The sequence below is a fragment of the Pseudomonas sp. BP01 genome (genome assembly GCF_022760795.1).
GTDB lineage: Bacteria > Pseudomonadota > Gammaproteobacteria > Pseudomonadales > Pseudomonadaceae > Aquipseudomonas > Aquipseudomonas putida_Q.
In genome coordinates, this window is sequence record NZ_JAFBKA010000013.1 from 1 (window position 1) to 56,890 (window position 56,890).

The 56,890-nt window shown below is 58.8% G+C and carries 54 protein-coding genes and 1 pseudogene (1 of these 55 cut by a window edge); 23 read left to right on the forward strand and 32 right to left on the reverse strand.

From position 1 onward, the window contains the following. The 3 genes and pseudogenes from JOY50_RS13420 to JOY50_RS13430 all read left to right on the forward strand — a co-directional run. Positions 1–249, forward strand: a pseudogene (locus tag JOY50_RS13420) (hypothetical protein); the annotation flags it as partial. A gap of 1,235 nt (positions 250–1,484) precedes the next feature. Then, positions 1,485–2,354: a hypothetical protein gene (locus JOY50_RS13425; protein WP_138736386.1), complete on the forward strand. Its 870-nt coding sequence runs from the start codon at positions 1,485–1,487 to the stop codon at positions 2,352–2,354. A 22-nt stretch (positions 2,355–2,376) separates the two neighbouring features. Then, a complete protein-coding gene (locus JOY50_RS13430) occupies positions 2,377–2,688 on the forward strand; it encodes a hypothetical protein (protein WP_132845543.1) in 312 nt (103 codons plus the stop codon). 86 nt (positions 2,689–2,774) lie between these two features. Here JOY50_RS13430 and JOY50_RS13435 read toward each other — a convergent pair whose 3' ends face one another. Beyond that, complete coding sequence (locus JOY50_RS13435) at positions 2,775–3,077, reverse strand: ribbon-helix-helix domain-containing protein (protein WP_132845546.1); 303 nt, start codon at positions 3,075–3,077, stop codon at positions 2,775–2,777. A gap of 207 nt (positions 3,078–3,284) precedes the next feature. On the opposite strand from JOY50_RS13435, the gene JOY50_RS13440 reads away from it, so the two are divergent. The 5 genes from JOY50_RS13440 (at position 3,285) to JOY50_RS13460 (ending at position 7,040) form a co-directional block, all read left to right on the forward strand. Continuing rightward, positions 3,285–3,677, forward strand: coding sequence for a VOC family protein (locus tag JOY50_RS13440; RefSeq protein WP_243055391.1), 393 nt, complete (start codon positions 3,285–3,287; stop codon positions 3,675–3,677). 120 nt (positions 3,678–3,797) lie between these two features. Continuing rightward, positions 3,798–4,358, forward strand: coding sequence for a tat (twin-arginine translocation) pathway signal sequence (locus JOY50_RS13445; RefSeq protein WP_243055392.1), 561 nt, complete (start codon positions 3,798–3,800; stop codon positions 4,356–4,358). Between the two features lie 10 nt (positions 4,359–4,368). Further along, the gene (locus tag JOY50_RS13450; protein WP_243055393.1) at positions 4,369–5,937 is read left to right on the forward strand and encodes a GMC family oxidoreductase; all 1,569 of its coding nucleotides are present in this window, start codon (positions 4,369–4,371) and stop codon (positions 5,935–5,937) included. Then, a complete protein-coding gene (gloB, locus tag JOY50_RS13455) occupies positions 5,934–6,728 on the forward strand; it encodes a hydroxyacylglutathione hydrolase (RefSeq protein WP_243055394.1) in 795 nt (264 codons plus the stop codon). Before JOY50_RS13450 ends, gloB begins: the two co-directional genes overlap by 4 nt. A gap of 21 nt (positions 6,729–6,749) precedes the next feature. Next, on the forward strand, positions 6,750–7,040 hold the full coding sequence (locus JOY50_RS13460; protein ID WP_132845558.1) for a cytochrome c5 family protein: 291 nt from the start codon (positions 6,750–6,752) through the stop codon (positions 7,038–7,040). 35 nt (positions 7,041–7,075) lie between these two features. Here the strand turns inward: JOY50_RS13460 and JOY50_RS13465 are convergent, their stop codons facing one another. After that, positions 7,076–7,552 (reverse strand): type II 3-dehydroquinate dehydratase, encoded by a 477-nt coding sequence (locus JOY50_RS13465; RefSeq protein ID WP_243055395.1) that lies wholly within the window; start codon positions 7,550–7,552, stop codon positions 7,076–7,078. A gap of 56 nt (positions 7,553–7,608) precedes the next feature. Further along, on the reverse strand, positions 7,609–8,373 hold the full coding sequence (locus JOY50_RS13470) for an MFS transporter (RefSeq protein ID WP_259374954.1): 765 nt from the start codon (positions 8,371–8,373) through the stop codon (positions 7,609–7,611). A 110-nt stretch (positions 8,374–8,483) separates the two neighbouring features. Here JOY50_RS13470 and JOY50_RS13475 point away from each other — a divergent pair, with 110 nt between their 5' ends. Continuing rightward, entirely contained in the window at positions 8,484–9,071 is a 588-nt protein-coding gene (locus JOY50_RS13475) for a LysR family substrate-binding domain-containing protein (protein ID WP_243055396.1), read from the forward strand. Between the two features lie 317 nt (positions 9,072–9,388). On the opposite strand, the gene JOY50_RS13480 is transcribed toward JOY50_RS13475, so the two are convergent. After that, the gene (locus JOY50_RS13480) at positions 9,389–10,306 is read right to left on the reverse strand and encodes a LysR family transcriptional regulator (protein ID WP_026034392.1); all 918 of its coding nucleotides are present in this window, start codon (positions 10,304–10,306) and stop codon (positions 9,389–9,391) included. Positions 10,307–10,417: 111 nt separating this feature from the next. Between JOY50_RS13480 and araD1 the strand changes: the two genes are divergently transcribed. The 3 genes from araD1 (at position 10,418) to JOY50_RS13495 (ending at position 14,387) form a co-directional block, all read left to right on the forward strand. Further along, positions 10,418–11,416: an AraD1 family protein gene (gene araD1 / locus JOY50_RS13485; protein WP_019470840.1), complete on the forward strand. Its 999-nt coding sequence runs from the start codon at positions 10,418–10,420 to the stop codon at positions 11,414–11,416. A 64-nt stretch (positions 11,417–11,480) separates the two neighbouring features. Then, the gene (locus JOY50_RS13490; RefSeq protein WP_169725132.1) at positions 11,481–12,806 is read left to right on the forward strand and encodes an MFS transporter; all 1,326 of its coding nucleotides are present in this window, start codon (positions 11,481–11,483) and stop codon (positions 12,804–12,806) included. A 27-nt stretch (positions 12,807–12,833) separates the two neighbouring features. Further along, entirely contained in the window at positions 12,834–14,387 is a 1,554-nt protein-coding gene (locus tag JOY50_RS13495) for a UxaA family hydrolase (RefSeq protein ID WP_243055397.1), read from the forward strand. A 162-nt stretch (positions 14,388–14,549) separates the two neighbouring features. Here the strand turns inward: JOY50_RS13495 and JOY50_RS13500 are convergent, their stop codons facing one another. Further along, on the reverse strand, positions 14,550–15,431 hold the full coding sequence (locus tag JOY50_RS13500; RefSeq protein WP_243055398.1) for a LysR family transcriptional regulator: 882 nt from the start codon (positions 15,429–15,431) through the stop codon (positions 14,550–14,552). A gap of 99 nt (positions 15,432–15,530) precedes the next feature. On the opposite strand from JOY50_RS13500, the gene JOY50_RS13505 reads away from it, so the two are divergent. The 3 genes from JOY50_RS13505 to JOY50_RS13515 are packed head-to-tail and all read left to right on the forward strand — an operon-like array spanning position 15,531 to position 18,065. Beyond that, entirely contained in the window at positions 15,531–16,595 is a 1,065-nt protein-coding gene (locus tag JOY50_RS13505; protein ID WP_243055399.1) for an alkene reductase, read from the forward strand. A gap of 11 nt (positions 16,596–16,606) precedes the next feature. After that, a complete protein-coding gene (locus tag JOY50_RS13510) occupies positions 16,607–17,443 on the forward strand; it encodes a pirin family protein (protein WP_243055400.1) in 837 nt (278 codons plus the stop codon). 37 nt (positions 17,444–17,480) lie between these two features. Further along, a complete protein-coding gene (locus JOY50_RS13515) occupies positions 17,481–18,065 on the forward strand; it encodes an isochorismatase family protein (RefSeq protein ID WP_197898325.1) in 585 nt (194 codons plus the stop codon). A gap of 80 nt (positions 18,066–18,145) precedes the next feature. On the opposite strand, the gene JOY50_RS13520 is transcribed toward JOY50_RS13515, so the two are convergent. From JOY50_RS13520 to galB, 3 genes are read right to left on the reverse strand one after another with little or no spacing between them, the layout of a single operon-like run. Further along, positions 18,146–19,225: a 4-oxalomesaconate tautomerase gene (locus JOY50_RS13520; RefSeq protein ID WP_243055401.1), complete on the reverse strand. Its 1,080-nt coding sequence runs from the start codon at positions 19,223–19,225 to the stop codon at positions 18,146–18,148. A gap of 2 nt (positions 19,226–19,227) precedes the next feature. After that, positions 19,228–19,944, reverse strand: a complete 717-nt coding sequence (locus JOY50_RS13525) for a 4-carboxy-4-hydroxy-2-oxoadipate aldolase/oxaloacetate decarboxylase (RefSeq protein ID WP_132845566.1) — start codon at positions 19,942–19,944, stop codon at positions 19,228–19,230. Continuing rightward, a complete protein-coding gene (galB, locus tag JOY50_RS13530; protein WP_132845571.1) occupies positions 19,941–20,675 on the reverse strand; it encodes a 4-oxalmesaconate hydratase in 735 nt (244 codons plus the stop codon). Before galB ends, JOY50_RS13525 begins: the two co-directional genes overlap by 4 nt. 155 nt (positions 20,676–20,830) lie before the next feature. On the opposite strand from galB, the gene JOY50_RS13535 reads away from it, so the two are divergent. Next, complete coding sequence (locus JOY50_RS13535; RefSeq protein ID WP_138736443.1) at positions 20,831–22,036, forward strand: LysR family transcriptional regulator; 1,206 nt, start codon at positions 20,831–20,833, stop codon at positions 22,034–22,036. A gap of 32 nt (positions 22,037–22,068) precedes the next feature. On the opposite strand, the gene JOY50_RS13540 is transcribed toward JOY50_RS13535, so the two are convergent. Both JOY50_RS13540 and JOY50_RS13545 read right to left on the reverse strand, forming a co-directional pair. Further along, positions 22,069–23,325 (reverse strand): gallate dioxygenase, encoded by a 1,257-nt coding sequence (locus JOY50_RS13540; protein WP_132845573.1) that lies wholly within the window; start codon positions 23,323–23,325, stop codon positions 22,069–22,071. A gap of 25 nt (positions 23,326–23,350) precedes the next feature. Then, entirely contained in the window at positions 23,351–24,688 is a 1,338-nt protein-coding gene (locus JOY50_RS13545) for an aromatic acid/H+ symport family MFS transporter (protein WP_132845577.1), read from the reverse strand. Positions 24,689–25,528: 840 nt separating this feature from the next. Between JOY50_RS13545 and JOY50_RS13550 the strand changes: the two genes are divergently transcribed. The 3 genes from JOY50_RS13550 to JOY50_RS13560 all read left to right on the forward strand — a co-directional run bounded on the left by JOY50_RS13550 (position 25,529) and on the right by JOY50_RS13560 (position 29,879). Continuing rightward, positions 25,529–27,235: a DUF5597 domain-containing protein gene (locus tag JOY50_RS13550; RefSeq protein WP_202877129.1), complete on the forward strand. Its 1,707-nt coding sequence runs from the start codon at positions 25,529–25,531 to the stop codon at positions 27,233–27,235. Positions 27,236–27,769: 534 nt separating this feature from the next. Continuing rightward, positions 27,770–28,927 (forward strand): S9 family peptidase, encoded by a 1,158-nt coding sequence (locus JOY50_RS13555; protein ID WP_138736392.1) that lies wholly within the window; start codon positions 27,770–27,772, stop codon positions 28,925–28,927. A gap of 16 nt (positions 28,928–28,943) precedes the next feature. Then, on the forward strand, positions 28,944–29,879 hold the full coding sequence (locus tag JOY50_RS13560) for a VOC family protein (RefSeq protein WP_243055402.1): 936 nt from the start codon (positions 28,944–28,946) through the stop codon (positions 29,877–29,879). Between the two features lie 96 nt (positions 29,880–29,975). On the opposite strand, the gene JOY50_RS13565 is transcribed toward JOY50_RS13560, so the two are convergent. The 8 genes from JOY50_RS13565 to JOY50_RS13600 form a co-directional block, all read right to left on the reverse strand. Beyond that, positions 29,976–30,764 carry a cyclase family protein gene (locus JOY50_RS13565; RefSeq protein WP_132845583.1) on the reverse strand — a complete coding sequence of 263 codons (789 nt, stop codon included), beginning with the start codon at positions 30,762–30,764 and terminating at the stop codon, positions 29,976–29,978. A 44-nt stretch (positions 30,765–30,808) separates the two neighbouring features. Further along, on the reverse strand, positions 30,809–31,792 hold the full coding sequence (locus tag JOY50_RS13570; protein WP_243055403.1) for a fumarylacetoacetate hydrolase family protein: 984 nt from the start codon (positions 31,790–31,792) through the stop codon (positions 30,809–30,811). 40 nt (positions 31,793–31,832) lie between these two features. Next, positions 31,833–33,038 carry an MFS transporter gene (locus JOY50_RS13575; protein WP_081237941.1) on the reverse strand — a complete coding sequence of 402 codons (1,206 nt, stop codon included), beginning with the start codon at positions 33,036–33,038 and terminating at the stop codon, positions 31,833–31,835. 9 nt (positions 33,039–33,047) lie between these two features. Next, positions 33,048–34,397 (reverse strand): carbohydrate porin, encoded by a 1,350-nt coding sequence (locus JOY50_RS13580; RefSeq protein ID WP_138736395.1) that lies wholly within the window; start codon positions 34,395–34,397, stop codon positions 33,048–33,050. 95 nt (positions 34,398–34,492) lie between these two features. Next, positions 34,493–35,707: an MFS transporter gene (locus tag JOY50_RS13585; protein ID WP_243055404.1), complete on the reverse strand. Its 1,215-nt coding sequence runs from the start codon at positions 35,705–35,707 to the stop codon at positions 34,493–34,495. 70 nt (positions 35,708–35,777) lie between these two features. Next, the gene (locus JOY50_RS13590) at positions 35,778–38,228 is read right to left on the reverse strand and encodes a glycoside hydrolase family 3 protein (RefSeq protein ID WP_243055405.1); all 2,451 of its coding nucleotides are present in this window, start codon (positions 38,226–38,228) and stop codon (positions 35,778–35,780) included. After that, positions 38,218–38,838 carry an NADPH-dependent FMN reductase gene (locus JOY50_RS13595; RefSeq protein WP_132845601.1) on the reverse strand — a complete coding sequence of 207 codons (621 nt, stop codon included), beginning with the start codon at positions 38,836–38,838 and terminating at the stop codon, positions 38,218–38,220. The genes JOY50_RS13590 and JOY50_RS13595 overlap by 11 nt, the downstream gene beginning before the upstream one ends. A gap of 18 nt (positions 38,839–38,856) precedes the next feature. Continuing rightward, entirely contained in the window at positions 38,857–39,951 is a 1,095-nt protein-coding gene (locus tag JOY50_RS13600) for an LLM class flavin-dependent oxidoreductase (RefSeq protein WP_063424271.1), read from the reverse strand. Between the two features lie 367 nt (positions 39,952–40,318). On the opposite strand from JOY50_RS13600, the gene JOY50_RS13605 reads away from it, so the two are divergent. Then, entirely contained in the window at positions 40,319–40,963 is a 645-nt protein-coding gene (locus JOY50_RS13605) for a TetR/AcrR family transcriptional regulator (protein ID WP_063424272.1), read from the forward strand. A gap of 180 nt (positions 40,964–41,143) precedes the next feature. On the opposite strand, the gene JOY50_RS13610 is transcribed toward JOY50_RS13605, so the two are convergent. The 14 genes from JOY50_RS13610 to JOY50_RS13675 all read right to left on the reverse strand — a co-directional run bounded on the left by JOY50_RS13610 (position 41,144) and on the right by JOY50_RS13675 (position 53,558). Next, positions 41,144–42,055, reverse strand: a complete 912-nt coding sequence (locus JOY50_RS13610; RefSeq protein ID WP_132845606.1) for a LysR family transcriptional regulator — start codon at positions 42,053–42,055, stop codon at positions 41,144–41,146. 73 nt (positions 42,056–42,128) lie between these two features. After that, the gene (locus tag JOY50_RS13615; RefSeq protein WP_138736398.1) at positions 42,129–43,361 is read right to left on the reverse strand and encodes an OprD family porin; all 1,233 of its coding nucleotides are present in this window, start codon (positions 43,359–43,361) and stop codon (positions 42,129–42,131) included. A gap of 81 nt (positions 43,362–43,442) precedes the next feature. Beyond that, positions 43,443–43,844, reverse strand: a complete 402-nt coding sequence (locus JOY50_RS13620; protein WP_138736399.1) for a hypothetical protein — start codon at positions 43,842–43,844, stop codon at positions 43,443–43,445. Continuing rightward, positions 43,834–45,210, reverse strand: coding sequence for an acetyl-CoA carboxylase biotin carboxylase subunit (gene accC / locus JOY50_RS13625; protein WP_138736400.1), 1,377 nt, complete (start codon positions 45,208–45,210; stop codon positions 43,834–43,836). Before accC ends, JOY50_RS13620 begins: the two co-directional genes overlap by 11 nt. Further along, complete coding sequence (locus JOY50_RS13630; protein ID WP_132845617.1) at positions 45,203–45,637, reverse strand: biotin/lipoyl-containing protein; 435 nt, start codon at positions 45,635–45,637, stop codon at positions 45,203–45,205. Before JOY50_RS13630 ends, accC begins: the two co-directional genes overlap by 8 nt. Then, positions 45,637–46,419: a LamB/YcsF family protein gene (locus tag JOY50_RS13635; RefSeq protein WP_138736401.1), complete on the reverse strand. Its 783-nt coding sequence runs from the start codon at positions 46,417–46,419 to the stop codon at positions 45,637–45,639. Before JOY50_RS13635 ends, JOY50_RS13630 begins: the two co-directional genes overlap by 1 nt. Before the next feature lie 15 nt (positions 46,420–46,434). Beyond that, a complete protein-coding gene (locus JOY50_RS13640) occupies positions 46,435–47,400 on the reverse strand; it encodes a biotin-dependent carboxyltransferase family protein (RefSeq protein WP_132845622.1) in 966 nt (321 codons plus the stop codon). Beyond that, the gene (gene pxpB, locus JOY50_RS13645) at positions 47,397–48,083 is read right to left on the reverse strand and encodes a 5-oxoprolinase subunit PxpB (RefSeq protein WP_238342048.1); all 687 of its coding nucleotides are present in this window, start codon (positions 48,081–48,083) and stop codon (positions 47,397–47,399) included. The genes JOY50_RS13640 and pxpB overlap by 4 nt, the downstream gene beginning before the upstream one ends. Positions 48,084–48,154: 71 nt before the next feature. Continuing rightward, positions 48,155–49,486 carry an MFS transporter gene (locus tag JOY50_RS13650; protein WP_243055406.1) on the reverse strand — a complete coding sequence of 444 codons (1,332 nt, stop codon included), beginning with the start codon at positions 49,484–49,486 and terminating at the stop codon, positions 48,155–48,157. Next, complete coding sequence (locus tag JOY50_RS13655) at positions 49,486–50,127, reverse strand: DUF4286 family protein (RefSeq protein WP_132845626.1); 642 nt, start codon at positions 50,125–50,127, stop codon at positions 49,486–49,488. Before JOY50_RS13655 ends, JOY50_RS13650 begins: the two co-directional genes overlap by 1 nt. Positions 50,128–50,397: 270 nt before the next feature. After that, complete coding sequence (locus JOY50_RS13660) at positions 50,398–51,606, reverse strand: pyridoxal phosphate-dependent aminotransferase (protein ID WP_243055407.1); 1,209 nt, start codon at positions 51,604–51,606, stop codon at positions 50,398–50,400. Further along, positions 51,603–52,232, reverse strand: a complete 630-nt coding sequence (locus tag JOY50_RS13665) for an RraA family protein (protein WP_132845630.1) — start codon at positions 52,230–52,232, stop codon at positions 51,603–51,605. Before JOY50_RS13665 ends, JOY50_RS13660 begins: the two co-directional genes overlap by 4 nt. After that, positions 52,229–52,894 (reverse strand): RraA family protein, encoded by a 666-nt coding sequence (locus tag JOY50_RS13670; RefSeq protein ID WP_132845632.1) that lies wholly within the window; start codon positions 52,892–52,894, stop codon positions 52,229–52,231. The genes JOY50_RS13665 and JOY50_RS13670 overlap by 4 nt, the downstream gene beginning before the upstream one ends. A gap of 1 nt (position 52,895) precedes the next feature. Beyond that, positions 52,896–53,558, reverse strand: coding sequence for an RraA family protein (locus tag JOY50_RS13675; protein ID WP_132845634.1), 663 nt, complete (start codon positions 53,556–53,558; stop codon positions 52,896–52,898). 107 nt (positions 53,559–53,665) lie between these two features. Here JOY50_RS13675 and JOY50_RS13680 point away from each other — a divergent pair, with 107 nt between their 5' ends. From JOY50_RS13680 to JOY50_RS13690, 3 genes are all read left to right on the forward strand, one after another. Further along, positions 53,666–54,565, forward strand: a complete 900-nt coding sequence (locus JOY50_RS13680) for a LysR family transcriptional regulator (protein WP_063424285.1) — start codon at positions 53,666–53,668, stop codon at positions 54,563–54,565. Positions 54,566–54,654: 89 nt separating this feature from the next. Then, complete coding sequence (locus JOY50_RS13685) at positions 54,655–55,464, forward strand: alpha/beta fold hydrolase (RefSeq protein ID WP_243055408.1); 810 nt, start codon at positions 54,655–54,657, stop codon at positions 55,462–55,464. A gap of 86 nt (positions 55,465–55,550) precedes the next feature. After that, positions 55,551–56,890 carry the 5' portion of a sodium:alanine symporter family protein gene (locus tag JOY50_RS13690; RefSeq protein ID WP_132845639.1) on the forward strand. It continues 115 nt past the right edge of the window, so only the first 1,340 of its 1,455 coding nucleotides appear in the window; its start codon is at positions 55,551–55,553; the stop codon falls past the right edge of the window.

Sequence of the window (56,890 nt, forward strand, 5' to 3'; positions counted from 1 at the left end):
TTTCTCGGTCACTTGCTTGACCGCTTCGATCTTGAATTCTTCAGGGTAACGCTGACGACTCATGGCACCTCCTATTTGGGCCTCATTATGAGGCTTGGAGGTGTCTACGAAACCAGGGGCGATTCAGTGCGTCGGTACGACCACAGCCAAGGCTCAATATATTTAAGCAAATATTGCCGTAGCATTATCGAACAATTGAGAGATACTCTATATATTAATGGAAATATTGACGGGGTTCAGGGCTTCTAGCGCATGGTTTCAAGCGAAGCTACGGTGAGGCGAAAGCTCGCGAGCAGCAATTTGGGCAGCGCTGAGCTAACTGGGGAAAACGCGCAAGCATGGTGCGGCTGTCGCGTCCAACATCATTCAATTCAACGGGCGGAAAATCACGAAATAGGTGAAAACAATGAGTGGAAAAACACGATCTTTTTTGTTTTTTTGATGGAAAAACCTTTGAAAATTCCACTCGTTTTTTCAAAAAGTCGGTTTGGCCTAAGGAATATGGGATTATAGGACTTTCCACTCATTTCGCGATTGGCGCAACAAACCTCAGTTCGAGGCAAAATCATTCCGTTTCACCACCTGACGCTCTGAAAATTTGAGGATTACGCGGCCTTCATTCTCAACCCAACTAGCACCTGGGTTGCTCCAAGCAAACAAACTCGATTCCTAGGTAGCGCAGCTTTAGCTTTCCGGGATTGGCCGTTCAACCCAAATTGGGCACTTTTCCAAGGAAACCGTGGTGCCAGTCCTGACGGTGATTCTTCCGAAGAAATCGACAAGAACGTGCGGAAACGCGAGATTCTGTGCGTCAAACAGTCCATGGATTTCTACCTTAAGGACGTTGATGCCTCTGGGGAAAACGTCGCACTGAAACGCCGAAATCGCTGGTATTTAAGCGCCCGGAGCTCTAGGCACCATCTCCGATGAGGTGGTTGAGTAGATGCTCAAGAGCATCCGTGATCTCTCAATAAGCCCGCATATCGGCCGCCTCATGCAGATGTACCTATCGATCGCGAGGTATTCAGTCCGTCCCATGTGGCCGGTGCTGGGGGGCCCATCAAGCCCCGGACGCATCGACCAGTTCACGCGAGATGGACACGGCACATGGTTGAGCCCCATCCCAAGACCACCAGCCCAGTCCGGTTACCGTCGGCGTTTGGCAACGCCTTTGATCGATACCTTATTTACCCGAATTTCGCTTGAGAAAACTGAGCCCTAATTTCAGTGCAAGCGCCCTCACCTGCTTTTTTGCTGAGTCCTCTCCTTGTAGGCTTTGACTTGCCCCATGCGGGTAAACGTAAGGCCAGCTCCGCACGGCCAACTACAGACAAACCGTGGGCCCCTTTCCGGCGACTCAAGCATGATGGTAGATTGCCATCCTCGCCGTTGGGGCCAATGATCAAATGGAGTGCAGCTTGAGAAAGGATTTACTAGTCGCCTGCCTGGGCCTCTCACTTACGGGTTGTGGAGATGGCGGCGACGTGTACAAGAAGCAGGCTGAAAGCCTTCGCTCAGACGTCAAAGCCCTGCAGGCAGAAATTAGCGCGGCCAAGCACAGGATTGCGCAGCTGGAGCAGGAAAACACCACGCTCAAAGAGACACCAGGCGTATTGCTGGCCCAGGTGAGAAAGGCTTACGACAGTGGAGACGAAGCAGCCACCAGAGCAGCCCTGGCCTCGCTGACTTCCCGCTACCCCGATTCAGCTGAAGCCGCAACCGGAAGCGGCCTCCTGCAGAAGCTGGTCAAGGATCGTGAGGCCAAAGAGCAAGAGGCGCGCCGGGTGGCGGCCCTTGGGATGAAAGCGATCCCGGTCAAAACCTCCTTCACGGCGGACGACAGCGCTGTATCACTTCAATCTGCCCAGATAACCGGCCAATGGAGCTTCAACGATTACGGTGATCGGTACGAGTACCGATCAGCCGAGCGTGGCTCCAAGTACATCACGGCAAAGGTTACTTACTCGTCCAAGAGCAAAGATCCACGACTCGCGCCGTTGGTGGTCTACGCGTCAAACGGTGGCGAGCTCAAACGACTGGGCGTCATGGGGTTCGAATTTGTGAGCTGGAGTAGCTATGCGACGTTCCTCGGTAACTACCATGATGTCGCGAATGACTTTGCTCACAAGGCGAGTATCAGATTCTCCATGGGACTCCAAGTCCCAAATGAGGCGATAACCAAGCCGCTTTACATCGTTGCCTCATCTTCAGGCTGCGCGAACCGTAGTTCGGATCGATTTGGTAATCCCCCTGTGAGCTACCTGACCTACAGCTGCGACCAGGCTGCCCCCGATGTACTCCGTGCCAGCGACTTCAAGGAAGGCCGGTTCGGCATCGTTAAGCGCATAGACTGAATCCGAGACAGGACTCTCACTCATGAAAAAAGCTCTCATGGCAGCGGGTATCGCCCTGCTCTTCTTGGTCGTATACACCCAGATTACGATCTTCGCCGTACCTCCGATCGGAGCAGTCCCCGAAGGTCGAACAGTCGTCATGCTCCGCCTCAACAAGACGAATTTTATTGATAGCGCTGATGCCATGTGCGTTCGCATCCAGGGCTATGTGAGCCTCATGTGTAGGGGGATGACCATGGCAGGAGTAGTGAAGGCTACGACTATCATTGCTCGCTTGCCTTATTCGGAAACGATTTACAAGATCAGCACCGGCGGGGAGACTTACGAAAGATAGCTGAAGGAGTCCAACTATACGTAAGCGTCCGGCGAACTCACCCTCCGAACGCCAGCATCAAAGGCACAGCCCAACAGGGCACAGGCTTACCCCGCTGCGATTGAAAGTGGCACCACCCTATTGGTCACCTGCTTTTGGCTGAGGTAGCGGGTGCAGCTTACCCTCAGGAACGAAGCAAAATTCACCACTTCTCCGCGGTAGTCCATGACCTCCTCGTACAGCTTGGCGATGAGCTGATTGGTGCTGACGCTATCCGCTGCAGCAATCTCGGTCAGGATGTCCCAGAACTGGTTTTCCAGACGCAGGGTGGTGACCACGCCCCGGATGCGCAAGGAGCGCGAGCGCGATTCATAAAGGATCGGGTCTGCCTTCACATACAGCTCACACATGGTGCCTCCGCTGGCTTTACCTGGCTAAGTCACGTCGAGGGCATACGCCCACGCCTGAAGGTACCGCCCCTAAGCAGCACATGGGTAATACACCGCTATTACACGTGTCCCTTTTGCTTTTGGGGCGCACGTAATAGCCACTTATTACCCATCAATTTTTCATACTGCCATCCTGAGTGCATAACAACACCACAGGAAAGCCTGATCATGCCGAAATTCCTTCACACCATGATCCGTGTAGGTGACCTGGATGCCTCCATGCGTTTCTACGGACAAGCATTCGACCTGCAGGAATCCCACCGCCTTGAGTTCGACGACTTCTCGCTCGTCTACCTACGCGACCGGGACAGCGGTGCCGAAATCGAACTGACCTGGAACAAGGGCCAAGACGGCTACACCCACGGCAGTGGGTATGGCCATGTCGCCTTCGCAGTAGAAGACCTCGATCACCATCACGCTCGCTTGAGCGAAATGGGGCTCTCTCCTGCCCCCATCAAGGAATTCAAGCGTGGTGAAGCGCTGCTCGCTCGCTTCTTCTTCATCCAGGACCCGGATGGCTACAAGATCGAGGTGTTGCAGCGCGCCGGCCACTATCAGTAACGCAGCCACAAGCATCAGCCGCCTGGGCGTCGTCCATCAATATTGCGCGGCAAACGCCAATCCCCAACAAAGCAGCACCCGTGATGTCAGGCTCCTAATAAAAACAACAAGGAGAACAGCATGCAGGATATACAAGCCAGCCGCCGTAGCTTTCTGAAAGGCAGCGGCGGAATTCTCTTGGGCACGTTGCTTTTCACCTCCGGCCCCATCGCCCTGCTCGCCCCCAGTACCACCTGGGCGCTTGAGATGAAAATGCTGAACAACGATCAAGCCGCACGACTGATGGTTGTAGTGCGCCGGATCTACCCTCACGATCAGATGGAAGACGCTGTGTACGCCTTTGCGATCAAAGCCTTGGACGACCGCGCCGTGACTGACCCTTCCATTCTTCCCCTGCTTGAACAAGGTTTGAACGAGCTGGACAAGTCAGCTGATGGCGCCTGGCTGAATCTGGATGAGCCGCGCCAATTGGCCGTGCTCGAGTCGATCCAGACCACCCCGTTTTTCACTTTGGTCAGGTCAGTCTCGGTCAATGCCCTGTACAGCAACGAACTCGCCTACCAGCACTTCGGCTACGAAGGTGCCTCTTTCCCCAAAGGCGGTTACCTGATGCGCGGCTTCAACGACTTGAAGTGGCTACCTGCTGCCCCTACCGAAGCCAGCCCTCCCGCCTTTTCCTGAGGATGCGTACATGACCACATTCAATTTCGACGACGACTCGGTAGTGGTGATCATCGGCTCGGGTGCGGGTGGTGGAACACTGGCCAATGAACTGTGCCAGAAGGGTATTCCAGTCGTTCTGCTGGAGGCTGGCCAGCGCCAGTCCTCTGCCACTTTCATCAATGACGAATGGCCCTCCTTCGAGCAATTGTCGTGGGGCGATACCCGTACTACCTCGGGCTCTTGGCAGATCGCCAAGGACTTCCCGAACCTCCCCGCCTGGATCTGCAAAACGGTGGGTGGAACTACCACTCACTGGGCAGGTGCCAGCCTTAGATTCCAGGAGCATGAATTCCGAGCGCGGCAGACCTATGGCGACATCAAGGATGCGAACCTGCTCGACTGGCCATTGACGCTCGCTGAACTGGAGCCCTTCTATGCAAGGGCCGAAGACAAGATGGGCGTGACGCGCACCAACGACATTCCTGGGCTACCGGGAAACAACAATTTTCAGGTGATGTACAACGGTGCTCGCAAGCTTGGCTACAAAAAGTGCAGTACCGGCCACATGGCGATCAACAGCCGTGCCCGCGCAGGACGCGCTCAGTGCATGCAACTTGGCTTCTGCTTCCAGGGCTGCAAGATGGGGGCAAAGTGGTCAACGCTGTACACCGAGATTCCGGCAGCGGAGGCCACAGGCAAGCTTGAGCTCCGTACGCAGGCGCACGCAGTAAAGATCGAGCACGATGCAAAGGGGCGAGCCACTGGTGTGGTCTACGCAGATGCGCAAGGGCGTCTGCAACGCCAAAAAGCGCGACTTGTTGCGGTCGCAGGCAATGCCATCGAAACCCCTCGCCTACTGCTTAATTCGACCAGCACATTGTTCCCTCATGGCATTGGCAACGGCTCCGGGATGGTCGGTAAGCACTACATGCGCCATACCACCGGATCTGTGTTCGCAGAGTTCAAGGACCCGGTGCATTTCTACCGCGGCACCATCATGGCCGGCCTGATCGGTGACGAGGTGCACTTCAATCCCGACAGGGGCTTTGTCGGAGGCTACGAAATGGAAACCATCTCGCTTGGCCCTTCCTTCATGGCTGCGTTCTTCAACCCCGGCGCCTGGGGACGCGACTTCACCCGCGTCATGGACAACTACACGCATCTGGCTGGCATGTGGCTGGTCGGTGAGGACATGCCCCGGGAAACCAATCGCATTACCCTGAGCGATAACGTCAAAGACCGCTTTGGCATTCCTGTGGCCAACGTGCACTACGACGACCACCCCAACGATATTGCAATGCGCGAGCACGCCTATCAGCAAGGTAGCGCGGTCTATGAGGCCGTCGGTGCACTGAAGACCCACCGCGTACCACCCTACCCCTCGACTCATAACATGGGCACTTGTCGTATGAGCCACAAGGAAGCCGATGGTGTTTGCAACAAATACGGGCAAAGCCATGAAGTGCCAAATCTGTTCATTTCAGATGGCAGTCAGTTCACCACCAGCGCAGCCGAGAACCCTACCCTGACGATCGTCAGTCTGGCGATCCGTCAGGCTGAGTACATTGCTGATGCTTTGAGGACGCATGCGGCATGACTAGCATCGCCGACAACCGCTTGGAGATTTGCGCACTCACGGCGTTTACCGACAACTACATCTGGCTTCTGCTCGATCACTCAAACCAGGCCTGTGCGGTTGTAGATCCAGGTGATGCCGGGTCAGTTCAAGCCTGGTTGGCTGAGCATTCCGGCTGGGCGCTCACCGATGTGCTGGTCACTCACCATCACAGCGACCATGTGGGGGGTGTAGAGAAGCTGAAGTCTGCATTCGATCTCCGCGTGCATGGCCCTGCAAACGAGCCGATCCCTGCCAGGGATCGGCCACTGAAGGACGGTGATTCAATCCAGGTACTGGGGCGAACCATTCGCGTGATCGGGGTGCCTGGCCATACTTGCGGGCACCTGGCCTACCACCTGGTTGATGAGGATGTGCTGTTTAGCGGGGACACGCTGTTCAGCGCCGGCTGTGGGCGCCTCTTCGAGGGTACGCCGCTGCAGATGCTGACGTCGCTCGAACGCCTTGCCGTGCTGCCAGAGCAGACGCGGGTGTACTGCGCACATGAGTACACCCTCTCCAACCTGCGTTTTGCTTTGGCTGTCGACCCAGGCAATCAGCAAATCGCCGAGCGCTTGGCTGAGGTCAGCGAAATCCGCATCCGCGGGCAGTGCACCTTACCTACCCGCATTAGCGTTGAACGCGCAATTAACCCGTTCCTCCGTGTGCGAGAAGCGAAGATCGTTGAGGTTGTCCAACGCCAAGCGGGCCTGTCCATCACAACCGCCGAAGAATGCTTTGCAGCCATGCGCCAGTGGAAAGACATTTTTTGAACAACAAGAAGAAGATCATCCATGAGACAAACACTGCTGATTGCCGCTACAGCCTTCATGATTGCTTCTGCCCAGGCAGGCCAAGAGCCTGAGGCCGTATTCGCGAAAACCTGTGCCATGTGCCACAACGGTCAACTCCCCAACGCGCCCAAGAAAGGTGATGTCGCTGCATGGCAACCACGCCTGGCTCAAGGGCAAGACGTACTGCTCAAAAACGTAGTGAATGGATTGAGTGTCATGCCACCACGTGGACTCTGCAGTGACTGTAGCGACGAAGACCTCGCGGCTACGATAGGCTGGATGTCCCGCTGATGACCGAAAGGAGCTCTGATTTAAAAACGGTTATTTCAAGAGCTCCTATGGATGTCTTGCGCTTCAGTCACACGCTTGATTTCAGCGCGAGGCCGAAGCAGCAAGGCTTGTTGGCCATCGTTCGGATAGCCGTGTACACACTGCTCTAAGCGCCAGCAGATATCCCTCCACCCCCCTGCAATCACGCCATTAGCCACGGTGGACATGATCGAGTTTCGATGGAGCTCATCGCGTGCATGAATGTTCGAAATGTGGACTTCCACCAGTGGCGCCTTGATCAATTTCAGCGCATCGAGCACCGGGATTGAATTAAACGAAAGGCCAGCCGGATTGATGATCACTGCGGCGTTCTTGTCGAATGCCTCCTGGATCCAGTCAACCATCACCGCTTCGCTGTTCGTTTGACGAAACTCGCAAACCAGATCCAGCTCGTTCGCAAGCTGCTCACAGCTTTGCTGAACCTGCTGCAGGGTCGTTGTGCCGTAAATTTCCGGCTCGCGGCGACCCAGCATATTCAGGTTGGGCCATTCAGGACAAAAACTGCGCGACTCATGGTATGGCTCCGCTTTCACTTGAGGTATTGAGGGGAGTTGCTGAAGGTTACGTTCTCTGCTGGTTCGGACTTGCTGAGATCGATTCCGCGGGTTTCTGGCCCTATCAGGATCATCGCAAGCGACACCAGGTTGATCGCAGCGCATATCGCGACGAGCAACCATGGCGAATTGCCGGTCTGACTCATCAGCCACACGGCGAGAATAGGCATCGGGCCGCCAATCAGCAGGTTGGCGCCGGTATAAGCCAGAGCCGAGCCGGTATAGCGCACGTTGGTGGGGAACGCTTCGGCGAACGCAACGGGTTGGATCCCGCTCTGGAACTGGGTGAATCCAAGGAACAGTCCCATGGCTGCCATGATCATGGCGGGTTGCTGCGTGTTCAGCATTGGGAAGTACACCAGCAGAATCCCGAGGGTCATGCATGAGCCGAAGGCGAGCGCTTTCTTGCGTCCCCATCGTTCACTGAGGTACCCGCCAGCCAGCGCGCCAAAAATCGCGCAGACGTTAGCCACCATCAGGGACATGAACCCCATGGACTGCGGCATACCGAGTTGCTTGACCAGGTAGCTGAGTGTGAAAATCACGATCAGGTAAAACAGAGCAGCGGGTGAGCAGAAAAAGAACATCAGGCGCAAGATGGTACGAGAATGGATCCTCAGCACATCTTTCAAAGGGCCTCCAACGTGGGGTGTTTCGTCCTGCTTCAAAGCGACAAAGGCTGGTGTCTCGCTGACCTTGAGCCGAATGAAGATCGCCACCACCACGAGCACGAAGCTCAAGAGGAAGGGAATCCGCCGATGCGCTCTATTCCAGTGACCTGGCGGTAGCCGCTGCTCGGCGAGCAAGACGGGGGGAAATTGGAGAGATCACGATCGGTTAGCACTCGGCGTTGCTCGAAGCTAACCTCCCTCAACTGATGCGGCATTACTTCAGCGCCTATCCCGAGGTTAAGGTAACGTTGCTGGATGCGCGGATTCAGGCCCAATTCGATTTATTGCTTGAAGGGAAAATCGATATCGGCTTTGCCCGTATCTTCAAAGACCATTTGCCCGACCGACTACGCACCCACTGTTTCAGCCTCTCCAGGTTAGTCCTTCTGACCCCGGACAACCATGCGCTGGCGCGGGATTTCAACGGCGATCTGGCATCCCTTCGGCAAGAGAAATTCATCTTCCTGGAAGACCCGGCGGGGATCGGCCTCACCTCGCACACCTTGCAATTATGCCGCCAGTACCAGCTGCATCCCGCCAACATCATGTACGTACCGTCGCTGATGAGTATTCCCGGCCTGATAGCCGCCGGCATCGGGATCAGCATTCTCCCGGAAACCCTCACGCATCTGAGCATGCCAGGCATCCGTACCCTTCAGCTTAAGCAGCCAGACATGCAGAGCGAATTGTCGCTCATTACACGCGTGGACGAGCGCTCGCGAGCTGTAATGCACTTTGTAGAAGAGGCGGGAAATTGGCTGAAATGACAGCGGCTGCAGCCAATGAGCCGAATCGACCAAGATGAAGCATGGCAATCAGCCCTCAGGAGACCCCTGTGAGCATGGCGCCTGAAATATCAGCGGGCGGCACCTTCGCGCAGACGTTCATGACATCTCAAGGACTTTTCATTCACGTAATTTTCACGCGTGTATACGCATTCTTGAGCTATCCCTACGTGTGATAGACCTTGCCCGCCTAGCAGCGGGCTTTCTTTTGTGCGCGATTTCTCATCGATGTACCAAGCTGTTCGATCTGTGTAGTGAAGCTCTGGCTCTGATCGGGCCTCGCGGGCACTCGAAGGGGTTTAGTCCATTAAAATGTCTACCAGCACTTGCGCAGGCTTGCTCAGCTCGACACCCACTCGAGTCACCACCTCGTAAGGCTCGCTTCGCGACTTGAGTTGCAGCGGCAAACGCACAAGCATCCCGTGGTCCAGGGCCATCCTGGCGACGTCCCACGGCATCACCGCAAGCAGATCGCGATCTTGCATGAGCATGGACAGCGTCGTGAAAGTCGACGAGGTTTCAATGGGGTACTGCGGGAAGCTCAAGCCGGCCTCGCGAAACTCGCGCTCAAGGGTAAGACGCATGGGCATGTTTACCGGGAACACCACCCAGCGCGATTGCGCCAGTTGCTCAAGCGTCAACGCTGCGCAGGCTGCCAGCGGATGCGCCGGGTTTGCCACCAGCACCAACTGCTCCTGATGTTTAACCCGGCTTTCATAGGCTGTAGGCCTTGGGCTGACGCTGGTTCGGCAAATCACCACATCCACACGCCCTTGGTCGAGCAGGTTGAGCAAGCGGTCACTGGTGTCCTCTACCACCGATACCGATAGGTCCGGTTGGTTCTCGCGCAACCGCGCCAGGCCTTCCACCATGATCGGCACCGCGCCCATGATGGTGCCGACCGACAAACGTCCCCCATGTCCTTGGAGAATGCCCAGCATCTCTTCACGCAGATGCGCAAGGTCATTGCCAATCAACCGCGCATAACGCACCACGCAGCGGCCCAGGTCATTGGCTTCGAGCCCTTTGCTGGTCCGCTCGAACAGTACTGCGCCAAGGGTAGACTCAATTTCATTAAGCGCCTTGGTGGCACCAGGCTGGGTGATCGACATCGCCTCTGCGGCTTTGTGTATCGAGCCCAGTTCGTCAAGGCTGATCAACAGGCGCAGTTGGCGTAAACGAAGGCGCGAAGCCATGGAGCTTAATGATGGCAGCATAGGGGATCACTAAAAGTTATCGGGCAGTCCGCAGCTCTCATTAGGCAGCAATGCCACGGAAATTTAAAGTGGCTGGCAAGTGCTTCCCCACAACAACAAACCGGAGCCAGCATGCGCCTGATCCAATTTGAAACCGTACCCGCCCAGCGCCATGTCGGCGTAGTGGAAGGCGACCTGATTCAGGTTGTGCGCCACACCACGCATCTGCGAGAACTGGCCCTCGCTGCCATCCGCAACCAGCGCAGTCTCGCCGCTGAAGTGCTCGAACGCGGCCTGGACAGCACCGGCCAGCGCTACAGCGATGCCTTGAACGAATGCCGGGTCCTTCCACCGCTCGACCACGAAGACCCGGCACATTGCCTGATCAGCGGAACCGGGCTCACGCACCTGGGCAGTGCCTCCACCCGCGACAAGATGCACCAACAAAAAATCGATGACGGGGCGGCGCTCACCGACACCGCGCGCATGTTCCAATGGGGCATTGAAGGTGGCCGTCCCCCCGCAGGTAGCGCCGGTGCGCAGCCAGAGTGGTTCTACAAGGGCGATGGCTCGATCGTCGTCCGCCCAGGGCAAGCCTTGCAGCCCCCCGCCTTCGCCGAGGATGCTGGTGAAGAACCGGAACTGGCTGGCCTGTATGTGATCGGTGATGATGGCCTGCCTTACCGGCTGGGCTTTGCCATCGGCAACGAGTTTTCCGACCACGTGATGGAGCGCCGTAGCTACCTGTACCTGGCGCATTCCAAGCTGCGTAATTGCTCATTCGGCCCCGAACTGCGTGTCGGCGAGTTGCCACGCCATCTGCAGGGCACCAGCCGGATACTGCGCGGTGACCAGGTGATCTGGGAAAAGGATTTTCTCAGCGGTGAGGACAACATGTGCCACTCGTTGGAGAATCTCGAGTACCACCATTTCAAGTACAGCCAGTTTTTGCGCCCCGGTGATGTGCACATCCACTTCTTCGGTACTGCAACGCTGTCGTTTGCCGACCAGGTCAAGGCCGTCGAGGGCGATGTGTTCGAAATCAGCCTGGCGGAGTTCGGTGCCCCACTGCGAAACGGCATCAGCGAGACGCCTGCGGCCATCTCACCCGGCGCGGTGAAGACGCTCTGACCCGACGGCGGCGCAGGGCCGCGCCGCCGCAGCATTTCATAACAATCACAAAAGTGAGATGAGCATGAACAACAGCCCCTACCCTCCGGCCCCCGCGCCGGCCCTGGCGACTGCCAACACCGACAGCGCCAAGCCAACCACCGTGCGCTGGCGCATCTTCCTGATCCTGCTGCTACTGGCAGCGATCAACTACATTGACCGCGCTTCCCTGTCTGTGGCGCTGCCGTTGATTTCTGCCGAGTTTGAACTTACCCCGGCGCTCGAAGGCTTGATCCTGAGTGCGTTCTTCTGGTCATACGCCTTGATGCAGATTCCTGCCGGGGTGCTACTCGACCGCTTCCAGGTGCGCAATATCATTGGCGTAGCGACCATCGGCTGGGGTGCCTTCCAGGCCTTGGGCGGTTTTGCTCACAACTGGATCACCTTGCTGGTCACGCGCATTGGCCTGGGCGTGGCAGAATCGCCGATCATGCCCGCCGGCGCAAAGCTCAATGGTGCCTGGCTGACGCCTAACGAGCGTGGCCGCGGTGCCACGCTGGTCGACGGCGGCGCGCCGCTGGGCACCGCGTTCGGCGCAATTATCATCGCGGGCCTGATTACCTGGTTCGACTCTTGGCGCATCGCCTTTATCGTCGCAGGGGTCGGCACGGTGGCCGCCGGTATCTGGGCCTGGTGGTACATCCGCAACCACCCCAGCGAGCACCCGCAAGTCAACGCCGCTGAACTGGCTTACATCACCCAGGCCAACGACGCCGCGAGCAAGGCCAACGGCAACCGCAAGGCGGTGCTCAAGGAATTGCTCAAGAGCCGTTCGGTACTGTGCATGTTTGCTGGCTATGCCTGCTACAACAGCGTGTTCTACGGGCTGCTGACCTGGATGCCCAGCTACCTGCACCAGGCACACAACCTCGATATCAAGGCGATGGGTGGTGCGACTTTCCTGATCTTCATGTGTGGTTTCATTGGTGAACTGATTGGCGGCTGGATCTCCGACAAGTGGAAAGCAAAAGGTGGCCAGCCGAATACGGTGATGCGCAGCATGTTCGCCGGCTCCGCCGCAGTCGCCGCCCTGTGCATCCTGCTTGTGGCCTACACCCCGGATGCCGGCCTGGTCATTGCCCTGCTCTGCGTGGCGCTGTTCTTCATCCGGTGGTGCGGCATGTACTGGTGCCTGCCGGCGATCCTGGGTGGCAAGTCCAAAGCTGGCGTGCTAGGCGGCAGCATGAACTTCTGCGGCAACATGGTGGGCGTGCTGGTGCCGATCCTCATTGGCCTGATCGTGCAGTTCACCGGTTCCTATTTCCTCGCCCTGATCTTCTTCGTGGTCATGGCCTTCGGCCTGATGCTGTTCTCTGGCCTGATCGACTACCGCGAGCGCGGGCTGGCCTGAGCCACGCGCCCTATTGAGGTGAACACCATGCAACTCATTACAACAACAGGTAGTGCAAGCGCTGCCAACGCCGTGATTCGACTCAACCCACTGGACGATGTGCTGGTGGCACGCCAGCCGCTGACCGAAGGCCTGCTGCTGGACGAGGGCATCGTGGTGCGCGAGCCGATCCCGGCGGGCCACAAGGTGGCTGCCCACGCGCTGAGCGCGGGCCAGCCGCTGCGCCGCTATGGGCAGATCATCGGTTTCGCGAGCCAGCCGATCGCCGCAGGCGAACATGTGCACGTGCACAACCTGGCGATGGGCGAATTTGCCCGCGACTACGCCTTCGGCGTCGATGCCAAAGGCCAGCAGGCGCCCAACGACGATACCTTCATGGGTATCGTGCGCGCCGATGGCCGGGTAGCCACGCGCAACTACATCGGCATCCTCACCTCGGTTAACTGCTCGGCCACGGTGGCGCGGGCGATCGCTGACCACTTTCGCCGCGACATCCACCCCGAGGCGTTGGCGCCCTACCCCAACGTCGATGGCGTGGTCGCCCTGACCCACGGCGTCGGTTGCGCGGTCGACCCCGGTGGCGAGGCGCTGGCGATGCTGCGCCGCACCCTCGGCGGCTATGCCGTGCATGCCAACTTCGCTTCGGTGCTGTTGATCGGCCTGGGCTGCGAGACCAACCAGATCCCCGACCTGCTGGCGGCCCAGGGCCTGCAAAGCAGCCACGCACTGCGCACGTTCACCATCCAGGGCACCGGCGGCACGTCGAAGACCATTGCCAGCGGCATCGCCCAGGTCAAGTCGCTGCTGGCCGAAGCCAACCAGGTCGAACGCCAGCCGGTCAGCGTCCGCCACCTCACGGTCGGCCTGCAGTGCGGGGGCTCGGACGGCTATTCGGGGATCACCGCCAACCCGGCGCTGGGCAATGCGGTCGACCGCCTTGTGGCAGCCGGCGGCACCGCAATCCTCTCGGAAACCCCGGAAATCTACGGCGCCGAACACCTGTTGACGCGCCGGGCAGTGAGCCAGCAGGTGGGCGAGAAGCTGATCGCCCGCATCCAGTGGTGGGAAGCCTACTGCCAGCGGATGGGCGCCGAGCTGAACAACAACCCCTCGGCGGGCAACAAGGCCGGCGGCCTCACCACCATTCTTGAAAAGTCCCTGGGTGCCGTGGCCAAGGCCGGTTCCAGTGACCTGATGGATGTTTACGAGTACGCCGAACCGGTGCGCGCCCACGGCCTGGTGTTCATGGACACGCCCGGCTACGACCCGATCTCCGCCACGGGCCAGGTCGCCGGCGGCGCCAACCTGATCGCCTTTACCACTGGCCGCGGCTCGGCCTACGGCTGCGCACCCTCGCCGTCGATCAAGCTGGCGACCAATACCCGCCTTTGGGAGACTCAGGAAGAGGACATGGACGTCAACTGCGGCGGCATTGCCGACGGCAGCATGACCATCGAAGAACGTGGCGAACACATCTACCGGATGATGCTGAGCATCGCCTCGGGCGAGCGCAGCAAGAGCGAACAGCATGGCTACGGCCAGAACGAGTTCGTGCCGTGGCAGATCGGCGCCATCACCTGATCCCCGAGCCGTCATCAATGGCGCCAGCATGAAACGCCAATCCTCTGGGTATCAACCGTTTACTTGACGTTGAGATGCGCCGTTCATGCCTGGCGGATTGATCCGGTACCTCTCGCAAGATCGGGGGCTCACGCGCCATGCGGGCGCCCCCGTTGTTCGTCGCTAGGGCCGCTCCAGCTGATCTCGCAGATACTCTATAAAGCGCTGGGTTTTGGCAGGAAGCAGTCGGGTTTCTGTCAATGCGTACACGGGTACCGGCGTCGCTTGCCATTGCGGCAGCACCCGTTGCAAAGCACCAGCCTCGACATCTGGAGCAGCGATACCGGCAGGCAGGAGTGCGATGCCAAGGTCCAGCGAGGCAAGTCGACGCAACATCCCCACACTGTTCAGTTCAAAGCGGCCACCCACCTGAACCTGTTCGACAGCCCCCTCGCTGGTCAAGGTCCACTTGTCCGAGCTCGCCCCTGACATTCGCAGGCATTCGTGATGCACAAGCTCCGCTGGCTCGCGGGGCTCACCGGATCCTGCCAGATATTGAGGTGAGGCATACAGGCCGCGTTGCAGGGTGGCCAGTTTTCGCGCAATCAAGTTGGAGCTGGCCGGCTCGCCCATCCGAATGACCACATCCACGGGATCGCTGACCAGATCGACCTGCCGGGGTGTCAGATCGAAGTCAAAGGTGATGCCTGGATACAGTCGGGCAAAGTCCGCAATCAACGGCGCCAGGTAGATGTTGGCGAAATCCACCGGTAATGAGGCGCGCAACAGGCCGCTGGGCCTGGCAAGCAGCTCACCCAGTTGCTCATGCGCCAGCCTCGCTTCATCGACAATGCGCTTGCACCGATCAAAGTAAAGCTGGCCAGCCTCAGTCAGCTCGATCTTGCGTGTAGTGCGATGGAGCAGGCGCAATCCTATCTGCTTTTCCAGGCTGGTAATACGCCTTGAAAGCGTCGAGCTTGGCATGTTCAGGGACTGTGCGGCGCCTCGAAAGCTGCGCATCTTCACGACCTCGACGAACAGGGCCATGTCGTTCAGGTATTCCAAGCATTGCTCCAAAAATGGATCAGTCATTTCAATTTAGCCGGATTTATCCCGGCAGCGCGTTGATTGATGATAACCCCATCACCGCATAGGAGCACTGTAATGAACTCTCTTTTCTCCCAGGTCCAGGTAGGCCGATACACCCTGTCAAACCGCGTGGTCATGGCCCCCATGACGCGTTCGCGTGCAGACGATGGTGGCGTCCCTTCCGACCTCGTCGCCACTTACTATGAGCAACGCGCCAGCGCTGGCCTGATCATCTCCGAAGGTGTTTTCCCGGTTGCGCTGGGCAAAGGTTATGTGCGGACCCCTGGCATCGAAACCGATGAACAGGTAGCAGCGTGGAAAGAGGTCGCTGAAGCCGTTCACGCCCGTGGCGGCCGTATATTCATGCAACTGATGCACTGTGGCCGTGTTTCTCACCCGTCACTGCTGATCGACGGCGCCCAGCCCTGGGCACCCTCAGCCATCAAGGCCGAAGGTCAGACCTATACTGCTATCGGCCTGCAAGACTTCGTCATCCCGCATGCACTGAGCATCGTTGAAATCGCTGGCGTCGTTGAAGGTTACCGCCAGGCTGCTCGTCGGGCTATCGAGGCTGGCTTCGACGGCGTGGAGTTGCATGCAGCATCGGGTTATTTGCCGGAACAGTTCCTGTCCAGCGGCAGCAACCAGCGCGACGACGAATACGGTGGCTCAGTTGAAAACCGCGTCCGCTTCGTTCTCGAAGTGCTTGCCGCGATAGTCGAGGAAGTGGGCGGCGATCGCGTGGGTATCAAGATTTCTCCAGAAATGAACTTCAACGATATCGTCGACGCCAATCCGCAAGAGACCTACACCTACCTGGTAAAGCACCTGCGGCCGTTCAACCTCGCCTACCTGCACGTCGCCCTGTTTGGTGCCGAGTTCGACTACCACAGTGCACTGCGTCCGCTCTTCAATGGCAGCTACCTGATCGGCAGTGGCCTGAACAAAGAAAGCGCCGAGGCGCTTATTTCCGGCGGCAAAGCGGATGCAGCCGTATTTGGTGGTGCGTTCCTCGCCAACCCGGACTTGCCAGAGCGTCTGCGCGTCGGTGCCGAGCTCAACGCCCCGGATAAAAACACCTTCTATGCGCCTGGCGCAGAAGGCTACATAGATTACCCAACCCTGACCCAAGGGGCCTGAGGAGCGCCACCATGCTACCCACCGCACGCCTGCAGCGTATGAATCATGGCAGCCAGTTCCGAGCGTTGAGCCTTCGTGGCGATCAGTTTGCGAGACCCATCGATCCGTTTCTGGGCGTGGATCACGCCTGGATCAGCGGGCCGACCTTCCCAGCGCATCCGCATGCGGGTTTCTCGGCAGTGTCGTATTTGTTTCTGGATTCGGAAACGGGGATCGATAACCGGGACTCACTGGGCAATCGCAATGTGATTCAGCCCGGTGGTTTGCACTGGACGGCGGCGGGTAGCGGCGTGGTTCATGAAGAAGTCCCAGCGGAGCCCGGCAAGACCGTGCACATGCTGCAAATCTTCATCAATCTGCCCGAGGACAAACAGGCGCAGGCTCCTCATGCCTTCAGCCTGGAAGCACGCGATGTACCCGTTGTACGCCTGCCGGGAGTGAAGATTCGTGTGCCCCTCGGGGCCTTCGGCGAGATCGCCTCCCCCCTCTCGTTGCCCACCGATGTCCGATTGCTGGACATCCTGCTGGAAGCGGGCAGCGAGGCAGAAATTCCAATCCCGGACGGCCATGTCGCGTTCGTCGTGCCAATTGATGGTGAGGTGACCGTGGACGGCCAGCCGTTCAGTCTGCTTGACCCAAAGGCCCCAGTGAATCTGCCCCAAGGGCCAAGGCGGGTTGTGACGGTGCAGGCAAAGAACGGCGCCGCAAAGGCAGTGGTTTTTTCAGGTACACCGCTGAATCAGCCGGTTCATTGGCAAGGCCCAATGGCGCTGGCGTCACCAGCTGCACTGAACGAGGCCGTGCAGCGCTACCAACGCGGGTTGTTCGGCAGCCTGCACACCCGATAAGCCAACCACCGTTCCTCTACTTAGCGAGAATATCATCATGACTCATGAAAATTTCAATGCTGACAACGCTGCCCTGCTGCTGATCGACCATCAGGTTGGCACCATGGGCTGGGCCAAATCCATGCCCTTCGATGAGCTCAAACGCAATGCGCTGATGCTCGCCAAGGCGGCGCGCATTCTCAAGCTACCGGTGGTGCTCACCTCCAGCATGGAGGAGCATGCGCAAGGGCCGTTGCTGAGTGAACTGGAAGAAATCCTCCCGGCCGAGTTCGCGGGGCGCATCAAGCGCCTGGGCATCGTCAACGCGATGGACGATGAACATTTTGCCGCAGCCGTCAAAGCGACTGGTCGCAAGAAGCTCATCATTGCTGGCGTAACCAATGATGTCTGCACCGTCTACCCGGCACTTTCGCTGGTCCGTGACGGCTTCGAGGTACAGGTTGTCGCCGACGCCGGCGCGTCCCCAACCGCGATGGCCGATGACATAGCGCTGCGCCGGATGGACAAGGCAGGTGTAACGCTGACCACCACCAACCAGTTGATTGCCGAACTGGCCGGCAGTTGGGCAACGCCTGAAGGCGGTGAGCTGGTACAGGTGCTCATGGAGTCGTTCGGCGGCTGAGTCGGCCCCAGTGACAGTACCCCGGCGAGACGTTCATCGCCTTGACGGGGTGCTCCTTTCACCCGCACCTGTGTGACCCGCTACCGTCCTTCCCAAAGGGACTGCGCAATGCAAACAACCCCGTCAAACAGAACCCTGGAAGTGCGTACCAACCCGCAACCCAGAAGCTCGCCCTTTTGCAGAGTTGCTTCAACCGTGAACTCTCCAGTGGGATGCTCGATCGACAAGCGCATGCGGTCCTGAAGCGCTACGCCAGCAATTTGCGAAGCAACCGTCCCCGGTAGCGTGCAAGCCGTCGCCACGCTGACAGCGCCGAACACGCCAATGCTGGTATGGCAGCGATGAGGAATGAAGGTACGCGTGTTCAGCGTACCTCCCGAGGCAGCAGCCGACACCAGGCACATCTTGGGCACATTGCGCTGGCTGACATCGCCAAGATTCATGGCCGGGCCGGCCTGCCGGCGGATGCTCTCAAGCCGCCCTCTCAACGCCGAATCGGCCTCCAGCTGTTGCGGGCTCTCGTAACCGCTACAGCCTAATGCCTCAGCGCGCATCAGTACCACGGGCATGCCGTTGTCGATGCAGGTGACCGCGATGCCATCGAACACATCCTGCGTGTTGCCTGTCGGCAGCAACGCCCCACAACTGGAGCCGGCAATGTCCTGGAATTCAATGACCAGCGGTGCGCCGGCCCCCGGCACGCCATCAATCTTCACATCGCCGGTATAGTCGACGCAGCCGTCGCGCGTGCGCACGTACGCAACTGCCATTTGCCCGGTGTTCTCCATGTAAATGCGAACTGGCGTGGCCTCGCCCGTCGCGGTGACCAGCCCGCGCTCGATTGCAAAAGGGCCGACAGCAGCAAGGACATTGCCGCAGTTCTGGCCATAGTCGACACGCGGCTCATCTACGATCACCTGTGCGAACAGATAATCCACATCAGCGTCGGGTCGGCGTGACGCCTTGATGATCGCGACCTTGCTGGTGAGCGGGTCTGCGCCACCTATCCCGTCGATCTGGCGGCTGTCAGGTGAGCCCAAGGCGGCCAACAGCACCCGATCGCGCAGCTCGCCCTGCTCCGGCAAGTCGCTATCCAGAAAGCACGCAGCCTTGGACGTGCCGCCGCGCATCAACAGGCAGGGAATGCGTGTCTGGGCCATGTCTACTCTCCCAGTTCATCCAGGCTGTCGATGTACCGTAACCCCTTCTCCGCCAGGCGGGGACGCATGTTGTAGATGTCCAGACCGAGTTCGCCGCTGGCCAGGCGCAATGCCTTCTGCTCTTCCAGATCAGCACGCCGACGGGTCGCCTCCAGCACCTGCCTGACCTCATCGCGCCGCACAACGACCACACCGTCATCATCCGCCACGACCACGTCACCGGGGTTGACCAGCTGCCCGCCGCAAATGATCGGTAGATTGACCGAGCCTAGCGTTTCCTTGATGGTGCCTTGCGCGCTGACCGCCCGTGACCAGACAGGGAAGCCCATTTGCCGAAGGGTACGGGTATCGCGAACCCCGGCATCGATCACCAGCGCACGAACACCATGCGCCTTGAGCGAGTTTGCGAGCAGGTCACCAAAGTAGCCGTCAGTACAGGGAGAGCTGGGTGCCACTACCAGCACATCGCCAGGACGGCATTGTTCAACAGCTACGTGGAACATCCAGTTGTCCCCGGGCGCCACCAGCACAGTAACGGCCGAGCCACTGACAGAAGTGCCCTGCTGAATCGCCGATATCGAGGGCCCCAGCAACCCTTTGCGCCCTTGTGCTTCGTGGATGGTGGCAACACCGTATGCCGCCAGTTCGTCCACCAGGCCCGCGCCCGCTCGCTCGATGTTGCGAAGGACAACGCCGGTTTTTCCCAGGAGCGTACTCATGCCAGGCTCTCCGTCACGCGCGGGAAGGTGCTCTGGTAGCCCTCGGCGTAGACAATGTTGCGGGGGCAGGTGATGCCAACGTTGCGCTTGGCCTGTACACCACGCTGCAGGGCGACACGTGTGTAGTACTCCCACAGGTGTTCCTGCCCGGCCATACATTGAATCGCAGCGTATTTCTTGTCCCATACATCGGTGATGTCCAGGAACACATCCGGCCGCCACTCACACTGTTCGGGCTGATGCGGCTCGAAGGCATAGACCGGGGGTGCCCCGACAATCTTCTCGCCCGGTCGGTAACCTTCTGCCTGGGCGATGATCCTCGCTTCCTGAGTGAGGTTCATTGCCAGCGGGTGGTCGTAGTTGTACGGGTCCTTCAGCGAGTGGCTGAGTACGAACGCCGGCTGGACGCGGCGCATGACATCGGCCAGGCGGAACAGCGTGTCCTTGTCAGCCCGCATGGGGTAATCCCCAATGTCGAAAAACTCCACACTTGCGCCAAGTATTTCGGCTGCTGCCATCGCCTCCTCCTGGCGAGCAGCTTTCACCTTGCCCTCACTCATGTCGCCCTTTCGCCAAAGCTTTGCAGACTCGCCCCGCTCGCCGTAGGACAGGCAAACGATGTGCACGTTGTAACCCTGCTGGGCGTGCAGCGCGATGGCGCCACCTGCACGCCATACAAAATCGGCAGAATGGGCGCTGACAACCAATGCGTTTTGTTGTGATCCTGTCATTGCGAGTGCTCCTGTTTCGATAGGCACAGCTTCGCATTCGGCCTGACTGAAGCAGTAATGCGTTCGGGTGTATGGGGTATGCGTTTTCCTTATTGCCCTCCTCGTCTGGGATCGGCATAGTCAACGCCACCTCAAGCAGAAAGTTGACTGTCGCCATGGAAATCAGGGAGCTGCCAGGCTTGATGCACGTGCGGGCATTCGTGCGCGTCGCGGAGCTCGGGAGTGTTTCCAAAGCTTCATCAGCCTTGTACCGCGCGCAGTCTGTGGTTACACGCTCGATCTCCGAGCTGGAGGCCCGCTTGAATGCGCCTCTGTTCGAGCGTCACACCAATGGCATGCGCCTCACCGGCTATGGTGAGCGCGTGCTGCCGCGGGCGCGCAGGGTGCTGGAGGAGCTCGGCTCTGTACCTCGGCTGCTTGCCCCGGCAGACAAGCAGCCCGTGGAGCCGCTGTACCTGTTCCAGGTCAAGCGGCTGCAAATTTTCGTGAGCCTCTGCGAGACGCATCACATGCAGACCGTTGCGAACCTCATGGGCTTGACTCAGCCGGCCATCAGCTCAACGCTCAAGGTCATGGAGAGCGGCTGTGGCCAAACGCTGTTCGAGCGAACCCCTCGAGGCCTGCAACCTACCCGCACGAGCCACGAAATACTGTTTCCCATCCGGCGTGCACTCAATGAACTGCGCCACATGGAAACAGACATCTCAGCCCTTCACGGCCAATTGCAAGGCGTAGTGCATGTGGGCGCCCTGCCCCTGGGCCGAACGCGGATCTTGCCGGCGGCCATCGTGCGCCTGATGGCCGCCCACCCGCATATCCAGGTGATTACCAACGAAAGCCCTTTCGACCTGCTGGCCACCGAGTTGCGCGCAGGCGATGTGGACTTCATCTTCGGTGCGTTGCGCAGTGCGGCTTACGCAAGTGACCTTACAGGAGAGAAGCTGCTGTACGAAGAAATGGTGCTTGTGGCCCGGCAACACCACCCACTCGCCAAAAGCCTGAACTACAGCGCGCTTTCAACCGCAAAATGGGTATTGCCAAGGGCCGGTTCACCCGCGCGCCAGATGCTGGATGGATGTTTCACGGCACTGGGCATGGCCAGCCCACACCCGGTGGTGGAAAGCGCCGATATGGCCATCATCAGAGGTTTGTTGCTGCGTTCCGACATGATCGCAGCCGTTTCCGCACACCAGTTGGAGCAAGAAATAGCCTCTGGCGAGTTATGTGTCTTGCCTGTCGAGTTGAAACAGACTTCCCGCGCCATTGGGCTGACATACCGAAACGGCTGCCTGCACTCGCCAGTAGCGCAGGCACTGATGGACATGATCCGCGCAGTGACGGGCGAGCAGGCAACCGCCTAGAGAAATTACAGAAGGCGCGCCGGCAATTTCGGTTATGGCTTGCCAGCCACCGAATAAAGCACCTGCTGGTTGCGCGTCTTCATGAAGTCTTCCAGGCTCTGCCCACGCATCGCGGCGTACACCTGCAGGTTTGGCACCCCCACTACCGCAGCAAGCTTTTCCAGTACGAAGAAGATTGCGCCGTACTGGATCAGCCCTCGCCAGTCACGGCGGCGTAGCAGGTCGCATTCTTCTTCGCTCAAACCCGCCTCATCAAAAAGCGCCTCTGGCGTTTCCAGAAAGCGACCGCGCCAGTCAGGTTCGATCATGCGGTGCAGAAACTTGTTCAGGCGGTAGCCCTTGGCGCTTCGCTCCAGCGTGAACGGGTAAGTACCTTCCAGCTTTTCGATGCCGTCGAGCTGGTGCCGCATGTGCTTGAGGTGCCGGGCGGTGGTTTCGACGGGCACCGGTCGATCCTCATTCTCCAGCAGCAGCGTTGCAATACCTGTCATCGACGGCAGGTAGTAGTCCTGGTGCAACTTCTTCACGTTGGATGACAGCGCACCTCGCATGATCAACCAGGTAATCACCTCTGCCCCTTCCAGCCCGCCTAACGTAGCGAATTCGGCCAGGGTCATTTCCGTGAGGCGCAGCGGGTCATGGATCAGCAGATCCAGGAACTGCGCATCCCATTCGGGGTTGTTGAACCCACAGCGCTCGCCATGGACCTGGTGGGAAACCCCACCTGTCGCCACGATGGCCACCTTGAGATCCTCTGGGTAACTTTCAATCGCCCGGCGCAGCGCCTGCCCCAGCTTGTAGCAGCGACGGGCACTCGGAATGGGGAATTGCAGCACGCCTACCTGTAGCGGAACAATTTCTACCGGCCAGCCGTCGTCGCAGGCAAGCAACGCAGACATGGGTGAGAAAAACCCGTGATCAAGCGGCTTGTCTCGGAAAAAACCCATGTCGAATTCGTCAGCCACCAGGCTTTCGCCGATGTGCCGGGAAAGTGCCGCATGGCCATTCACCGCTGGCAGATCGCGAGGGTTTCCGCCCTCGTCTGCAACCTCATAATGCTCGTCGACGCCAAGGGTAAAAGCACCGTAGTGGTCGAAGAAGAACGACGTCACGTGATCGTTGAAGATATAGAAGAGGACGTCGGGCTTTTTCTCATCGAGCCATGCCTTGATTGGCTCGAACCCTTCGAAGATGGGCGCCCACGCCGCATCTTGCTGCTTGTCGTGGTCGACCGCGAACCCGATAGTGGGTGTATGAGAGACGGCGAGGCCGCCGATGATACGTGCCATGGAATGTTCCTTTACTTGAATGAAGCTACTGGGCCACTGCGGCGTGGCTTGGCCGGCGCCGGGCATGGCCGTTGGCCAGGATCGCCATCGCAGCGATAAAGGCCGGTACGCTCAACAACGCGAAGAGCACGGGAACACCGAAGCCCATACTCAACACTGCGCCGCCAATGAGCGAGCCGAAGATCGCCCCAAAACGCCCGATCCCTAGCATCCAGCTGACCCCGGTAGCGCGAAAATCTGTTGGGTAGTAGCCAGGCGCAAACGCGTTGAGCCCGGTTTGCGCCCCGCTCATGAAAAACCCGGCTGCGGTGACCCCAACGGCAAGCAGCGTCGACTCCAGGCTGGTGGCGCCCAGCAAGAGGATGCACAAGCCACCTAGCACATAAGCCCCGGCAATCACGCGATTGGGGTTGCGCCGATCCATTGCCCAGCCCACTGCAATGGCGCCAACGGTACCGCCGAGCTGGAACAAGCCTGTGATGCTGGCTGCCCGCTCGATTGACAAGCCACTGTCACGCAACAGTGTGGGCATCCAGCCCATGGTCAGGTAGATCACCAGCAGGCCCATGAAATAGGTGCTCCACAGCGCGAGCGTGCCGAAACGGAACTGACCGGTGAACAGCATGCGTACCGGTGCCTTGTGATTCGGTTGGCCCTCGCTGACGATGAACCGCGTAGCGGCAGTGAACGCACCACCGAGCCGGTTCAACACCTTGGCGATCTCGGCAGCAGGTGCATTGCGAGCAGCAAGGAACCGTGCCGATTCAGGCAACCACAACCAAAGAAGCGGAAGCAGTACCAGCGGCATGATGCCACCCGCGAGCAATACTGCATGCCACCCATACGCCGGGATCAGCCAGGCAGCCAGAAAACCGCCGAGCCCGGAACCCATGTTGAAGCCTGTAAACATGATGGTGATGAAAAGCGCGCGATTCCGCTCTGGCAGGTATTCAGACAGCAAAGTGGTGGTGTTCGGCAGCGCTGCACCCAACGCTACCCCGGTGAGCAAACGCAGCATGCCCAGCTCGTAGGGGTTGCGGGCAAAAGCGCAGGCCAGGCTCAGCACACTGAACCCAGTCACGGCGATCAGCAGCACCCGTTTGCGACCCAAGCGGTCAGCGTAAGGGCCTGCGGTCAAAGCGCCAATCGCAAGGCCTACCATGCCGGCGCTCATGACCGGGCCAAAAGCAGCCCGGGTAAGGCCCCACTCCTGGATCAATGAAGGTGCGACAAAACCCATCACCGCCACATCGAAACCATCGAACAGAACAACCAGAAAGCACAGGGCCATGATGTGCCACTGATACCGGGATACTGGTCGGTCGTCGATCCATGCCTTGATATCGACCGCTTCGTTGCTCATGCTTTCACCTTCTTGTTTTTGTAGGGACCAAGCCGAGGCGATGGGCTTGCCGCGAGGGCAAGCGCCATCTGACTTATGGACGAAGGTGACTCTAAGGCGGGCATCCCTTCCCCGCCTCCATGAAATCCTTAAGCAGGTATCTGTTTTTCTTATTGGATGAATGGAAAGCTGTTGAGCACTTGCACGTTATTCTGGCGTCTGAGGGAGAAAGCGCCCCCCGCGAGCCCATTCGCATGGAGGAATCTCCACGAAGAGAATGTCTACAGAGTCCGGTTTACTACTGAAGATCTCCGCCGTTAAGCGTGTGACCTCTTCGACATAGCGGTTCTATTGATCCCGGCTGCATCCTGAACTCAACTCGATGCGGATGATCGGCATATCAAGCCTCCTCATCATGCGAGGGGCGCTGGGTCTCGTCGTAGTCTTGCCACAACGAGTAACACGCCTGACGGCGCTGATTTGGGCAATATCGCTCCCCGGTATGTTGATACTTTCGCTCATGCTGCAAGCCACCCGGCTGCTGAGCAGACGTTGCCGGGGACAAACCCTAGTTGGCGTCGACCTACGCGCACCGCGGTTATGACGATTCACTTCATCGTTGACAATGCTGGTGCTTCTACCCCCCCCTTCGTGTCACACGCGTTCCCCCCGGTGCTTTACGATTGACGCCCTCCGCTCCCAATGCTAGCGTGCGACAAATGGAATTGGCGTTCTATATTTACCCATGGACTTTCCGAATTATCCTTTCGAAAAGCCCTAATTAGTAGAACAATTATTCTATTAGCATGAGCGCCCGGATGGCCATGCGCTGCACCCAAGAAAAATAATGAGGACATTTTGATGTACAAAGGCACGAGATCCCCGCTTCGGCAGGGCATGAGTTGGCTGTTAATGGCCGCGACACTGGGCTTGGGTAGCGCCTATGCGAAAGACTCGCCAGCCCCTGAAGTACGTCGTAACAATGGGCTATTGCAGCTCATGGTCGATGATCGCCCCTACATCGCACTTGCCGGTGAGGTGCATAACTCCTCGGCTTCAAACACTCAGTATATGAAAGCCACCTGGGACAAAATGGAGGCCCTCAACGTCAACACTGCAATCATCCCCATCTACTGGGAGTTGACTGAGCCTGAGGAGGGACGTTTTGACTTCGCTTTAATCAAGGATCACTTAGCTCAGGCTCAGGCCAGAGGCATGCGGATAGTACTATTGTGGTTCGGTAGCAAGAAAAATGCGCGCTCGACCTATGCCCCTGACTGGGTGCGGGCTGATCCCAAGAGGTTCCCTCGCACCGTTATCGGCTCGCCCGGCCTGCAGCAAAAACAAGGTGAATTGCCGGTACTCAGCATTTTCAGCCAATCGACGCTCGACGCCGACGCCAACGCGTTCGCTCAAGTGCTGAAGTTTCTTGCGACACATGACAAACAACACACAGTCATCGCCGTTCAGGTGCAAAACGAAACGGGGCTGCTCGGCGATAGCCGTGAGCGTTCACCGGAAGCAGAAGAGGCCTGGAAGCGTGAGGTGCCAAGCGAATTGATGGCTCACCTTGAACACAACAAGCAAGCCCTATCGCCGTTTATCAAGGAGGCATGGGCCAAGCAGGGTTACCGGACTACCGGCACGTGGCCTGAAGTATTTGGTGACGACATGAGGGGAGATGAAATTTTCATGGCGTGGCACCAGGCACGGTCTGTCGATACAGTCGCCGCTGCGGGCAAGAAACAACTTCCACTGCCGATGTATGCCAACGCCTGGCTGGGCCCACAAGCTCCACAGGACAGCGCAGGCACGTACCCTTCCGGGGGGCCGGTGCCGCAGGTAATGGATATTTGGACCGCTGGGGCACCCCAGCTTGACTGGCTGTCACCCGACATCTACGTAGATGACTTCGATGCATGGGCCAGCCAATACACAACTTCCGACAATATGCTGTTCGTCCCCGAGGCTCGATTTATCGTGGGCAATTTATTCAAAACGATCGGCCTCTACCGCGGCGTCGGCTTTTCACCTTTCGGCATTGAGGACGGGTTTCTGGGCAACGAGATCGCAGAGGTTTACGGCCTGTTAGGCCCTATGACAGAAGTGATTGCGCGTGCACAGGCGGACAATAAAATTCGCGGTTTCGCGCTCGAGCCCACCAGCCAGGAACAATTCACGTTCGATAATTACACCATTACGGTTAAAGGCCAACATGAAAGCCTATTGACTAAATTGCGTGACATGGGGGTCCCTCCGCCAGTGGATCGCAGAGCCAATAAACAGCAAGCTGACTCGAGCGTTGCTCCCGACAGTAGCGACCTGCGTCCCAGCGGCTTGATCATTGAAACAGGTAGCGACGAATTTCTGATCGTGGGCCGTGATCTTTATTTGGAGTTCAAACCCAAGCAAGGCAGTCAGGAGTCTGTAGAGATTTCTCGCGTGGAGGAAGGTAGCTTCCAAGCGGGCAAGTGGGTCGCAGGCCGCGTATTGAACGGTGATCAACGCTTGCGACTGGTCCCTCCGGATCGCTTCGGTATCGCTAAGATCAAGCTGATACGTCACTAAGCCTTGGTGTGCTAGGGCTTTGGGCGGCCCTAGCATCGAACCTCACAGTTGCCCTATTCACGGTTGGCAGCGTCGAAGAACAGGTCAGCACTCCCTTGCGGTACCACCATGCGACCACACACGCGGCTAACAAATGCCTGCGGCGCTGGCGTCAACGATCACCTGTTGACGATCTACCTCCCGCTTGCGCTGCAGGTTGCCCCCCCTCCGCACCGCGATGTGATCTTACACAGCCAGGCATGGGACGCTTAGCAAGCCCAAATTGGAAGCAGAGCGCATCGGCAGCAGCCCTCGGTACGGTTGCCCGCTGTCCAGCAAAGCACGGTGTTAACAGCGATTAAAACCTAAAAAAGCTGGCTAAATCAGAATTGTGATTCTAGTATTGGAATTCCAGGATTAGCTCAGTGGCAGCGCATCACTCAAACCTGCACCTGCGGGGTGAGCGTGGGAAGCCCGCGCTTCCTGGGCATCAGCTACCAGCACCTGTTGAACGCGTGTTGTTAGTCGTTTAGCTCCAAGAGGAAAATAATAATCATGTTCCGATACTTCCCCACCAACTACGCGTGGAACTTGTCCGTGGATCTTGCCTTGGAAATGGGTGCCCGTATCGGCGAAATCGTCGAAATGTGCGAACCCCTGCAGGACGCCGCAAAGCAGCCGGACGCAGCAGGTACCCAGGCGTTTCGCGAAACGTGGTCGAAAATGGCAGACAAGCTGTGCGACCTCGCAAGCGAGGACCTTGCCTTGGGCCGAAGGTTGTCTGCCGGTGAAAAGTACAATAGAGCGGCCATCTATTACCTGACATGCGAGCGCCTGCAAGCGCACAACACCCCCGGTAGGCTTGCCCTCTACCAACGGTTTCTGGACACCTTCGCCCGCGGCGTCGATCTGTCGAGAGAGAACTGCGAACGTGTCGAGATTCCTTATGCAGATGGGGTGCTATCTGGGTTACTGGTACGCGCCGAAGGTGTAACCGGGCGTGCCCCCTTGCTGGTACAGCTCAATGGCCTGGACTCCGTAAAAGAGATGAAATATCGAGTTGGGCTACCAGCCTGGCTGGCCAAGCGTGGTGTGGCCTCGCTCATACTCGACCAACCCGGGACCGGCGAGGCGCTCCGTTTGCATGGCCTCAAAGCGCGCTACGACGCTGAACATTGGGGCAGCCGCGTGTTCGACTGGCTCGAGACGCGTGACGATGTAGATACCCAGCGCATTGGCTGCGAAGGCGTTTCTCTAGGCGGTTACTACTGCCCGAGGATTGTCGCCTTCGAGCCCCGTTTTGCCTGCGGCGTGGTCTGGGGCGCCAACCACGATTGGCGAGACGTGCAGCAACGTCGCCTGGAGCGAGAAGGCGACTTCCCCGTGCCACATTACTGGGATCACGTGCGCTGGGTCTGGGGCGGTAAAGACATCGATGAATTCATGAGCATCGCTGAAAACGTTCATCTCGACGGTGTAGTCGAGCGGATCAAGGTGCCGTTCTTGGTGACCCATGGCGAGCAGGACTCGCAGATCCCAGTCAAGTGGGCGTACCGCACCTTCGAGCAGTTGGTGAACAGCCCCAAGCGCGAGTTGAAGATTTTCACCGCGCGCGAAGGCGGCGTACAGCATTCGAGCTTCGACAACTCCATAAACGCGGGACACTTCATTGCTGACTGGGTTGCCCAGACCCTTGGCGGCCGCACGGCCTGACAGAAGAGAGACAATCATGAACATCATTGGACCCGATTACCTGGTGTTTGGCGTGGACGACGTCCAGCAGTGTGTCAAGTACCTGACCGACTACGGCCTCAAGCCCGTCGATGTAGATCAGCATGGTGGTTACCTGGAGGCGCTGGACGGCACCGGTGTGCTTGTCCGTCACCGCAGTGACGGGCGTTTGCCAGCGCCCATGGAAACCGCCACTATGCTTCGCGAAACCGTCTATGGGGTCGCCGACGAACAAGCCTTGCAAGCCATCGAAGCCGAGTTGAGCAAGGACCGTGTCGTTGTCCGCGGTGAAGATGGGGTACTGCGAGCCGTGGACGACATGGGCTTCGCGCTGGGCTTTCAGATCACTCGTCGTCAAGCACTCCAGCTCCCCGGCGAGATCAGTAATGCGCCGGGGGCGCAGAGTGGCCGTCCAGTCAACGACCTGGGAGCCAGCGACGCGATCGAAGCTCTCCCGCGTAGCCTGTCGCATGTCGTGTACTTCGTGCCCGACTACGCCAAGGCGGAGGCGTTCTATGCTCGACTCGGTTTCGTCTGCACTGACCGATTCACTGGGGTGGGGCCGTTCCTGCGGCCTGCTGGCACACTCGATCACCACACCTTGTTCCTGATCCAGACCCCACCCTTCCTGAAGGGTATCGAACATTTCACCTTCCACTTGGGCGGCCCGACTGAAGTGCTACTAGCCGGTAGCCGTTTCGTCAAGAAAGGCTATGAGTCGTTCTGGGGCCCGGGACGTCATCAGTTGGGGTCGAACTGGTTCTGGTATTTCAATAGCCCGCTGGGCTGCCACGTAGAGTACGACGCGGATATGGACCTGCATGATGACGACTGGGCTGCGCGCGAGGCGCTGCCGGGTGCCGACAACTCGCAGTACTTCCTGTTCAGTCACCAGGAAAAATGGGCGCCAGGGGGGCCGCCACCCAAGCATTGATCGCACATAACGACAAAGGGCTAAGTCTGTATCCCAGACTTAGCCCTTTTTTATGTCCCAGAATCAAAGCTGGCGCCTTTTTGCAGGGCCCGCTCATCACTGTTCGAAAATCGCTACCGCCCTTACGAAACCTGCCGAAGCATGCTTGATCTTGTAGGGAAAGCACGAAACGAGAAAGCCTTTGGCTGGCAACGCCGCAAGATTTGCGAGTTTTTCCATCTGGCCGTAACCGATATCCCGACCTACCTTGTGCCCTTCCCAGATCAACGAGGCGTCACCGCTTTCAGCGAACCGTTCACGGGTGTATTTGAACGGCGCGTCCCAGCTCCAGGCGTCGGTGCCCACCACCTTGACGCCTCGATCGAGCAGATAGAGCGTGGCCTCACGCCCCATACCGACCCCGGCGTCCAGATAACCAGGTTGTCCAAACAATTCACCTGCGCGGGTGTTGACCAACACGATGTCCAACGGCTGCAAGTCATGCTCGATACGCAGCAGCTCGGCCTCAACTTGCGCTGCAGTTACCACATGCCCATCCGGCAAGTGACGAAAATCCAGTTTCACACCAGCTTGCAAGCACCAGTCCAAGGGCAGTTCATCGATACCGAAAGCTGGCTTGCCGCCGTCGGTGGTCGACGCATAATGCCATGGCGCATCCATGTGAGTGCCGCTGTGCGTGGTAAGGGTCAGCCGCTCTGCCGCCCAGGACTCTTTGCCGGGCAACTGCTCCAGGGTTAGGCCGGGGAACATCGCCGCCATTTCCGGCCATCCCTGCTGATGGTCCATATAGTCGATGTGCGGTAGTAACGGCGGCGGGTCGGTGTACGGGTTGTTATCCAACGTCACGGAGAGGTCGACGAGGCGTCGTTTGCCTGGAAGCGTCATGCGCTGAGTCCTTGAAGAATGAGTTGAGGGTTGGCAGCGCTCAGTCAAATACCGGCGCGCACCACACGCTGATCAATCGCGCCAAACAAGGCCTGCCCTTGCAGGTCTCTTGCCTCCATGCGCACCCGGTCGCCGAAGCGCATGAACGGCGTCCGTGCCGCACCCTGCTCCAACATCTCCATGGCGCGGCGCTCGGCAATACATGCCGAGCCGACATTGCGATCGGCATTGGATACCGTACCGGAGCCGAGCACGGTGCCTGCGCTCAAGCGCCGAGTCAGCGCAGCATGAGCGATCAGTTCATGAAAGCCGAAATTCATCGCGCCACCGTGGGGGTGGCCGAACCATTCGCCGTTCCACTCCACGCTCAATGGCAAGTGCACCCTGCCCTCGTGCCAGGCGTCACCCAGCTCGTCAGGGGTAACCGCCACCGGAGCAAAGCTGGAGGACGACTTGGCTTGCACAAAGCCAAAGCCGGTTTTCATTTCGCGCGGCCCTAGCGCGCGCAAACTCACGTCGTTGAGCTGGACCAACAGGCGGATATGGCCAAGCGCCTGATCGGCCGAACAGCCCATCGGCACTTCATCTACCAGCACGCCAAACTCGCCTTCGAAGTCGATGCCATGTGCGTCGCTTGGCAGTGCCAGACCATCCGTTGCCCCCAGAAAGTCATCCCCAGCCCCTTGATACATCAACGGTATGGACTCGATGCCATCCAGCGGTTCAAGTTGATATGCGCGCTGCATGAGGTCGGCATGGTTCAGAAAACACGAGCCGTCTAGCCACTGCCAGGCCCGCGGCAATGGTGCCATCGCCTGGTGTGGGTCGAAGGCCAGTGCATGCCCCAGCTGGCCAGCATTCAAAGCTTCATAGCGCTTCTCCAGGGCAAAGCTTACAGTGCCCCAACGCTCGATTGCTGCTTGCAGCGTGGGTGCGATATCTGCGGCGCATACCATTTGTGTGAGGTCTCGGGAAATCAAATGCAGACAGCCATCGCGACTGCCATCTCGAAGCGTTGCCAATTTCATTTCAAGAAGCTCCCTGTAACTTTGCAGAAAGACTGAACGGTCATGAGGGGGTGCCTGCCACGTGTTCGACAGTCCGTTCAGATGTCACGGAACGCAGCATGATCACACCACTCAAAAGCACCGCGACGAACAGCGCCGCCGCCAATGCCGTTGCACTGGGCTCCAGGGCGGGGCACAAAAATGCCGTGACCGCGGCAAAGAAAAGCGTTTGCTCGAACGACAAAAGAGAATTGGCCATGCCTCTATAACCGGCGTGGCGTTCCACAGCCATCAGGCAGATGCATGGGTTGAGCAGCGCAAAAGCCAAGCTCGCCAACGCCAGTGCCAGTACAGCGAAAGGCACCTGTGGCGAATCGGTACAAATGAAGTAGGCGCAGTTGCAAGCACTGGCTGTGAGCATCAGCCCGTAGCCCACCAGCATTTGCTTGCTGCGTGACCAGCGCGAGGCCTGCCGCGCACTGACAGCGGCGCCAAGCATGGCACCCACCACCAGGGGAATGAACACCCAGCCGAACTCGGTTACCTGCAACGCCAGTACCTGCAGAACAAACCAGGCGGCGGCGCCGATGTAGAGTGAGAAGATCATGAACGTCAGGCTACCGGCCAGGACCATGGCCTGATAATGCGCGTCCCTGGCGACCGTCAGGTAAGTGCGGCCCATGGCGCGCATACCTAGCCGTACGCGATGCGCTGGCTGCAGCGTTTCGCCAAGCTGCACTAGTGCCCAGGCGAACAACGCGGCAGCGAACCCGGCCTGAGCCAGGAACACCGCGCGCCATCCCAGCGCATCGAGCAGATAACCGCCTAATAGGGGGGCAATGGCAGGCGCCAGCACGAACGCCATGATTACCTGCGACATGGCGCGCATGGCTGCCGGCCCTTGCAGCGTATCCTGAATCAGTGCGCGGCCGACAACACCTCCGGCCCCGGCCGATAGGCCCTGCAAGACGCGAAACAGCAGCAGCTGCTCCGCATTCTGCGAACAGGCTACCGCCAATGAGCAGAGGCTGAAAGCGGCCGTAGACCACAGCAGGACAGGTCGCCGGCCGACGCGATCGGAAAGTGCTCCGTAGACCAACATCATTGCTGCCAGCCCGACCAGGTAGGCGCTGAGCGAAAGCTGCACGAGCCAAGACGCAGCACGCATTTGCTCGGTGATGGTCGGCATCGCAGGCAGGTACATGTCAATGCCCAGTGGTCCAAGCATGCTCAGCCCGGCCAACAGCAGGATGTGGGTGAACTTCATTCAGACTCCTCAGAAACTCAGGTTCAGACCCGTTTGGAAGATCAGCGCGTCATCGCGGGCTGGCGAGAACGTGGGGCCTTCCTGGTAAGTAAGACCGTTTACCCAATACACCCCACGGGTCATACGTGCCGCATAGGACACGGACAAGGCAGTCGACGTGCGCTCGGCATCGCCTCCCCCCGCCTCTACCGCATCGTGCGCGTACGTGCTGAAGTAGCTCCGGGTAAAACCAATCGACGCCATGTCACGCTGGCGTGTCTCGAAGGGACCGATGTAGAAGGCCGTGAGCTGGAAGTCCTTGGTGTAGAGGTTGCGGTCCTCTGGGGCATAGTTGATCTTGGCGTCCAGATACAGGCCTCGGGGGCCAGCCTTGTTCGGCTGCGTCAGTTGATGCGTAACGGCCGCATAGCCGCCATAATTGTTATCGGTCATGCCGCCGTTACGCATGTCGCTGTAGTGACTGGTGTTGTAAATCGCCCCTGCCCTCGCCCAGAACGCTGGCCGATTAGCCCCCGCATCGATTTTGTAACCCACCTCGTCCACCAGCAGTGCGCGAGAACCCTTGACCTTGATTTCAAAACCGCTTGGGTTCTCGTCCAGGTCGTACTGAAAGCGGTTGGGGCTGGCACTCCGTGCCACAGACGCGCGGTTGTACCAACGTTTGCTCGAGTCCTTGATGCCAACTGTAATCGCCGGGCTTGGGGTAAACAGTGACAAGCCAAGTTGCACCGGAATCACACTGGTCGGGCCAAGCGCTGCCGCAGAAGAGTTCCCACCCAAGACCATCCCGTAGTATTCACGGATCAAGTTGTAGTAGCCGTATTGAAGCTCCAGTCGGCCATCGTAGAAGCGCTGATTGACAGCGAAGCTGGACATCGTCGCGAAGTTGGGGTTGCCTGACTTGTAACTCCCGGACTCCCAGGTGCCGCCCAGTACAAACTGGGCATCGCCACCCCACCCCATGCGGGTCAGGTCGTACGTCAACTTGAAGGTTGTCGATTGCCGGTAGGTTGGGTTCTGTCCGTTATACAACTGTGGCTTTTCATTGTGGCCGAGTACGTCATAACGGAAGTTCGGCTGCACATTCAGCGCCAGCCCCATACCGTTTTCGGCCAGCGTCGAACGCAATCCGAACAATTCGGGAGCGATCGTCTCGCAGGGTTGTGTCTGATGAAGAACCGCTTCGGTGCGTGGCATGAATTTGGCGAAGTCCTGACAGCCATCCGCTGCAGCAGGCAAGGCACTTTGTGGCAGGTTACCCGGGCCGGTTCTGCTTTCGGCCGCCATCGGGGTCACAGCTAGCGCCACAGGAGAGGTTGCAACGCACAGCAAGGCAAACAGCATCTTCGAGAACTGCATAGCTCCATCCTTTATTGTTTTTGATAGATCAAGGTTTCAGGCGCGCAGAAGCCCGCACCGCCTGTAGCCAGGCAGTGGAGGACAGTGGTTGTAGATCAGCCGGTTTGCGTAGAGGTGTGGCGCAGGTTTCGTGGGATAAACCAGACAACCAGCAGCGCAACCGACGCAACTCCACCCATGGCGACAATTGCTGTCGCCAGACCGCCGAACGCAGAGGCCAGCAGAGTGACTGCAAACGGGCTGACGAACTGACCGATAAAGAATGCGCCCGTCCAGATACCCACCCCACGGCCGCGGTGTTGTGCATTCAGGCTGCCCAGGCACCAGTTGATCAGCGCGGGGATCAGCATGCCGCAACCCACCTGCGCAACAAACGCTGCGCCAACGGCCCAAGGTATGGTACTGGCTTGGCCAAGCCCAACCAGGCCTATGGCGAACAGGGTAAACACCGTGAATACATGAACGTGGATGTCCTGTTTCGACAGCTTCGCGAACAGCAGCGCGCCCAGCGGCACACCCAACCCGGCAATCGCGCCAGCCAGGCCGATATCTGCTGTGCTGGTCAAACCGAGCAAGTGGAACACCTGACTGACCTGCAACACTTCAACGTAATACAGCACCGCACAAAACAGCGTGACCAAGGCAATGACGCCCATTTTCCGCACCGGAAAGCAAGCTGCGCCGGCAAAACCTGAAGGCTCGCGATGGGCAACCGGCTCCCAGGTAAAAAACAGCAACATTGCAAAGATCGGGAACGCCAGCAGGTAAAGCAGGAAAGGCCCTTGCCAGCCATAGCCTCCGAGTACTCCGCCGAGGAACATCAACGTCGTGCCTGATAGGGAGCCCACCGCACTTTGCACAGCCAGCCACTTACGCCGCGGCTCGGGCGGATAGAAGTCGCCCATCAGGGTGTTTGCCACGGTCATGATGACTGCCTCGGTGGTCCCCAGGCCAAAGCGGCTGATGATAATCGAGGTGAGGTCATGCAAAAAGTACGGAGCGAACCCGCAGATGCCATAGCCAAACACCGCAGCGAGCAACAGACGGCGCCTGCCCAGGCGGTCGGCCAACCACCCCGCCAGCGGCGAGAGCAATGCGATGCAGGCGCTGGGCGCGGTGATTAGCAGCGGAATCAAGAAGCGCGCTTCATGATGGCTACCAAACTGTTCGAACAACAATGGAACGATGGGGATCAGCGACAGCAATCCCATGATCGGCAGTTGCGTGGTAAAGACCAGTATCAGCGCTTGGGCCGCGCCAGCTTTACGCTCGGCTGATGAACCCTTGCTGCTAGAGACCGCATTGGACATGATCGACTCCTGGCACACTTGAGGTGCCTTTTGTTTTTGTTGTGGATCACACAAAGGCTTGAATCAATGATCAATCGTGAAGTACTTCAACATCCCCCTTGTGCCCCACCGCCAGGCTGTACTGAATCAACGCGTCATCGACGGCGTGTCCGATCTGCAGTTGATAACGCCCAGGGATCAATACACTGCGGTTGGCACGGCTGTCCCAGCGGGAGAACGCATCGGCCTGCAGCGTGAGGCGAACCTCCTGCTCGGCCCCGGCTTGCACGAACACCGCAGCGAAGGCTTTAAGCGACAGGCGTGCAGGTTCATCGGCGGCTGATGGCTCCAGCAGATACAACTGGACCACCTCCTTGCCCGCCCGCGCGCTGATATTGCGCACCGTCAGCGAGATCACCAGTTGATCCACCCGTTTGCCGTGCACAGCGCCAGGGCTGTACGCGAAACGGGCATAGCCAAGCCCATAGCCAAAGCTGAATGCCGGATGAGTATCACGTGCGATAAAGCTGCGATAGCCCACCCACCAGCCTTCGTGATAAGCAAGGTCGCCATTGGCAGCAGGGGTCAGCGACCACACCGGATAGTCGGCTTCATCTCGGGCGAAGGTCACCGGCAGGCGCCCTCCCGGTTCACGCTCGCCAAATACCACGCTGGCCAGCGCGGGCCCAAACTGCTGCCCTGGATACCAGGCAACGATGATCGCCGCGGCATCTTGCAGGCACTCCATATCGACCGGATGGGCGACATTGAGTACCACCGTGGTACGGTTGTTCACAGCGCAGACCCGGCGGATCAACTCTTCTTGCGCGGCAGGCAAATGGGTACTGGAGCGGTCGACGCTCTCAAGCCCGGCGTCTGCCGTTTCGCCGACCACCAGCAGAACGTGGTCGGCCTCTTCCGCCAACGCAATCGCCTGCGAAAGAAGGTCGCAAGGCTCTGGCACCTGGCAGCCCAGCCACAGACCGTGGGCAAGGCTGCGGGCGATGTCCATGGTCAAACTCAAACGGACTGTTTGCCCCTGTTCAAGGTTGAATGACGCCGTCGTATGGGGCGCCTGCATCAATTTGCCCATTATGTCGCCTTCGGCAGTAGCACCATCGAAGGTGCCCAGCAACGCACCATCGAGCGTCAGCTGCACGTGCCCGGTCCCGCCCCAGTAAAAGCGATATTCACCGCTGCGCGGGGCAACGAAACGAGTGTTTACCGTCACTAGCGCCTGGTCTTTCAGGGTCAACAGCGGCCCTATACCCGGCATGTCCTTGAACCAGACCAGCGAACTCGCATGGCGGATTTCGCTGTGGCAAGGTTGAGCAGCGCCGGGGGCGAAAAACTCAACCAACAAGCCTGGCTGGCCTTCCCCACACGACAACTCAAGTTCAGTGATCGGCGGTATACGATGCTCAGCTGCAGCACCCTGGGCATAAATGACTCGTTTGCCAGTGCCCGCCAACGCCTGAGTGAGGGCCTCGAGCGGCGAAACCACATCGTCGGCCAAGGCGACCTTGGCAAAGGTCCCGCCCTGATAGCACGGCCGGATCGCATTAGGCCCAATCACCGCGAGCAGCCCATTTGAGTCAGCCTCCAACGGCAGCAGATCGCCCTCATTACGCAGCAATACCATGCCCGCTGCAGCCGCCTCTTCGAGTACTTGCAGGCGCCTGTCAGTAGCCGCTGCCGAGCGGTCAGGTGCCTGTGTCGGTTGTGCCCGTGCGGTCAGCCTGCGCAGACGTTCGATTGCATCGTCCAGACGCGCTTCGTCCACGGCATGAAGGCTAGGGTTACCCAGCAGTGCAGCCCCCATGTGTCGGCCTGGTCCAGGCATCTCGAGGTCCAGACCGTTATTCAAGCTGACGATGCCATCCTGCGTACCGAACCAGTCCGACATGACCAAGCCGTCCCAACCCAGGTCGCCCTTCAGCCACTTGCGCAGCACCTGTTCATGCTCGGCACACGCCCGACCATTGACCCGGTTGTAACCCGTGAGCATTGCCCATGCACCGTGGCGCGCAGCATATTCAAAGGGCTTGAAGTAGACATCGCGCAACGCCTGTTCATCGACCACCGCATTCATGCTGCGTCGGTCGGTTTCGGAGTCATTGCACACCACGTGCTTGATTACTGCGGCAACGCCTTCTTGCTGCACGCCCTGCGCCCAGGCCCAACCCAGTTGTGCAATCAACAGCGGGTCTTCGCCGAACAGTTCAAATGCTCTACCGGCCAGCGGGCTGCGCATTAAATTCAGGTTGGGTGCCAGCACCGCCTGAACGCCCATGCGCACGGCCTCTTCGGCAATCACCTGACCAACACGTTGTACCAGCTCGGCGTCCCACGAAGCCGCTAACGCCAAGCCACACGGGGTCAATAGGGCTACATCGCGCTCGTCTACCCGGCCACCTGTGACGCCCATCGGGCCATCGGCCATGCGCAACGCGCGCAGCCCCCATTGCTGATCCGTGCAGGTCGACCACATGTCGGCACCGGCGGTGAACATCAGCTTTTCGGCGAGATCCTCACCAAGCATTTTCAAGCTCCGCAGCCACAACCCGTACAGGGGCTGCCAACGCCTGTTCGGCCACCAGTTGCAACGCTTGGGTGACCCGCTCATCAGTGCAGCTGCCACTGGTGTCGAACAGCTTTACGCCGGCGGTGTTCAACGTCACGCCCAATGGCGTAGGCCAGCCGCGCATCGCATGGACGATCGAACGCAAGGCTCCCAACGTTGTATTGCAACCCTGCCAGCCGGCGGCGGTGACGATGCAGCCTACCGCACGCCCGTCGAAGTACACACGGGTGTCGTCACGCAGATCTTCGAGAAGGTCCAGCGCATTTTTTACCAGCCCCGAGACACCACCATGGTAGCCAGGTGTGGCGAGGATAATGCCGTCTGCCTGGCGCACGGCTTCGATCAGCGCCAACTGTCCAGCGCTGCGGGTATTATCCTCGGGGTTGAATGCCGGCAGCTGTGCAAGCTCGGCGCCGCCGAACATGAGGGTGCGGGCACCGCATTGCCTGGCATGCTGCAAGGCAAAGGCAAGCGCGCGCTCGGTGCTTGAGCCGGAACGGGTAGTGCCGCCGATACCGACGATCAGTGGCCCTTGTTTCAATGGTTTAAGAGTATTGGCTTCTGTCATGGGAAAGGGCTCCGGCGGTCACTGAAAACGAGGCATGACGTGTTTGGCAAACAGCTCCATGGACTGACGGCCATAGCGCACTCGCTCTTGCGTGAGGGGGCCATTGGTGAAGCCCATCAGCACGTTGCCGATACCCAGCTGACGGTGCTTTTCCAGCTCTGCAGCAACGGTTTCCGGACTACCGTGCAGGCACCATGTCTTGATCCATTCACGGCTGAAGCAATCGGGGTGTGGATGCAACTCAACGCCGCTGATCTGCTCGGCTCGCTTGTTGAATTCATACTCGCGGTCGATCGCGCGCTTGTATGCCTTGAGGATTATTTGAAGCTCTTGCTCGGCCTGTTCATCGGTTTCTGCGATGTGCACGCATTGGTAGGTGTGAGTGGTCCAGGACAAGCAATGGTCAACCACCTGCTGGGTATGCCCGGCGGCCTCCAGGGCGTCGCGGTAGCGCGTGAAGTAGCGACTAAGGTGCTCGAAGGGCTCGGCGCTGGCGGGTACCGGAGGAGTGAATGCAGGGATAAACGCCGGCCAGCCCATATCAGCGGCGCGCTGCATGCTGGTTTCACGAAGTGCCACTGGCATGATGCGATTGAACGGCCGCTGGAACGCCGTAGGTACGATGCGCTGTACCACTGCACCTTTGTAATGGCTGGTCTCGAAGGTAATCGGCTCATCTTCGACGCGCTTGTCCCAAAGCCGTTGCACCAAGTCCAGGTTTTCCTGCAAGAGAGCCGATGCTTCCTTGTAGTTCACGCCAAAACCGATCATCTCTTCAGGCGTAGTACCGCTGCCGATACCTACCAGCAGGCGGCCCTCGGTCAACTGATCGAGCAGGTTGACACGTTCGGCAAAACGCACCGGGTGATGCAACGGCACAGTGGTAACAGACATGCCAAAGTGCACGCGTTTGAGCCGACTGGCCAGATACGCGGCGAACATGAACGGGTCACTGGACATCGGTGCGTAGCCCGTGAAGTGGTGATCCGGCATGAAAACCGCGTCGAAACCCAGGGTTTCAGCCTGACAGGCGTGATCGATCAACGCGTCCATGACCGTCTTGTCGTCTTCTGCGGCTGTGGAGCGGCCTACAAGGAATACTGAAAAACGCATAGAAATACCCTTTTTATTATTGAATAGGAATTCTGATTCTAATTAATTGTTAAAACAAGGCCTGAAGCCGGTGTCAGGGAAGATGTCAGAGCACTCGCGTCGACGTGTGTATCATTGAAGACAAGCCGCCAGTAGGCAGCCGAGAATGACAGGGATGTAGGATGTCATGCCAGCCATGGGTGAATCACCTTTTGTTATTTTCCGTAAGTAGCAAACTCAAATAGAATGCACGTTCTATTTGCAGAAAATAGCAGCTCGTCCAGAGCTCGTCAACACGTCCAGATGCCCGCTAATGTATGACCTTCGCGACACAATCTTTCTTGCAGCAGTTAAAATAAGCGTTTCATTTCCAACCAGAGGCAGATCCATGTCCATTGCGCCTGGCGCCAAGCAACCCAAACAAGACCGCAGTCGAGCCTCCCTTGAGCGCCTGATGGCCGCTTCACGTGAGTTACTACGCGATGGCACGTTTGAGCAGCTCACCATCGGCGCGATCAGTAAGCTCTCAGGGGTCTCGGTGGGGTCAATCTACGCGCGTTTTCAAGGCAAAGATGATCTGTTCCTGGCGGTAATGACCAATGTACTTGCCGAAATCGATGCGGAGTGGGCCACCCTCTTAAGCGCCATACGCGCGCGCGAGCTGCCACTCGACAAGCGTGTGCCTGCAGTGGTGGAGATGCTTGCCGAACACCTCAAGACCCATGCCAACCTGCTGCGCCCGCTGATGGGCCGCGCATCGGACAAGCACGTCGCCAATTGCGGCAAAGCCAGCTATCTGAAAGCTGCCCATGGTTTTCAGAGCCTATTGCTGGAGTGCTGCGCTGATATCCGCCATCCGAATCCGCCCCATGCGGTAGAGGCGTGCTTTTCGATCACCTATGCCGCGCTGGCACGATTCCTGGGGCTTGGCTCTGCGGCCGAAGCCTCTGGCGAGGGTAATTGGGAACAATTGAAAAAAGACCTCGGTATCATGTGCCGGGGCTTCCTTTGCGTCGAAATGGACCACAGCTGATCAGCATTGCCAGGGTTTGCTGGGCGCGGGGCCTCCTTGACTAGCTTGAGTGGCAAGATGACCAACATCCCAAACAACTGCTCGTGCCAATTCCAGGTTCACCGATGATGCACGCCGCGCGGTCGGTGAGTTTGAGGTCTATCTCTCTGTTTCGGTAGCGCTGCATGAATTCGTCAACAGTCAGGTAGCAGCGTATGGAGACACCAAGGCTCGTACGTATTGATCGCATTCACGGCACGCAAGCTCCGCTACCAACCGAATAGCTTCGGACGAGTGCGCTTGCGTATAGCTTACAACCAACGGCTGGTTGGGGATTGCCAGCCCGCAGTCCACCAGCCTCACTTGACCCGACTCGATGGCATAGCGCACCGGCGCAAGAGGAACAAACGCGTTGCCAAAACCGGCCTGAACCAGTTGCACCAGTGCGGCTATCGAACTGACATGATGCGTCTTGCCGACCGGGAGACTGAACCTGCGGTAAAGCTCTTTAAGGACCAGATGGGGTTGTGAGTTCTGGCTCATGGTGATGGTCGGCTGCCCCAGCAAATCCAGAATGGGTTGCTGGGCACTGATCATCGCTTGGTTGCTGACTATCCACCCTGTGGCAATCGAGAGGCAGGGAATGCTGGTGATACCGTCACCTTCGATAGGATGCGTCTGCAGGGCGATATCGATCACCCCATCACGTAATGCCTTATGAACACCGGCGCTGGTTTCCGAGGTCAGCTGAACCTCGATACCCGGGTAAGTCGACTGCAGGCACTTCAGGAAGGCAATCAGCCAAGTATGCACCACGCTGTCTACCGCACCGATGCGCACTAATCCCAAAACTTCGTGACTGGGCCGACCCAAATGGCGGATCTCTTGTTCCAGATCCAGCATGCGCTCGCCATAGTCGACCAGCCGCGAGCCGACTGCAGTCAGCTTGAGCTCTCGTGTCTCCCGCTCAAATAACCGAGCACCGATCTCTTCTTCAAGCGAAGCGATCCGATTGGATATGGCAGCCTGAGTCAGGTGCAAATGCTCGGCCGCAGCTCTGAAGCTTTTCAGCCTTGCAATCTGCAAGAACGCCTCGATGAAACGCGTATTCATTGATTCCCCACGAGCTTGATCCGGCGGATAGCCCCGCTACCAAGCGGGGCGTTCATCTAAGGTCGATGATCCATCAGAACAGGCTCAGTGGGTAGCTGATCACGAGGCGGTTTTCGTCGATATCATTGCCAAAGGTTGAGCGGACAGTGGCGTTGCGCCATTTGATTGAGGCGTTTTTCCATGAGCCGCCCTGAATGACATAGGTGACCTCACTATTGCGCTCCCATTCTCGTCCTTCGCCGCCGCTCGAAAGTTGTACTTGGTCGCCCCGGACGTATCGGCTCATGAAGCTCAACCCAGGAACACCCCATGCGGCCAGATCCAGATCGTAGCGTAACTGCCATGAACGCTCTCCAGCATTGGAGAACTGCAGGATCTGAACGAAGTTAACAAGGTAGGGATCGGTTCCGTTTACGTACGGATAAGCATCGTGCCCGCTCATCTTCTGGAAGCCCAGACTCAGTGTGTGGTGCTTCTGGCGGAACCCTACCAAGGCGCCCACTGCCCTGTTGTCGATGTCGCGAAAGTCCTCTACCTCTTCCGCCTTCGCCCAGCGCAAATCGAAAGAGAGGTGTCGATCTGCCGTGAAATCGACGCGCCCTTGGTAATTGGCCAGCGTGTGTTGGTAAATGCCGTCCAGCTTTCCGTAATAAGCCCGAACTTGGCTTCTGTCATTCAGCGCGTAATCCGCTCCGTACAGGGTGAAATCCTCGCTGCGCCCACCATAGCGGCTGGTCAGCCGCTCCCAGTTAGATGAATCCAAACCCATCGTTTTGGTCACGCGTGCAGCCTGAAGGGTGAGGCCCGCCAGCTCACTGGATTCCAGCGTGGTGGCTTTGAACAGCCCAGGTAGCAGCCGAGAGTCGGCGCTTTGAAGCACGGGCTTACGAAAGGCCATGACGCCCGAGCGAACAAGCGTCTTGGAGTACTTCAATTTGAAGCTCGCGCCCAGTCGGCTGAATTCATCATCCGAACCTCCGTCACGCTCAGTTGGGAACATACCGGTGCCTGCACGATCTGGGCTGGAATCGAGGTTGAGGCCGGTCATGGCGACGCCATCGACCCCCAGCCCAGACGCGCCTTGAGTAAATCCGGATTGGAGTGTCAAGACGGCGGCTTGACCCCATTCCCGTGCCTGGCTTTGCCCGTTTGCAGTGTTACCTCCAGGCTGGCGAAAGTCTCGATCGAAATACAGGTTTCTGAAGTCGACGTTTGCCCGGCTGTCTTCGAGAAAGCCAGCGGCTCTCAGGTCCGTTGCAAAGGTCAAACACAGGACAGCAGGTACCACGGGCCAATGTGCACGCATGCAGAGACCTCTTCTTCTTGAATAGATGAATACCGCGGGAGGGAGTGCGCACAATAAGGTCGTGCGCTTGCTGGCATTCCCTTAGGAAGGGATCAGCCTTGCGATTGGCGCCCCGTAGCCGACAAGCTCGCCGTCGACCGGGCAGTAGCCGACCATGACGCCAGCGGCCTTCACTTTGACGGGTTGAAGGGACTCCCCAACCTGAATGAAGCCGATGATTGCACCCGCCTCGACAGGTTCGCCAACGGCCGCCAGAGCGACGCCCTGCAAAGGATGGGAAGACAAGAACCGGCCGGCCTTCGGAGCCTCGACTAAAGTATCCTGGCGACCCGGGACAGGCAGTTGAACCGTTTCCACGACAGATGTACGGGATTGTGACGCGAAGACCAGAACCACTGACCCCTGCTCAGTTTCGTACTCACATCTCGCAATACCTCGCCCCTGCAACTGCTCAATCAGTACCGCGAGTTCTTCAACGCTCATGAGGGCTCTCCGCAGACTGACCAAAGCCTTGTTCGAAAAGATGTTCCAGGTGATGGATGTTGTAGCCGCCAGCTGTGAACCCAGGTTCATCCATCAACCGTCTGTGCAGTGGAATGGTGCATGAAATCCCCTCCAGCACGGTTTCTTCTAGTGCCTGGCGCATCCTGCTGACGGCCGCTTCGCGGTTGCTGCCATACGTAAGCACCTTGGCCACCAGCGAGTCGTAATGAGCCGGTACTCGGTACCCGCAATACAAGTGGGACTCGACACGAACTCCCGGGCCGCCAGGCGCAAGCCATTGGTCAACTGTGCCCGGTGCCGGCGTGAACCGCCATGGATCCTCGGCGTTGATGCGACACTCAATCGCGTGCCCGGTCACGGCGACATCTTTCTGGCCGAACGACAGAGGCTCCCCCCGGGCGATTCGCAACTGCTCCACCACCAGATCGATACCGGTCACCAACTCAGTCACCGGATGCTCGACCTGGATTCGGGTGTTCATCTCGATGAAGTAGAAAGCCCCGTCTTCGTAGAGAAACTCGAAAGTGCCCGCGCCGCGATAGCCGATGTGCATACAGGCGTCGACACAGCGTTGCCCGATCTCTGCGATAGCCTCCCGCGAAACACCGGGGGCAGGAGATTCTTCGATCACCTTCTGATGCCGCCGTTGCATGGAACAGTCACGCTCGCCGAGCCATACGGCATTGCCGAATCCGTCCGCCAGTATCTGGATTTCAATATGCCGCGGATTTTCGAGGAAACGTTCGATGTAAAGGGCCGGGTTACCAAACGCGCGATTGGCTTCCTCACGCGTGGTGGCCACCGCCTGAGCCAACTGGCTTGGCTCGCGGACGATGCGCATTCCCCGCCCGCCTCCACCGCCTGCTGCCTTCACGATCAGCGGATACCCAACATCCCGGGCTATGCCAGCCACCGCCTGGGGGGCGCTAGGCAGAGCGCCGTCCGAGCCGGGCACGCAGGGCACACCGGATTCAAGCATGGCCTTCTTGGCACTGACCTTGTCGCCCATCAGGCGAATGGCCGCAGCAGTGGGGCCGATGTACACTCGCCCGGAGCGTTCGACAGCCTCGGCAAAATCGGCACGCTCAGACAAAAAGCCGTAGCCGGGGTGGATGGCGCCCGCGCCGGTCAACTCAGCGGCCTCCATCAGGCGATCGATGTCCAGATAACTTTGCGCCGAAGCTGCGGGACCAATACACAGGGCCTGGTCGGCCAGTTGCACATGGCGCAGATCGACGTCTGCTGTGGAGTGCACGGCGATAGTCCGGATCTGCAATGCCCGGCAGGCACGCAGGATTCTCAAGGCAATCTCGCCTCGGTTGGCGATCAAGACTGAGTCAAACATGGCCATCCTCCATCGATTGCAGCTCGAACAGCGGCGTCCCTGCCTCTACCGAAGCACCGTCCTCTACCAAGATGCGCACCACACGCCCGCTGCGCTCGCTTTCGAGCACGTTTAGCATCTTCATCGCCTCAATGATTCCTACCTGCTGGCCTTCCTCAATGACAGTGCCAACATCGACGAAAGCGGACTCATCCGGCGAAGGGGCGCGGTAGAAAATGCCAGTCAATCCGGCATCAATGGTCCAACTCGATTGGCGTGTCGGCGTTGCCATTGTTGACTGCGCTTCAGGTGGGCGAGGCTGGAGGGGCACGGTCCACCCCGACTCTTTGACCAACCGAATACGGGTGCCGTCTGCCGAGTATTCGATTTCACTCAATGCGCTGTTTTCGAGCAGGCTGACGAGCCGTTCGACAAGGGGTTTGTCCATCAGCGGGACCCCTCAGCGAAAGCACAAACCTGGACGCCGGCCAACTCCAAGGTATTGCGTAGTACCCGTGCCATGCTGATTGCACCTGGCGTATCGCTGTGCACACAGATGGTGTCGATATGAACTGGAAGCATGCGTCCGCTCACCGTTTCGATACCGCCTGCCTGAACCATGCGCAGCATGCGCTGGGCGGCGAATTCCACGTCGTGGAGCACTGCCCCAGGCTCCTTGCGATGAACCAGATGGCCCACCTCGGTATATGCACGGTCCGCGAAGACCTCTGCACGAGTTTCGAGGCCCATATCATTGGCAATCGGAATCATGAGTCCACCCGCGAATGTGACGCAGACGAGCTTGGGGTCGACGGCTTTGACGGCCTTGGCGATCGCCTTGGCAACCTCAGGGTCCGTTTGGGTGAGATTCCCGAGCGCACCATGGGCTTTGACGAACGTGATGGGGTGACCGGCGTAACTGGACAGCGCCACAGCTGCACCGACCTGGTAGGCAACGAAACGCTCAATTTCGCCGGTCGTGTGCGGAATCTCTCTTCGACCGAAACCCCACAGGTCTGGAAAACCGGGATGGGCTCCCACTGCTACGCCCTTGGCTTTGGCCTGGGCGAAGGTGGTAGCCATGATCTCAGGGTCGCCGGCATGCAGTCCGCAGGCGACATTAGCAGAGGTGACGATATCGAGGATGGCTTCATCGTCACCCATTTTCCAGGGGCCGAAGCCTTCGCCCATGTCCGAGTTGATATCGATGCGTAAAGTTTTGTTGTTCATTGTCTGTTCCTCGAATCAGGCTGATGAGCTAACGCCCAGGTGTCGCTGAATGTTTGCGAGTGCCGCACGGTGCTGGGCAAGGGCTTCGATGCCCTCGGCTACAGTGACGGGCTTGAAATGGATGCTGCAGCCGACGCCTGCTTGGGCAAGGCGCCATAGGTCGCAATCGAGCACCGTGGCGATCTTTGGATAGCCGCCACAGGTATTGGCTTCTGCCAGTTGCACGATGGGTTGCCCTGCCGGCGGCACCTGGACAGTGCCCGGCGCAATGCCATGGGAGAGCAATTCGATGGGTCGAACTGTATGCAGGGGTTGGCCCTGGAGGCGGTAACCGACCCGGTTGGACTGCGGAGTGACTTCGTAGGGAGTGGAATAGAACGCGTCCAACGAAGTGGAGGAAAAAGCGTCAGCCTGAGCTGCAGCGATCGCCCGCACCGTCACCTGCTGGCCGCGCATAGCCTCTGCATGCTGCACCCGCTCAAGGGGCAGGATGGCACGTCCTGGTAACGAAAGGCTTTGGGGCAACAGTTGAAGACGGTCACCACGATTGAGGCCCCGCCCTTCATGACCGCCGAACCCCGCTTTCAGATCTGTCGCACGGGAACCCAATTGCACCGGTGCGTCAACACCACCTGAAAACGCAAGATAAGCCCTGACACCCAAGCGTGGGCGCTCAACCACCACCTGTTGGCCAGCCCTGATCTCCAGGCAAGTCCAACTGGGTACGGGATGCCCATCTACCTTCAGTGCGCAGTGTGCACCGGTGCAACTGACGAGTAACTCGCGCTCTGCCTTGAAACGGAACGGAAAGATGTTCACTTCAAGACCTGCAGCGTTTTCCAGGTTGCCAACCAGCCAGTTAGCAATCATCAGCGCGGGCGCATCCATGGCGCCACTGCGGCTAACCCCCATCGCCATGCACCCCGAGCGCCCGAGATCCTGGACCAGGTTCAGCGCACCACCACTCAGTACTTCGATCATGACGCGACCTCCCGAACCAGGAACCTGACTTGATCGCCGGGCAACAGCAGGCATGGCTGCTGTCTTTGAATGTCGAACAGATCGACGTCAGTACGCCCTATCGCGTGCCAGCCTGAGGGTGCGGTGCATGGCATTACACCGGCCTGCGCCCCACCAATAATCACAGTACCTTTGGCGAGCTGTGCCCGCGGCGACGCTCTTCTGGGTTTGGCCAGTTCAGCGGGTAGCCCAGTCAGGTAGGCGAAGCCGGGCATGGAGCCGACACACGCCACCTCGTAAGTCGCGTTACTGTGATAGTTGATCCACTGATCAATGCTGAGCCCAGCGTGCTCGGCGAGCATGGCCAGGTCCTCACCGGCTTCACCGCCGTAGATCACCGGGATTTCCATAACCCTGGGGGTGGAAGGAAGCGCGTCGGGATACAGCCAAAGGCTCTGAATCAGTTGCTCAATCGTCGAAGGTGAACTAACGAGCGGGTCAAACATGACCAACAGATTGTTCACCCCAAGCACCAATTCACTGATCTGTTGATCAGTTTCCAGTGCGCGCGCCAGTGAAAAAAACTTTCTTTGCACACTTGGCGAAAACACCGACTGGGAACTATCAACAAGCACTGCCCCACACCCTGACGGGCTAAACAGTAATTCGGCGGCAGGCGTTTCAATAATGTCTATATCTCGCATGGCTTGATCCCACAGCGAAGTTATGACAGGCAACCCAATTGGGCATCAGGAAGTTGCCTGTCTATTTCGGATTATTCTTCCAACGGTTTCTTCGCGGTTTCACGTGCGAATGCAAGCGCTATCAAGGTGATGATCAGCCCGCCGGCGATATATAGGCTGACTGCGAACGAAGACTCGTAGACCTTGAATATCCCCGTGATAACCAGTGGGGCCAGTCCGCTTCCGACAATGCCGGCCAAGGTATAAGCCAACGACGATCCGGCATACCTGACGCGAGTAGGGAATTGCTCGGTAACGAAAGCAGCCTGGGGGCCGAACATCATTGCCTGGAAGATCATGCCGACAATGACTGCCAGGCAGATGAGCACGGGGGATGCGGTATCCAGCAAGACGAAGAACACGAACCCCCAACCAATCGATAGCACAGCTCCCAACGCGTAAACCGGCCGGCGTCCCACTCGGTCGGAGAGCATACCGAACAGCGGAACACTGACGGCATGGAACACGGAACCGATTATCGTGGCAGTCAGCGCAGTAGAGCGAGGTAAGTGCAGGACGTTAGTCACATAAGCGAGCGTGAATACCACCAGCAACGCGTAGACGATGTCCGAGCCGATACGTGCGCCGCCTGCGACCAACAACCGCCGCCAGTGCCCAACGAACACTTCCCGCACCGGTGCGTCGACTTTGGCTTCCTTCGCCTCCATCGATTTGAATACCGGCGTTTCATCTACACCACGACGCAGCCAGAAACCGAGCATCACCAGCAGGACACTGGACAGAAATGGAATACGCCAGCCCCACTCCTGGAACGTCTCTGGCGTCATGACGAAAGTGATCAAGGCAATTAACCCGGCGCCCAACAGGGTTCCGCAGGCCGGCCCTACCTGTGTGAAGGAAGCATTCCGACCACGATGGCGATCTTCGCCATGCTCCATGGACAACAGTACCGACCCGGCCCACTCCCCACCAATAGCCGCCCCTTGCAGGAAACGCAGCAGGACCAGCAGGATTGGGCTCCAAATACCCCAGGTTTCATAGGTAGGTAACAACCCCATCAGCCCGGTCACCGTGCCCATCAGGATCAGTGTCGCCACCAAAACCCAGCGCCGGCCGAGCTTGTCGCCCAGGCTGCCGAAGACAATCCCGCCCAGAGGGCGCGAGATATAGCCCACCGCGTAGGTGGAGAACGCAATGACGGTACCTGCCAACGGGTCGAACGAAGGGAAGAAGATGACGTTGAAGACCAGCGCCGCCATCAGGTTATAGACCGTGAAGTCATACCATTCGAGCGTAGTCCCGATCGAGCTGGCAGCGGCGAGTCGCCTGATGTCAGCGCGCTTGCCAGAATTTTCGGTGCTGATGGGTCCTGACTGATCCACGGATGCGATCGAAGTGTTCATCAACGCACCTCCCCAACCGAGTCCTTGCTCAGGCTCTGATACACGCCAAAATGAGTGCTACCGATGGGCAAATGGATCAGGCTGGATTCGGCAGCTTGCCGCGCCGCACTTTCGCTGGCGCACTCCACGATGAGCATGGGAGCCATCGGCCGCGGGTTGCCGGCTTCCTGGGGCAACGGCAAGCTCAGCGCTGGCAAGGGACTTATAGCGTAGCTCTGGATGTACCCTGGGATCTCGGCAAGCGCTGAATGAAGCGTGTTCAGCGAACGAGGCTCAGTTGCTTCGGCTGCTGCGACGACTGCCACCCACTCCCCTCCAGGCCGGCCAAATTGCCCAAACGCCTCACCGATGCGACGGGTGGGGTTCTGCATGAGCGGAAGCATTTTCCTGGACCAGACAGACTGGTACTTGAACGCCTGCGCATATTCCGGGCAGTCGAAGGCAGAGATGCCCTCTGCCCAATACAGCGCGAGGTATTTGGGAGAATCGGATGGGGATTTAAAGCGTGTTGCCTTGATCACTCCGGCCATCGATGCACGGTCCGGAAGATGCTCCTCGTCGTACCAGCGGTTGAATTCAAGTTCATGCACTGCATCAATGTCAGATGCAACAAATAACATACCAAATGGTGAGCCGTTCATTGTTATTTTCCTCAGGGTGGCTTGACCTTGTGGCTATGTTCATCGATAGAAAAAACTTAGGCAAACGAGTTTTTTTACCCATCTTTGATAGAAAAAACTTTTCAAACAGCTCGTGTTTCTGCTTCTTTGTGAGTCATTGGATAACTTGTCAGCACCTATCCAGAGCGGACATTGGCTGCGTCCAAACAAAAAGGCTGCACCACCTGTATCGCACGTATGCAATTGAGGAGGTGCAGCCTTCCGCTGCTCTACTTCAGCGTTGTTATCTAGCTATCGTGCGTCCTCGCAAAAGCGGTGAATGGCCTGGCAAGCCGCACGCAGCGACTCGTCATCCAGCGCATAAGCAATGCGCAAGTAGCCTGAAAGACCAAAAGCACTGCCCTGAACGACTGCAACATTGGCCTCCTCCAGCAACGCCAGGGCCACAGCTTCGTCATTGACCAATTCGCGCCCAGCAGGTGAGCGCTTGCCGATCAGCCCAGAGCAGTCGGCAAAAGCGTAGAAAGCCCCGCCTGGCACCTCGCAACTGATGCCCGGCGCCTGGTTGAGCAGGTCGACCATGAAATCGCGGCGCCGCTGGAATACTTCGCGGCTGTGGGCGATGAAGTCTTTCGGACCGTCCAGCGCTGCGATTGCAGCGTGCTGCGAGATGGAACACGCACCCGAGGTCTGCTGACCCTGAAGCTTCTCCATCCCCTCAAGCAGCCAGCGAGGGCCGGTAGCAAACCCGATCCGCCAACCCGTCATGGCGTAGGCCTTCGACACGCCGTTCATGGTCAATGTCCGCGCAGCCAGGCGTGGTTCAACCTGGGCAAGCGTGAGGAAGTCACGGCCGTCGAATATCAGGTGCTCATAGATATCGTCCGCCAGAATCAGTACCTGCGGATGGGCCAGCAACACCTCAGCAAAAGCCTGCAATTCGTCGCGCTCGTACACGGCGCCCGTGGGGTTGGACGGTGAGTTCAGGATCAGCCAGCGGGTTTTCGGCCCGATGGCTTCGGCCAGCGCTTGCGGGGTCAGCTTGAAGCCCGACTCGGCGCCACAAGCGACGATCCGCGACTCGCCACCGCACAGTTCAACCATTTCTGGATAGCTGACCCAGTATGGCGCGGGGATCACAACCTCGTCGCCTTCGTTCAGGGTTGCGGCCAGGGCATTGAAGATGACCTGCTTGCCGCCACTGCACACCAGCGTGTCCTGCCAGCTGACATCAAGACCATTCTCACGCTGGTATTTGCGTGCGATGGCTTCACGCAGCGTGCGAAGGCCAGCTACCTGGGTGTAGCGGGTTTGGCCACTGTTGATCGCACTGATGGCCGCAGTACGGATGTGCTCCGGCGTATCGAAGTCGGGCTCACCCGCGCAAAGCGATATGATCTTCGCGCCTTCTGCGCGGCGCGCAGCCACGCGGTCAATGATCTTGTAGGTCGCCGAAGGCTTGGCAGCCTCCAGGCGACGGTTCAGCGTTGCCAGGCTCACGCGTGCTCCTCCGGGTGGGAGAGGCCCATCAGGTCCATGGTGGTTTTACCTTCGCGCAGCTTGCCCATGAAAACGGCCTCTTTGTCCGCGCGCTTTTGTCCTTCACGCAGGGTATGTTCAACGGCATTGGCCGGGATGATGATCACACCATCCTCGTCCGCGACGACAAGATCGCCGGCGCTGACCGGTGCACCGCTGAAATCGAACGGCTTGCCGACCGAAGGCGTGGTGGCCTTGACGGTGCCTTTGACCGAGATGCCACGCGCAAATACAGGGAAACCATGTGCTTCGAGCGCGGCGATGTCGCGCACACCACCGTTGATCACCAGGCCAACGATGCCTGCCGCTTCGGCCGCCACCGTGAGCACCTCACCCCAATAGCCGGCGACGAAGTCGGCGGTATCACACACCAGCACGCTGCCGCGCGGCGCTTTGGCCACGGCCAGGTGCAGGCCCAGGTTGTCACCTGGTGAACACTGCAGCGGGTAAGCCGGCGCGGCGATGAATGCGCCTTTCCAGACAGCGCGGATCTCGCGGTCGACGGCGCATGGCAGCCCGGACGCCTCGTACAGGGTGGAGGTGCCCAGGACCTTTGCAATGTTCTGGTAATCGTGTGGAAGGCTCATGATTGCTTGCTCTGAAGGGAGTGGTAACCGAGGGCGGCACGGGCGTCTTTAAGGCTTTTGCCAATGGCAATCTGTTCGCGGATTTGCGCTTCGACGTGTTCGATGCGACGTGCCGTTTCAGCAACTTCCTGGGCACGGTCACGCGGGACAATGACGACACCATTGGCGTCAGCGACGACGATGTCCCGGGCACAAACCCGGGCATGGCCAACCGACACCGGCTGGTTGACGGCCACGACCTCGACGCGGTCCTTGCCGGTACGCATGAAGCGGCCTTTGCTGAACAGCGGGTAGCCTTCGCCCAGCGCCTTGTTCACATCGCGGCAGACACCATCAATGACCGTGCCGGCAATACCGCGGGCCAGGGCGTACTGGGTCATGATGTCGCCCCACACCGTGCAATCGGTACGGCCTTCGTTGGCGATGACCACAACGTCGCCGGGTGCTACTTCATCAATGAAGTCACCCACGGTGCCTGGCGGTGTACTTGCACTGACGTACTGGACAGTGAAGGCCGGGCCGACCACGATCTGGCTGTAGTTGGCCAGCGGCGCGATACCAAAGGCCTGACCGGGAAGGCCCAGCTTGTCCATCGCGTCGGACACCCCCGGGGTATCCAAGCCTTGGAACAAGGCGACCAGGTCTTTATCAGAAAGGCTCATATCAGTGCTCCACCTTGATGGCTTCGAATTGGGTGTCGTGCATCACTTCCTCGACCGAACGACCTGCGCGGACGGCGTCCACCATGCCGGCCTGGCGACGGTCGATACGCTCGGCCAGGTCAAGCACCTTCTCGATGGCACCGGCCGGGACGAAAACGGTGCCGCATGCGTCGGCAATCACGTAGTCGCCTTCATCCACGTCAACGCCAGCCATGCGAACGGTGACAGCCGCGTCGATCTGGATGAGCCTGTTGCGCGCGCTGATCATGGTCACGCCACGGCCGTAGACCGGGTAGCCGATGTCAGCACTGCCGCAGATGTCGCGGCTGAAGCCATCGATGATCGAGCCACGGATGCCTTTGCGCCGGGCGGCGTTGGCCAAGATGTCGCCCCAGCTGGAAATACCGTCAACGCCACCCGCAATCACCAGCACGCGGTCATCGGTGGTGACCTGCTCGATGACTGGGGTAATCAGGTGAACGGTGGGTGCCACGTCCTGCTTTGGCCCCAGCTGCACCGTGCTGGCTCGGCCAACAATCTTCGGGCAGTTCCAGAGCGGCATCAGGCCGTTGGTGGCTCCAGGCAGTTGGAGGAAGTCCAGCGCGTCCGACACCGTATTGGTATCGAGCACAGCCAGGCGCTCAAGCGGGGCTTTCAAGCTCATCGGTTGCAGGCCTCTTGTAAGTGAGGCTTGAGTATCTGCGCGGGCATTTGATACGTATATTACGAAGAAGCTAAGCTTGTCATATCCCAAACCTATGGAAGAATGCCGTGATCAACTTTCGTTTGATACGTCACCTGTGGCTGTTCCTGGCCGTTGCCGAGGACCAGAACTTCAGCCGCGCGGCCAAGCGGCTGGGCATGTCACAGCCGCCGTTGACTGAGCAGATCCAGGCGCTTGAACAATCCCTTCGCATTCAACTGTTCACCCGCTCCCGCCGTGGCGCTCAGCTCACTGCCGCCGGGGCTGCAATTCTCCCCGCTGTGCGCAAGTTTGCTGATCAGCTGGAGCGGCTGGAGTTGGCGGTTCACGAGGCAGTGGCCGGCCACGCCGGCGTGGTGACCATCGGGGCGATCACCTCGGCCATGATCGATGTGCTGCCCCAGTTGATCGAGCGGTTCAAGCAAGACCATCCGTTGGTCACGGTTTCGGTTCGAGAGATCGATAGCGCAGAGGCGATACCCGCGCTTGAGGCCGGCGATATCGACATCGCCTTTGCACGCCTTGAAGGCAACCTCGGCCGGCATCTGCAGTCCATGCCGCTGTCAGAGGATCGCCTGGCAGTCGCGATGCCCAAGGATCACCCACTGGCCGCCAGTGCAGCCATTGAGCTCAAGGCACTTGCCGATGAAACCCTGGTGATGGCCTCACGAGACGTCAGCCCGGTGTATTTCGACTATCTGGTGGGGCTATGCAAGGCCAGCGGCTTCGCGCCGCGTATCGTGCATCAGGTCCGTTCTGTCACGGCGCAGGTAGCGTTCGTCAGTTGTGGCCAGGGCATCGCTTTGGTGCCCACCTCCATGGACAAGCTTGCTCCTGAAAATGTTTTGGTGCGTCCGTTGCAGCCCGAAGTGAAGGTTGTCACCACCGCCATGGCATGGCACGGCGTAAACGGTAATCCCTTGGTGGATGCGATGATTGACCAGGCCAAGCAGGTTTTTGCGTCATAGGCTGGGCATATGACAAGGTTCGCGGCTTCGTATTTTACAAAATTCTGGGTGGGCCCGACATTGGGGCCTCTGTAAAAGGAGTTCCCACCGTGGCAAACCCTGCTCGCTTCACTCACGAGAAACTGCCGTTGAACATCGACGGCGTGCTGCTGGACCTGGCGGTGATCCATCGTTCCGGCCCGAAGGCACCTATCCTCTTCCTGCATGGGTTCGGTTCTACCAAAGAAGACTATGCCGACATCACGCTGCAGCCCGCATTCGAAGGTCATCCCTTCATTGCCTACGATGCGCCTGGTTGCGGAGAAACCGAATGCGTCGACCTCGCCCGCATCAACATCCCCTTGCTGGTGAAGACTGCCCAGGCCGTACTTGCACATTTTGGCGTCGACCAATTTCACCTGGTCGGCCACTCCATGGGTGGCCTGACCGGGCTGATGCTCGCTGATGCCGCCCCGGATCGAGTGCTGAGTTTCGTCGACATCGAAGGCAATATTGCGCCCGAAGATTGCTTCCTCAGCCGGCAGATCCACGATCACCCGCGCGAAGACGATTTGCGCTTTTTCCGCGACTTCATCGAGCGCACCCGGCTTGCCGCCGATCCTGCCAGCGCACTCTATGCGGCCAGCCTGGCGCACAAGGTACGTACCGGGGCGGTGCGCGGCATCTTCGAGTCCATGGTTGAGCTGTCAGATAACGGCGGTCTGATGGAGAAGTTCCTGGCGCTACCCTTCCCGCGCCAGTACATGTACGGCGCAACCAACGCCCACCTTTCCTATCTGGACGACATCGCTGCCCAAGGGGTGCAACTGGCTTGCATCCCTGATTGTGGCCACTTCCCGATGTACTCCAACCCGGCGCTGATGTGGCAGCACATCAAGGCACTGCAAGACCGCGCCTGACCCCGTTCACCGGCTCCAACCCCTACACGGCTGCTTGCGGCCGTGTGTACCCGCACACCCAGTCATAATAACAATGAGGTTGCGTCATGCTCGAAGCCATCAATGGCTTTCTCTCGGGAAAGCTGCTTATCGTCCTGGTCGTCGGCCTGGGCGCTTATTTCACCGTCAAGACACGGTTTGTGCAGCTTCGCTATTTCCTGCACATGTTCAAGGTGTTCAAGGACAGCCTTACCAGCAGTTCGACCCAAATCAGTTCCTTCCAGGCCCTCATGCTCAGCCTGGCCGGCCGTGTCGGGGCGGGTAACATCGCCGGCGTCGGCGTGGCTGTAACCTTGGGCGGTCCTGGTGCGGTGTTCTGGATGTGGGTTACTGCACTGGTGGGGATGGCCACCACATTGTTCGAATGCAGCCTGGCGCAGTTGTACAAGCGCCACAACGGTAGCGGCCAGTTTCATGGCGGCCCGTCGTTTTATATGGAGTACGGGCTGAACAAGCGATGGCTGGGCGTGGTGATGGCGGTACTGTTGATCGTCACGTTCGGTTTTTCCTTCAATGGCCTGCAGTCACACGCGGTAACCCATTCACTGCAAAATGCCTTTGGCTTTGACCCCGCCTATTCCGGCATCGCCCTGGCCGCCGTGCTAGCGCTGGTGTTCATGGGTGGCATCAAACGCATCGCCAGGGTGGCAGACCTGCTGGTACCGGTGAAAACGCTGGCCTACATAGCGGTTACCCTGTACGTCATTGTGCTGCAATTTGATCACGTGCCCTTGATGCTGTTGACCATCGTGAAAAGCGCGTTTGGGCTCGATCAAGCCTTCGGTGGCCTGATCGGCAGCGCAATCGTGATGGGTGTGAAGCGTGGCGTATTCGCCAACGAAGCTGGCCTGGGCAGTGCACCAAACGTCGCAGCGGTGGCCGAAGTTCGCCACCCTGTCTCACAAGGTGTCGTGCAGGCGTTCAGCGTGTTTTTCGATACGTTCATCATCTGCACCTGCACCGCTTTGCTGATCTTGCTGTCGGGCTTCTATACCGCTGGTTTCGCGGGTGACGGCATCGTGCTGACCCAGAACTCGCTTGCCGCAGTGGTCGGTGACTGGGGCCGCAGCTTCATCAGCATTGCACTTGCGTTGTTCGTGTTCACCTCGATTCTCTACAACTACTACCTGGGCGAAAACAACCTGAGGTTTATTCTGGGCAAGAACCGCAAGGCGCTGCTGAGCTATCGCGCCCTGGTACTGGCCTTGATTCTCTGGGGCTCGGTTCAGGATCTGAGCACAGTGTTTGCCTTCGCCGACATCACCATGACCCTTTCTGCGCTGGTGAACCTCATCGCCCTGGTCCTGCTATGCCGAGTTGGCCTGCGACTGCTCGCAGATTATGACGCACAGCGCAAAGCCGGCGTTGCCGAGCCGGTTCTCACCGC

Bases quoted from the DNA above. Each gene is read 5' to 3' on its own strand.
- JOY50_RS13550 (WP_202877129.1), top strand. From the start codon at position 25,529: ATGTACAAAGGCACGAGATCCCCGCTTCGGCAGGGCATGAGTTGGCTG.
- JOY50_RS13615 (WP_138736398.1), bottom strand. From the start codon at position 43,361: ATGCGTGCACATTGGCCCGTGGTACCTGCTGTCCTGTGTTTGACCTTT.
- accC (WP_138736400.1), bottom strand. From the start codon at position 45,210: ATGTTTGACTCAGTCTTGATCGCCAACCGAGGCGAGATTGCCTTGAGA.
- JOY50_RS13520 (WP_243055401.1), bottom strand. From the start codon at position 19,225: ATGGCCCAGACACGCATTCCCTGCCTGTTGATGCGCGGCGGCACGTCC.
- JOY50_RS13600 (WP_063424271.1), bottom strand. From the start codon at position 39,951: ATGCGTTTTTCAGTATTCCTTGTAGGCCGCTCCACAGCCGCAGAAGAC.
- JOY50_RS13630 (WP_132845617.1), bottom strand. From the start codon at position 45,637: ATGGACAAACCCCTTGTCGAACGGCTCGTCAGCCTGCTCGAAAACAGC.
- JOY50_RS13675 (WP_132845634.1), bottom strand. From the start codon at position 53,558: ATGAGCTTGAAAGCCCCGCTTGAGCGCCTGGCTGTGCTCGATACCAAT.
- galB (WP_132845571.1), bottom strand. From the start codon at position 20,675: ATGACAGGATCACAACAAAACGCATTGGTTGTCAGCGCCCATTCTGCC.
- JOY50_RS13575 (WP_081237941.1), bottom strand. From the start codon at position 33,038: ATGAAGTTCACCCACATCCTGCTGTTGGCCGGGCTGAGCATGCTTGGA.
- JOY50_RS13540 (WP_132845573.1), bottom strand. From the start codon at position 23,325: ATGGCACGTATCATCGGCGGCCTCGCCGTCTCTCATACACCCACTATC.
- JOY50_RS13515 (WP_197898325.1), top strand. From the start codon at position 17,481: ATGACTCATGAAAATTTCAATGCTGACAACGCTGCCCTGCTGCTGATC.
- JOY50_RS13460 (WP_132845558.1), top strand. From the start codon at position 6,750: ATGAGACAAACACTGCTGATTGCCGCTACAGCCTTCATGATTGCTTCT.
- JOY50_RS13495 (WP_243055397.1), top strand. From the start codon at position 12,834: ATGCAACTCATTACAACAACAGGTAGTGCAAGCGCTGCCAACGCCGTG.
- JOY50_RS13635 (WP_138736401.1), bottom strand. From the start codon at position 46,419: ATGAACAACAAAACTTTACGCATCGATATCAACTCGGACATGGGCGAA.
- JOY50_RS13545 (WP_132845577.1), bottom strand. From the start codon at position 24,688: ATGAGCAACGAAGCGGTCGATATCAAGGCATGGATCGACGACCGACCA.
- araD1 (WP_019470840.1), top strand. From the start codon at position 10,418: ATGCGCCTGATCCAATTTGAAACCGTACCCGCCCAGCGCCATGTCGGC.
- JOY50_RS13670 (WP_132845632.1), bottom strand. From the start codon at position 52,894: ATGAGCCTTTCTGATAAAGACCTGGTCGCCTTGTTCCAAGGCTTGGAT.
- JOY50_RS13595 (WP_132845601.1), bottom strand. From the start codon at position 38,838: ATGACAGAAGCCAATACTCTTAAACCATTGAAACAAGGGCCACTGATC.
- JOY50_RS13585 (WP_243055404.1), bottom strand. From the start codon at position 35,707: ATGTCCAATGCGGTCTCTAGCAGCAAGGGTTCATCAGCCGAGCGTAAA.
- gloB (WP_243055394.1), top strand. From the start codon at position 5,934: ATGACTAGCATCGCCGACAACCGCTTGGAGATTTGCGCACTCACGGCG.
- JOY50_RS13640 (WP_132845622.1), bottom strand. From the start codon at position 47,400: ATGATCGAAGTACTGAGTGGTGGTGCGCTGAACCTGGTCCAGGATCTC.
- JOY50_RS13565 (WP_132845583.1), bottom strand. From the start codon at position 30,764: ATGACGCTTCCAGGCAAACGACGCCTCGTCGACCTCTCCGTGACGTTG.
- JOY50_RS13665 (WP_132845630.1), bottom strand. From the start codon at position 52,232: ATGAGCCTTCCACACGATTACCAGAACATTGCAAAGGTCCTGGGCACC.
- JOY50_RS13505 (WP_243055399.1), top strand. From the start codon at position 15,531: ATGAACTCTCTTTTCTCCCAGGTCCAGGTAGGCCGATACACCCTGTCA.
- JOY50_RS13555 (WP_138736392.1), top strand. From the start codon at position 27,770: ATGTTCCGATACTTCCCCACCAACTACGCGTGGAACTTGTCCGTGGAT.
- JOY50_RS13570 (WP_243055403.1), bottom strand. From the start codon at position 31,792: ATGAAATTGGCAACGCTTCGAGATGGCAGTCGCGATGGCTGTCTGCAT.
- JOY50_RS13610 (WP_132845606.1), bottom strand. From the start codon at position 42,055: ATGAATACGCGTTTCATCGAGGCGTTCTTGCAGATTGCAAGGCTGAAA.
- JOY50_RS13535 (WP_138736443.1), top strand. From the start codon at position 20,831: ATGGAAATCAGGGAGCTGCCAGGCTTGATGCACGTGCGGGCATTCGTG.
- JOY50_RS13430 (WP_132845543.1), top strand. From the start codon at position 2,377: ATGAAAAAAGCTCTCATGGCAGCGGGTATCGCCCTGCTCTTCTTGGTC.
- JOY50_RS13525 (WP_132845566.1), bottom strand. From the start codon at position 19,944: ATGAGTACGCTCCTGGGAAAAACCGGCGTTGTCCTTCGCAACATCGAG.
- JOY50_RS13435 (WP_132845546.1), bottom strand. From the start codon at position 3,077: ATGTGTGAGCTGTATGTGAAGGCAGACCCGATCCTTTATGAATCGCGC.
- JOY50_RS13445 (WP_243055392.1), top strand. From the start codon at position 3,798: ATGCAGGATATACAAGCCAGCCGCCGTAGCTTTCTGAAAGGCAGCGGC.
- JOY50_RS13490 (WP_169725132.1), top strand. From the start codon at position 11,481: ATGAACAACAGCCCCTACCCTCCGGCCCCCGCGCCGGCCCTGGCGACT.
- JOY50_RS13655 (WP_132845626.1), bottom strand. From the start codon at position 50,127: ATGAACGGCTCACCATTTGGTATGTTATTTGTTGCATCTGACATTGAT.
- JOY50_RS13590 (WP_243055405.1), bottom strand. From the start codon at position 38,228: ATGCTTGGTGAGGATCTCGCCGAAAAGCTGATGTTCACCGCCGGTGCC.
- JOY50_RS13465 (WP_243055395.1), bottom strand. From the start codon at position 7,552: ATGCTGGGTCGCCGCGAGCCGGAAATTTACGGCACAACGACCCTGCAG.
- JOY50_RS13560 (WP_243055402.1), top strand. From the start codon at position 28,944: ATGAACATCATTGGACCCGATTACCTGGTGTTTGGCGTGGACGACGTC.
- JOY50_RS13440 (WP_243055391.1), top strand. From the start codon at position 3,285: ATGCCGAAATTCCTTCACACCATGATCCGTGTAGGTGACCTGGATGCC.
- JOY50_RS13480 (WP_026034392.1), bottom strand. From the start codon at position 10,306: ATGCTGCCATCATTAAGCTCCATGGCTTCGCGCCTTCGTTTACGCCAA.
- JOY50_RS13605 (WP_063424272.1), top strand. From the start codon at position 40,319: ATGTCCATTGCGCCTGGCGCCAAGCAACCCAAACAAGACCGCAGTCGA.
- JOY50_RS13450 (WP_243055393.1), top strand. From the start codon at position 4,369: ATGACCACATTCAATTTCGACGACGACTCGGTAGTGGTGATCATCGGC.
- pxpB (WP_238342048.1), bottom strand. From the start codon at position 48,083: ATGCGAGATATAGACATTATTGAAACGCCTGCCGCCGAATTACTGTTT.
- JOY50_RS13580 (WP_138736395.1), bottom strand. From the start codon at position 34,397: ATGCAGTTCTCGAAGATGCTGTTTGCCTTGCTGTGCGTTGCAACCTCT.
- JOY50_RS13510 (WP_243055400.1), top strand. From the start codon at position 16,607: ATGCTACCCACCGCACGCCTGCAGCGTATGAATCATGGCAGCCAGTTC.
- JOY50_RS13620 (WP_138736399.1), bottom strand. From the start codon at position 43,844: ATGAGCGTTGAAGAACTCGCGGTACTGATTGAGCAGTTGCAGGGGCGA.
- JOY50_RS13650 (WP_243055406.1), bottom strand. From the start codon at position 49,486: ATGAACACTTCGATCGCATCCGTGGATCAGTCAGGACCCATCAGCACC.